54 protein-coding genes, 4 tRNA genes and 1 riboswitch (1 of these 59 running past the window's edge) are annotated in these 56669 nt (G+C 69.5%); of the genes, 35 read left to right on the top strand and 23 right to left on the bottom strand.

What is annotated here, in order from left to right; genetic code table 11:
- The 3 genes from gatA to IFT89_RS06975 all read left to right on the top strand — a co-directional run.
- Positions 1-982 carry the 3' portion of an Asp-tRNA(Asn)/Glu-tRNA(Gln) amidotransferase subunit GatA gene (gene gatA / locus IFT89_RS06985; RefSeq protein ID WP_202938574.1) on the top strand. The gene continues 530 nt to the left of window position 1, outside the view, so the window shows 982 of its 1512 coding nt (coding positions 531-1512); its start codon lies beyond the left edge, outside the window; the stop codon is at positions 980-982.
- A 3-nt stretch (positions 983-985) separates the two neighbouring features.
- Complete coding sequence (gene gatB / locus IFT89_RS06980) at positions 986-2485, top strand: Asp-tRNA(Asn)/Glu-tRNA(Gln) amidotransferase subunit GatB (protein ID WP_079705682.1); 1500 nt, start codon at positions 986-988, stop codon at positions 2483-2485.
- A 115-nt stretch (positions 2486-2600) separates the two neighbouring features.
- Entirely contained in the window at positions 2601-3197 is a 597-nt protein-coding gene (locus IFT89_RS06975) for a hypothetical protein (RefSeq protein ID WP_086473539.1), read from the top strand.
- On the opposite strand, the gene IFT89_RS06970 is transcribed toward IFT89_RS06975, so the two are convergent.
- Positions 3168-4493, bottom strand: coding sequence for an acyltransferase family protein (locus IFT89_RS06970; protein ID WP_202938573.1), 1326 nt, complete (start codon positions 4491-4493; stop codon positions 3168-3170). The two genes, IFT89_RS06975 and IFT89_RS06970, sit on opposite strands and share 30 nt — an antisense overlap.
- Before the next feature lie 82 nt (positions 4494-4575).
- On the opposite strand from IFT89_RS06970, the gene dinB reads away from it, so the two are divergent.
- The 6 genes from dinB (at position 4576) to IFT89_RS06940 (ending at position 9888) form a co-directional block, all read left to right on the top strand.
- Positions 4576-5874 carry a DNA polymerase IV gene (gene dinB / locus IFT89_RS06965; RefSeq protein ID WP_085510654.1) on the top strand — a complete coding sequence of 433 codons (1299 nt, stop codon included), beginning with the start codon at positions 4576-4578 and terminating at the stop codon, positions 5872-5874.
- A gap of 9 nt (positions 5875-5883) precedes the next feature.
- Positions 5884-6213 (top strand): hypothetical protein, encoded by a 330-nt coding sequence (locus IFT89_RS06960; RefSeq protein ID WP_079705686.1) that lies wholly within the window; start codon positions 5884-5886, stop codon positions 6211-6213.
- A gap of 50 nt (positions 6214-6263) precedes the next feature.
- Positions 6264-6372: riboswitch (TPP riboswitch) on the top strand.
- 36 nt (positions 6373-6408) lie between these two features.
- On the top strand, positions 6409-7038 hold the full coding sequence (locus IFT89_RS06955) for an ECF transporter S component (protein WP_194644445.1): 630 nt from the start codon (positions 6409-6411) through the stop codon (positions 7036-7038).
- Positions 7039-7124: 86 nt separating this feature from the next.
- Positions 7125-8522, top strand: a complete 1398-nt coding sequence (locus tag IFT89_RS06950; protein ID WP_202938572.1) for an ABC transporter ATP-binding protein — start codon at positions 7125-7127, stop codon at positions 8520-8522.
- Complete coding sequence (locus IFT89_RS06945) at positions 8519-9319, top strand: energy-coupling factor transporter transmembrane component T family protein (protein WP_137241846.1); 801 nt, start codon at positions 8519-8521, stop codon at positions 9317-9319. The genes IFT89_RS06950 and IFT89_RS06945 overlap by 4 nt, the downstream gene beginning before the upstream one ends.
- Complete coding sequence (locus IFT89_RS06940) at positions 9316-9888, top strand: hypothetical protein (protein ID WP_202938571.1); 573 nt, start codon at positions 9316-9318, stop codon at positions 9886-9888. Before IFT89_RS06945 ends, IFT89_RS06940 begins: the two co-directional genes overlap by 4 nt.
- Before the next feature lie 85 nt (positions 9889-9973).
- Here IFT89_RS06940 and IFT89_RS06935 read toward each other — a convergent pair.
- Together IFT89_RS06935 and IFT89_RS06930 are read right to left on the bottom strand one after the other, a co-directional pair.
- A tRNA-Arg gene (locus tag IFT89_RS06935) sits at positions 9974-10046 on the bottom strand.
- 30 nt (positions 10047-10076) lie between these two features.
- Positions 10077-10301, bottom strand: a complete 225-nt coding sequence (locus IFT89_RS06930; RefSeq protein ID WP_202938570.1) for an SCO4848 family membrane protein — start codon at positions 10299-10301, stop codon at positions 10077-10079.
- A gap of 52 nt (positions 10302-10353) precedes the next feature.
- Here IFT89_RS06930 and orn point away from each other — a divergent pair, with 52 nt between their 5' ends.
- From orn to nadE, 4 genes are all read left to right on the top strand, one after another.
- Positions 10354-10974 carry an oligoribonuclease gene (gene orn, locus IFT89_RS06925; protein WP_064295132.1) on the top strand — a complete coding sequence of 207 codons (621 nt, stop codon included), beginning with the start codon at positions 10354-10356 and terminating at the stop codon, positions 10972-10974.
- A gap of 50 nt (positions 10975-11024) precedes the next feature.
- Positions 11025-11100 (top strand) — tRNA-His (locus tag IFT89_RS06920).
- Between the two features lie 55 nt (positions 11101-11155).
- On the top strand, positions 11156-11506 hold the full coding sequence (locus tag IFT89_RS06915; protein ID WP_064295133.1) for a metallopeptidase family protein: 351 nt from the start codon (positions 11156-11158) through the stop codon (positions 11504-11506).
- Between the two features lie 91 nt (positions 11507-11597).
- A complete protein-coding gene (gene nadE / locus IFT89_RS06910) occupies positions 11598-12419 on the top strand; it encodes an ammonia-dependent NAD(+) synthetase (RefSeq protein WP_085510661.1) in 822 nt (273 codons plus the stop codon).
- A 69-nt stretch (positions 12420-12488) separates the two neighbouring features.
- On the opposite strand, the gene IFT89_RS06905 is transcribed toward nadE, so the two are convergent.
- Positions 12489-13151 carry a hypothetical protein gene (locus IFT89_RS06905; RefSeq protein WP_086473532.1) on the bottom strand — a complete coding sequence of 221 codons (663 nt, stop codon included), beginning with the start codon at positions 13149-13151 and terminating at the stop codon, positions 12489-12491.
- Between the two features lie 133 nt (positions 13152-13284).
- Positions 13285-13485: a hypothetical protein gene (locus tag IFT89_RS06900; RefSeq protein ID WP_202938568.1), complete on the bottom strand. Its 201-nt coding sequence runs from the start codon at positions 13483-13485 to the stop codon at positions 13285-13287.
- Between the two features lie 282 nt (positions 13486-13767).
- On the opposite strand from IFT89_RS06900, the gene IFT89_RS06895 reads away from it, so the two are divergent.
- The 5 genes from IFT89_RS06895 (at position 13768) to IFT89_RS06875 (ending at position 18575) form a co-directional block, all read left to right on the top strand.
- A complete protein-coding gene (locus IFT89_RS06895; RefSeq protein ID WP_202938567.1) occupies positions 13768-14220 on the top strand; it encodes a single-stranded DNA-binding protein in 453 nt (150 codons plus the stop codon).
- A 22-nt stretch (positions 14221-14242) separates the two neighbouring features.
- Complete coding sequence (locus tag IFT89_RS06890; protein ID WP_241160868.1) at positions 14243-14767, top strand: DUF6993 domain-containing protein; 525 nt, start codon at positions 14243-14245, stop codon at positions 14765-14767.
- Positions 14768-14872: 105 nt separating this feature from the next.
- Complete coding sequence (locus tag IFT89_RS06885; protein WP_202938566.1) at positions 14873-16318, top strand: amino acid permease; 1446 nt, start codon at positions 14873-14875, stop codon at positions 16316-16318.
- Positions 16319-16331: 13 nt separating this feature from the next.
- Positions 16332-18014 carry an energy-dependent translational throttle protein EttA gene (ettA, locus tag IFT89_RS06880; RefSeq protein ID WP_085510665.1) on the top strand — a complete coding sequence of 561 codons (1683 nt, stop codon included), beginning with the start codon at positions 16332-16334 and terminating at the stop codon, positions 18012-18014.
- 87 nt (positions 18015-18101) lie between these two features.
- Positions 18102-18575, top strand: coding sequence for an acyl-CoA thioesterase (locus IFT89_RS06875; RefSeq protein WP_064295138.1), 474 nt, complete (start codon positions 18102-18104; stop codon positions 18573-18575).
- 10 nt (positions 18576-18585) lie between these two features.
- On the opposite strand, the gene IFT89_RS06870 is transcribed toward IFT89_RS06875, so the two are convergent.
- Complete coding sequence (locus IFT89_RS06870) at positions 18586-19458, bottom strand: acyl-CoA thioesterase (protein WP_234993952.1); 873 nt, start codon at positions 19456-19458, stop codon at positions 18586-18588.
- 126 nt (positions 19459-19584) lie between these two features.
- Here IFT89_RS06870 and IFT89_RS06865 point away from each other — a divergent pair, with 126 nt between their 5' ends.
- A complete protein-coding gene (locus IFT89_RS06865; protein ID WP_202938565.1) occupies positions 19585-20265 on the top strand; it encodes a hypothetical protein in 681 nt (226 codons plus the stop codon).
- Between the two features lie 3 nt (positions 20266-20268).
- Here the strand turns inward: IFT89_RS06865 and IFT89_RS06860 are convergent, their stop codons facing one another.
- The 6 genes from IFT89_RS06860 to pepN form a co-directional block, all read right to left on the bottom strand.
- Positions 20269-21951, bottom strand: a complete 1683-nt coding sequence (locus IFT89_RS06860) for an FAD-binding dehydrogenase (RefSeq protein WP_202938564.1) — start codon at positions 21949-21951, stop codon at positions 20269-20271.
- Between the two features lie 55 nt (positions 21952-22006).
- On the bottom strand, positions 22007-22411 hold the full coding sequence (locus IFT89_RS06855) for a globin (RefSeq protein ID WP_079705698.1): 405 nt from the start codon (positions 22409-22411) through the stop codon (positions 22007-22009).
- Positions 22412-22431: 20 nt separating this feature from the next.
- Entirely contained in the window at positions 22432-23439 is a 1008-nt protein-coding gene (locus tag IFT89_RS06850; RefSeq protein WP_079705699.1) for a mechanosensitive ion channel family protein, read from the bottom strand.
- Positions 23440-23520: 81 nt separating this feature from the next.
- Positions 23521-24195 carry a response regulator gene (locus IFT89_RS06845; protein WP_202938563.1) on the bottom strand — a complete coding sequence of 225 codons (675 nt, stop codon included), beginning with the start codon at positions 24193-24195 and terminating at the stop codon, positions 23521-23523.
- Positions 24192-25481 carry a sensor histidine kinase gene (locus IFT89_RS20515; protein WP_202938562.1) on the bottom strand — a complete coding sequence of 430 codons (1290 nt, stop codon included), beginning with the start codon at positions 25479-25481 and terminating at the stop codon, positions 24192-24194. The genes IFT89_RS06845 and IFT89_RS20515 overlap by 4 nt, the downstream gene beginning before the upstream one ends.
- A 144-nt stretch (positions 25482-25625) precedes the next feature.
- The gene (gene pepN, locus IFT89_RS06835; RefSeq protein WP_202938561.1) at positions 25626-28169 is read right to left on the bottom strand and encodes an aminopeptidase N; all 2544 of its coding nucleotides are present in this window, start codon (positions 28167-28169) and stop codon (positions 25626-25628) included.
- A gap of 142 nt (positions 28170-28311) precedes the next feature.
- On the opposite strand from pepN, the gene IFT89_RS06830 reads away from it, so the two are divergent.
- The 6 genes from IFT89_RS06830 (at position 28312) to IFT89_RS06805 (ending at position 34283) form a co-directional block, all read left to right on the top strand.
- Positions 28312-28935 carry a mycothiol-dependent nitroreductase Rv2466c family protein gene (locus IFT89_RS06830; protein ID WP_192018100.1) on the top strand — a complete coding sequence of 208 codons (624 nt, stop codon included), beginning with the start codon at positions 28312-28314 and terminating at the stop codon, positions 28933-28935.
- Between the two features lie 35 nt (positions 28936-28970).
- Positions 28971-29459, top strand: coding sequence for a ribose-5-phosphate isomerase (locus IFT89_RS06825; protein ID WP_085510673.1), 489 nt, complete (start codon positions 28971-28973; stop codon positions 29457-29459).
- 62 nt (positions 29460-29521) lie between these two features.
- The gene (locus tag IFT89_RS06820) at positions 29522-30526 is read left to right on the top strand and encodes an Fpg/Nei family DNA glycosylase (protein ID WP_192018099.1); all 1005 of its coding nucleotides are present in this window, start codon (positions 29522-29524) and stop codon (positions 30524-30526) included.
- A gap of 37 nt (positions 30527-30563) precedes the next feature.
- Positions 30564-32117: an amidohydrolase gene (locus tag IFT89_RS06815; protein ID WP_202938560.1), complete on the top strand. Its 1554-nt coding sequence runs from the start codon at positions 30564-30566 to the stop codon at positions 32115-32117.
- Between the two features lie 110 nt (positions 32118-32227).
- On the top strand, positions 32228-33601 hold the full coding sequence (locus IFT89_RS06810) for a sensor histidine kinase (RefSeq protein ID WP_202938559.1): 1374 nt from the start codon (positions 32228-32230) through the stop codon (positions 33599-33601).
- 4 nt (positions 33602-33605) lie between these two features.
- Complete coding sequence (locus tag IFT89_RS06805) at positions 33606-34283, top strand: response regulator transcription factor (protein WP_290368178.1); 678 nt, start codon at positions 33606-33608, stop codon at positions 34281-34283.
- A gap of 81 nt (positions 34284-34364) precedes the next feature.
- On the opposite strand, the gene IFT89_RS06800 is transcribed toward IFT89_RS06805, so the two are convergent.
- Positions 34365-34853: a Dps family protein gene (locus IFT89_RS06800; protein ID WP_064295149.1), complete on the bottom strand. Its 489-nt coding sequence runs from the start codon at positions 34851-34853 to the stop codon at positions 34365-34367.
- Between the two features lie 215 nt (positions 34854-35068).
- Here IFT89_RS06800 and IFT89_RS06795 point away from each other — a divergent pair, with 215 nt between their 5' ends.
- On the top strand, positions 35069-35605 hold the full coding sequence (locus IFT89_RS06795; protein ID WP_137241835.1) for a gamma carbonic anhydrase family protein: 537 nt from the start codon (positions 35069-35071) through the stop codon (positions 35603-35605).
- Here IFT89_RS06795 and IFT89_RS06790 read toward each other — a convergent pair.
- Positions 35602-35793, bottom strand: a complete 192-nt coding sequence (locus IFT89_RS06790; RefSeq protein ID WP_079705708.1) for a hypothetical protein — start codon at positions 35791-35793, stop codon at positions 35602-35604. The two genes, IFT89_RS06795 and IFT89_RS06790, sit on opposite strands and share 4 nt — an antisense overlap.
- 335 nt (positions 35794-36128) lie before the next feature.
- Here IFT89_RS06790 and IFT89_RS06785 point away from each other — a divergent pair, with 335 nt between their 5' ends.
- Positions 36129-37400, top strand: a complete 1272-nt coding sequence (locus IFT89_RS06785; protein ID WP_137241834.1) for an HNH endonuclease signature motif containing protein — start codon at positions 36129-36131, stop codon at positions 37398-37400.
- A gap of 346 nt (positions 37401-37746) precedes the next feature.
- Here IFT89_RS06785 and IFT89_RS06780 read toward each other — a convergent pair.
- Positions 37747-37817 (bottom strand) — tRNA-Gly (locus tag IFT89_RS06780).
- Between the two features lie 193 nt (positions 37818-38010).
- On the opposite strand from IFT89_RS06780, the gene IFT89_RS06775 reads away from it, so the two are divergent.
- From IFT89_RS06775 to clpX, 6 genes are all read left to right on the top strand, one after another.
- Positions 38011-38084: transfer RNA gene (locus IFT89_RS06775), tRNA-Pro, on the top strand.
- Between the two features lie 55 nt (positions 38085-38139).
- A complete protein-coding gene (gene tig, locus IFT89_RS06770; protein ID WP_202938558.1) occupies positions 38140-39606 on the top strand; it encodes a trigger factor in 1467 nt (488 codons plus the stop codon).
- An 84-nt stretch (positions 39607-39690) separates the two neighbouring features.
- Positions 39691-40197, top strand: coding sequence for a tetratricopeptide repeat protein (locus IFT89_RS06765; RefSeq protein WP_194644463.1), 507 nt, complete (start codon positions 39691-39693; stop codon positions 40195-40197).
- Positions 40198-40341: 144 nt separating this feature from the next.
- Entirely contained in the window at positions 40342-40935 is a 594-nt protein-coding gene (locus IFT89_RS06760; RefSeq protein ID WP_056006680.1) for an ATP-dependent Clp protease proteolytic subunit, read from the top strand.
- Positions 40936-40965: 30 nt separating this feature from the next.
- Positions 40966-41634, top strand: a complete 669-nt coding sequence (locus IFT89_RS06755) for an ATP-dependent Clp protease proteolytic subunit (protein ID WP_071260849.1) — start codon at positions 40966-40968, stop codon at positions 41632-41634.
- Positions 41635-41745: 111 nt separating this feature from the next.
- Entirely contained in the window at positions 41746-43023 is a 1278-nt protein-coding gene (clpX, locus tag IFT89_RS06750) for an ATP-dependent Clp protease ATP-binding subunit ClpX (protein ID WP_064295154.1), read from the top strand.
- Positions 43024-43095: 72 nt separating this feature from the next.
- Here the strand turns inward: clpX and IFT89_RS06745 are convergent, their stop codons facing one another.
- Genes IFT89_RS06745 through valS form a run of 4 tightly spaced genes read right to left on the bottom strand, consistent with a single transcriptional unit; the run spans position 43096 to position 48460 of the window.
- Positions 43096-45129: a M3 family metallopeptidase gene (locus IFT89_RS06745; RefSeq protein WP_202938557.1), complete on the bottom strand. Its 2034-nt coding sequence runs from the start codon at positions 45127-45129 to the stop codon at positions 43096-43098.
- A gap of 33 nt (positions 45130-45162) precedes the next feature.
- Positions 45163-45420 (bottom strand): hypothetical protein, encoded by a 258-nt coding sequence (locus IFT89_RS06740; protein ID WP_202938556.1) that lies wholly within the window; start codon positions 45418-45420, stop codon positions 45163-45165.
- A complete protein-coding gene (locus IFT89_RS06735) occupies positions 45420-45866 on the bottom strand; it encodes a GNAT family N-acetyltransferase (protein WP_191940915.1) in 447 nt (148 codons plus the stop codon). Before IFT89_RS06735 ends, IFT89_RS06740 begins: the two co-directional genes overlap by 1 nt.
- A complete protein-coding gene (gene valS / locus IFT89_RS06730; RefSeq protein WP_202938555.1) occupies positions 45863-48460 on the bottom strand; it encodes a valine--tRNA ligase in 2598 nt (865 codons plus the stop codon). Before valS ends, IFT89_RS06735 begins: the two co-directional genes overlap by 4 nt.
- A 132-nt stretch (positions 48461-48592) precedes the next feature.
- Between valS and IFT89_RS20735 the strand changes: the two genes are divergently transcribed.
- Positions 48593-50797 (top strand): acyltransferase family protein, encoded by a 2205-nt coding sequence (locus tag IFT89_RS20735; RefSeq protein ID WP_202938554.1) that lies wholly within the window; start codon positions 48593-48595, stop codon positions 50795-50797.
- Here IFT89_RS20735 and IFT89_RS06720 read toward each other — a convergent pair.
- From IFT89_RS06720 to IFT89_RS06705, 4 genes are read right to left on the bottom strand one after another with little or no spacing between them, the layout of a single operon-like run.
- On the bottom strand, positions 50777-52450 hold the full coding sequence (locus IFT89_RS06720) for a dipeptide ABC transporter ATP-binding protein (RefSeq protein ID WP_202938553.1): 1674 nt from the start codon (positions 52448-52450) through the stop codon (positions 50777-50779). The genes IFT89_RS20735 and IFT89_RS06720 overlap by 21 nt on opposite strands.
- Entirely contained in the window at positions 52447-53325 is an 879-nt protein-coding gene (locus IFT89_RS06715; RefSeq protein ID WP_192005079.1) for an ABC transporter permease, read from the bottom strand. The genes IFT89_RS06720 and IFT89_RS06715 overlap by 4 nt, the downstream gene beginning before the upstream one ends.
- Positions 53322-54299, bottom strand: coding sequence for an ABC transporter permease (locus tag IFT89_RS06710; protein ID WP_192018083.1), 978 nt, complete (start codon positions 54297-54299; stop codon positions 53322-53324). Before IFT89_RS06710 ends, IFT89_RS06715 begins: the two co-directional genes overlap by 4 nt.
- Positions 54296-55915: an ABC transporter substrate-binding protein gene (locus IFT89_RS06705; protein WP_244650636.1), complete on the bottom strand. Its 1620-nt coding sequence runs from the start codon at positions 55913-55915 to the stop codon at positions 54296-54298. Before IFT89_RS06705 ends, IFT89_RS06710 begins: the two co-directional genes overlap by 4 nt.
- A gap of 208 nt (positions 55916-56123) precedes the next feature.
- Between IFT89_RS06705 and IFT89_RS06700 the strand changes: the two genes are divergently transcribed.
- On the top strand, positions 56124-56669 hold a 546-nt coding region (locus IFT89_RS06700; RefSeq protein WP_202938551.1), incomplete at its 3' end, for a TetR/AcrR family transcriptional regulator.

The raw sequence follows: 56669 nt of genomic DNA, 5'->3' as shown, positions 1-56669 counted from the left end.
GTCCATCCGCCAGCCGGCGCACGTGACCGGCACGGTCGGCGTGAAGCCCACCTACGGCGCGGTCAGCCGCTACGGGGCGATCGCGCTCGCCTCCTCGCTCGACCAGGTCGGGCCGGTCAGCCGCACGGTCCTCGACTCGGGCCTCCTCCACGACGTCATCGCCGGGCACGACGCCCTCGACTCCACCTCGCTCCGCGACGTCTGGCCGTCGATGGCCGCTGCGGCCCGCGAGGGAGCGCGCGGCGACGTGCTGCGCGGCCTCCGGGTCGGCGTCGTCACCGAGCTCAACGGTGAGGGCTTCCAGGCCGGCGTGAAGAGCCGCTTCCAGGAGGCGCTCGCGGTGCTGGAGGCGAACGGAGCCGAGATCGTCGAGGTCTCCGCTCCGAACTTCGAGTACGCCGTCGCCGCGTACTACCTCATCCTCCCGGCCGAAGCGTCGAGCAACCTCGCGAAGTTCGACTCGGTGCGCTTCGGCATGCGGGTCACGCCCGAGGGTGGCGGCACGGTCGAGCAGGTCATGTCCGCGACGCGCGAGGCCGGCTTCGGTCCCGAGGTGAAGCGCCGGATCATCCTCGGCACCTACGCGCTGAGCGCGGGCTACTACGACGCCTACTACGGCAGCGCCCAGAAGGTCCGGACGCTCATCCAGCGCGACTTCGCGGCGGCCTTCGACCAGGTCGACGTCCTCGTGAGCCCGAGCGCCCCGACGACGGCGTTCAAGCTGGGCGAGCGTATCGACGACCCACTGGCGATGTACCTGAACGACGTCACCACCATCCCGGCGAACCTCGCCGGCGTGCCCGGCATCAGCGTGCCGATCGGTCTCGCCCCGGAAGACGGACTGCCCGTCGGCATCCAGTTCATGGCGCCAGCACGGGAGGACGCCAGGCTCTACCGGGTCGGCGCCGCCCTCGAGGCGCTCCTCGAATCGACGTGGGGGCACACCCTCATCTCGCAGGCACCCGCTCTCGGAGGTCGGTAACCCATGGCCAAGGACAAGCTCCTCTCCTACGAAGAAGCCCTCGAACTGTACGAGCCGGTGCTCGGCTTCGAGGTGCACGTCGAGCTGAACACCAAGACGAAGATGTTCTCCTCGGCGCCGAACGGCTTCGGTGACGCTCCGAACACGAACATCTCGCCGGTCTGCCTCGGTCTGCCCGGGTCGCTCCCGGTCGTGAACGAGCAGGCGGTGCGGTACTCGATCAGCCTCGGGCTCGCCCTCGGCTGCTCGATCGCACCCTCGAGCCGGTTCGCGCGGAAGAACTACTTCTACCCCGACCTCGCGAAGAACTACCAGATCTCGCAGTTCGACGAGCCGATCGCCTTCGAGGGCTCGGTCGATGTCGAGCTGGCGGACGGCACCATCGTGACGGTGCCGATCGAGCGCGCGCACATGGAGGAGGACGCCGGCAAGCTCACGCACATCGGCGGTTCCACCGGGCGTATCCAGGGTGCCGAGTACTCGCTCGTCGACTACAACCGCGCGGGTGTGCCGCTCGTCGAGATCGTCACGAAGCCGATCTACGGCACCGAGCACCGGGCGCCCGAGATCGCGAAGGCCTACGTCTCCGCGATCCGCGACATCGTCGTGGCGCTCGGCATCTCCGACGCGAAGATGGAGCGCGGGAACCTCCGCTGCGACGCCAACATCTCGCTGCGTCCGCGCGGTCAGGAGAAGCTCGGCACGCGAACCGAGACGAAGAACGTGAACTCCCTGCGTTCCGTCGAGCGCGCCGTCCGCTACGAGATCCAGCGGCAGGCGGCGATCCTCAAGGACGGCGGATCCATCGTCCAGGAGACGCGGCACTGGCACGAGGACACCGGCGCCACGTCCGCCGGCCGGCCGAAGAGCGACGCCGACGACTACCGGTACTTCCCGGAGCCCGACCTGCTCCCGGTCGTGCCGTCGCCCGAACTCATCGAAGAACTCCGAGCCGCCCTGCCCGAGCAGCCGGCCGTCCGCCGTCGTCGGCTGAAGAGCGAGTGGGGCTTCACCGACCTGGAGTTCCAGGACGTCGTGAACGGTGGTCTGCTGAACGAGATCACGGCCACCGTCGAGGCCGGTGCCGCTCCGGCCGCCGCACGGAAGTGGTGGACGGGCGAGATCTCGCGGATCGCGAACCAGCGCGACGTCGAGGCGACGAGCCTCGTGTCGCCCGAGCACGTCGCGGCACTCGCGGCGCTCGTCGAGGCCGGAACGCTCAACGACAAGCTCGCGCGCCAGGTGCTCGAGGGCGTCATCGACGGGGAGGGCACTCCTCAGGAGGTCATCGACGCTCGCGGTCTCGCGCTCGTGTCCGACGACGGTCCGCTGATCGCCGCCATCGACGAGGCACTGGCCGCTCAGCCGGATGTCCTCGCCAAGATCCGCGACGGCAAGGTCCAGGCCGCCGGCGCGGTCATCGGCGCCGTGATGAAGGCGATGCGCGGACAGGCCGATGCGGCGCGTGTGCGCGAACTCGTCCTGGAGCGCGCCTCGCAGTAGCGGTCACTGCTGCCCCCTCGGGCCCGAGCCACCGTCGACGACGGCGGCTCGGGCCCGAGGTCGTCGGCCAGGGGAAGCCCTGGTGCCGACTGCTGGCCCGGCATACACTTCCGCCATGCTGGTCGAAGGCACCATGCGGTGGCAGGTCACGGAAGACGCTCCGATGGCCCTCATGCTGGCGCTCGCGTTCCGCGACATGGCAGGGCTCGGGGAGCGATGCGTCGCGCAGCTTCCCGCGGTCACGCCGGGGCTGGAGCGGGTCGACGTCGCCGGCCTCGACCTCGATGCGCTCGCGGTCCAGTTCGACGGCTGGTGGACCGGGATCGCCCGTCGCGACACGCGCCTCTTCATGGCCGAGGTCCGTCCTCCGCACTTCGAGGTGTTCGATCGAGCCCTCGACCTGCAGGAGCTCGCCTACCGGGCGTACGACGAGGCGCACCGATGGGCGTCGGCTCGAATCCGCGAGTACGAACGCGCGCTCGCAGGTCGATCGCCGAGCCGTCTCACCGACGTCTACGAACTCATCCGCGAGCGTCAGTTCGAGTTGCGTCGGCAATCCAGCTCGTTCCGGTTGGACCTCGAGGTGCTCCCGATCTGCCGACCGGGGGCCTGGGTGGTCGCGCCCGACACGATCGTGGTCAGTGAGTCGCTTCGGGACGACCGGGAGGCCTTCCGCGAGTGGCTACGACCGTTGGTCCACGGCCTGGTCTGATCCGTTCGCGACGCCCTCGACCGGCCGACGGGTCGGGTTCAGGAGCACGACCGCGATGATCGAGCCGAGAGCACCTGCAGCCGCCATGGTGGCGGTGAGCGGGTGGGAGATCTCCGCGAAGGGCATGATGAAGGCGCTCGCGAGCGCGATCCACACGGCGACGTGTGCCGGCTTGCGCTCCGGGTCGAGGCGCAGCTTGCGGGGGTGCTCGACACGGCCGAGGAGTGTGCCGACGCCCGCGAGCAGGACCGCGACGACGAGCAGCACGACCGGTCGGGTCCACCACCATGCCGCGCTCAGCGGTTCCGCGAAGGGGATGCCGAGGGCGAGCTGGAGACCGGCGACCGCGATGATCAGGGGGAGATGCCAGAGGTACACCGTCATCAGCCGGGACCCGATGAGGAAGACGACCGCTCGCGCGGCGCGGGTCCGCATGATGGCGGTGAGCAGTGGGTGCACCAGGGCGAGCAGGGCGAGCTGCCCGACGCCGAGGACGACGAGGGGGAGGGTCGGTGGGTTGAGGTTGCCGAGCATGCTGGTCGAGTACGGCAGCCAGGTCGTGATCGGCACGAGCGCACCGTAGGAGACCAGCACCACGGCCACGAGGAGGAGGCGAGGGACGGTGCGGAGACGACCGTCGGCCAGGAAGAACCCGAACTGCTGCAGCAGCGGCCAGACGAACACCAGGTTGACGAGACCGATGCCCAGGAGGCCGGTCGAGTACCGGACGACGTCGACGAGGATCACGCCGGCCAGCAGTGCCGCACAGGTCAGGACGGGGTGGCGGTCGTGGCAGGTGGCGAGGAACGGGGCGACCGCCTGGCAGAGCAGGTAGGCGGCCAGGAACCAGAGCGGGGACCCGACGCCTGCGGCGACGGCCTCGATGATGGCGGGGTCGACACCGAGCGCCCCGGCGAGCCACAGCCCCGCGGCGAGGAAGAGCAGGACCGGGATCGTCGGCAGGGCGAGTCGGAAGACTCGGGACCGGAGGAAGTCCCTGGTCCCGCCACCACGTCGGACGGTGCTGCGCCAGCCGGTGATCGTCGCGAAGCCGCCCACGATGAAGAACAGCGGCATGATCTGGCCGAACCAGGTACCCGTGTCGAACCAGGGTTGCTGCTCCAACGCTCTGGAGATGCCGATCGTGCCGTCCGGCTCGACCGCCACCGCGACCATCAGGAGGTGGACGATGACGACTGTCATGACGCACGCGACGCGCACGAGGTCGAGGGCGAGGTCCCGCCCGGAGAGGTCTGGGACCGCCGGGGCCGACCCGGTCCGCGTTGGCGTGCTCATCGCCGGACAGCCTAGCGCCGCCGAGCCCTCCCGCCTCGGCCCTTGTGGAGAGCGTGTCGGAGGCGACTGCGACAATGGAGCCATGAGTCGGCAGGATGGAGCGTCTCGTCGCGTCTCGGCGCACGATGCCGACGACAGCGGTACCCCCATCCTCCACGTCGACATGGACGCGTTCTTCGTCTCGGTCGAGCTCTTGGAACGGCCCGAGCTGCGCGGTCTGCCGATCATCGTCGGCAACAAGGAGGGGCGGTCGGTCGTCACCTCCGCCAGTTACGAGGCCCGCCGGTACGGCGTGCGCGCGGCGATGCCAGTGTCCCAGGCGATGCGCCTCTGTCCGAGCGCCGTCGTGTTGCCGCCCCACCACGGCCGGTACCGCGAGTACTCCGACCGGGTGATGGAGGTGTTCGAGTCGGTCACGCCGCTCGTCGAGCCACTGAGCATCGACGAGGCGTTCCTCGACGTGTCCGGTGCGGTCCGGTTGCTCGGGAGCCCACGGACGATCGCCGCACTCGTGAAGCAACGGGTCCTCGACGCGACCGGCCTGCCGTGCTCGGTCGGCCTCGCGTCGACGAAGTACGTCGCGAAGCTCGCCTCCGGCCTGTCGAAGCCCGACGGTCTGCTGGTCGTGCCGGCCGACGAGACCCTGGCGTTCCTCCACCCGTTGCCGGTCGGTGCGCTGTGGGGCGTCGGTGGGCGGACGGAGGAGCAGCTGACGAACCGGGGCATCCGGACCATCGGTCAGCTCGCGTCCACCCCGCTGTCGATGCTCCAGCGCGCGGTCGGTGAGGCCTCCGGTCGCCGACTCCTCGAGCTCGCGAACGGGATCGATCCGCGCGGCATCGAGCTGGCACGACGCGAGAAGAGCGTCAGCCACGAGGTGACCTTCCCGACGGACGTGTCCGACCCGACCATCCTCAAGCGCGAGCTGCTGAACCTCGCCGGTCTCGTCGCGATCCGGCTCCGGAAGGGCGGCTACGCCGGACGGACGATCAGCATCCGCGTCCGCTATGCGGACTTCAGCGTCGTCACCCGGTCGCGCACCATCGGCGAGGCCACGAACGTCGGGCGCCGGGTCTACGACGAGGCGGCGTCGCTCTTCGACGACCTCGATCGCGGTGGACGCCTCGTGCGCCTCGTCGGGGTGAAGGTGGACCAACTCGTCCCCGCCGATGAGGCCGGTGCCGGGCTCTGGGACCCGGACGAGGAGTGGCGTGAAGCCGAGCAGACGATCGACCGGGTCGCGAGCCGGTTCGGCGATCTCGCGATCGCTCCCGCCTCCCTCCTCGGCAAGCCGAGGCGTCGCGGACTCGGCAGTCGCGGAGACTCGCAGGGTGCTGGGAGCACGGATCAACCCCTTGGACCGGTGGATACCGAGCGGTAGCCTCGCGGTATGACGAATCTCGTGGAGAAGCTGGCAGAACAGGCGAAGGGGCTCGGCGTGTCCGCAGCCTACGGGGAGCAGCAGGACGTCGACGGCACGAAGCTCGTGCCCGTCGCACTGACGTACTACGGCTTCGGCGGCGGCTCCGAGGGCGACGGCGACGACGCCCCGAGCGGCGGCGGTGGCGGTGGCGTCTCGATCCCGGTCGGTGCCTACATCAAGACCGACGAGGGTCTCCGTTTCGACCCGAACCTCATCTCGCTCATCGCCGTCGCGATCCCGTTCATCTGGGTGAGCGGCAAGGCTCTGGCCGGCCTGATCAAGGCCCTCAAGAAGTAGCCCTCCCCGTCGCACCCCTGTCGTGCGACTGCGCACGGCAGGGGTTAGACTCGTGCCACCACGGGAGTCCGGTGAACCGGGCTGAGAGGAAGGTATTCGCCTTCGACCGTCGAACCTGATCTGGATCATGCCAGCGCAGGGAGACCATTTCTCGCTATCCCGTGCTCTTTTCCGTCTACAGGAAGGGCACGTATCGTGTCAGCATCGACCAAGATCTCACCCTCTGAACGCGTTGCGTCGCGGACCTTGCGCTGGAGGGTCGTCGACATCGTCGTGGTCGCCGTGCTCGGCGTCGCGACCGGCCTCATCTTCTGGGCGTGGAACACGCTCGGATCACTCTGGTACGCGGGCGCCAGCGCCGTCACGCCCGGTTTCGGCGGGATCGCCGTCGGGATCTGGCTCCTCGGTGGGGTGCTCGGCGGACTCATCATCCGGAAGCCCGGCGCTGCGCTCCTCGTCGAGACCATCGGAGCGATCGTCTCCGCCCTCATCGGCAACGCATGGGGTGTCACGACGGTGTACTCCGGCCTCGCTCAGGGCCTGGGGGCCGAGCTGGTGTTCGCGGCGCTCGCGTACAAGCGCTTCGGCCTCGTTCCGGCGATCCTCGCCGGTGCCGGAGCCGGGGCCGGCGCATGGCTCCTCGAGCTCGTGATGTCGGGCAACCTCGAGAAGGGTGTCGAGTTCAACGCGATCTACCTCGGTTCGCTGCTGGTCTCGGGCGCGATCCTCGCCGGTGTCGTCGGCTGGGCCCTCGTCAGGGCACTCGCGTCGACCGGGGCGCTCAGTCGGTTCGCCTCGGGGCGGGACGCTCGGCGCGAGGTCTGATCGTGCCGGGAACGGCTGCGACCGGTCCGGCGCGCGTCGTCGCGCGGGACTGGGGGTGGCGTCATGCCGGTCGGAAGGCCTGGGCGGTGCGCGACCTCGACCTCGTGATCGAACCGGGCGAACGGGTCCTCCTCCTGGGGGCGTCCGGTGTCGGCAAGTCGACGCTGATCCACGCACTGGCCGGCGTCCTCGGCGGTGCGGACGAGGGGGAGTCCCACGGCTCGCTCCTCGTGGACGGCGTTCCGCCTGAACGAGCGAGGGGTCGCATCGGGCTCGTGCTGCAGGATCCCGACTCGCAGGTGATCCTGTCCAAGGTCGGCGACGACGTCGCCTTCGGCTGCGAGAACCTCGGCGTCGAGCGCGAGGAGATCTGGCGCCGCGTCGACGCCTCGCTGGAGGCCGTCGGACTGGACCTGCCGCTGGACCACTCGACCTCGGCGCTGTCCGGCGGTCAGAAACAGCGGCTGGCCCTCGCCGGCGTACTCGCCATGCACCCCTCGCTCCTCCTGCTCGACGAACCGACCGCGAACCTCGACCCGGCCGGGGTGGCGGAGGTGCGGGACGCCGTCGCTCGGCTGGTCGATGACGGTTCGTCCACCCTGGTCGTCATCGAACACCGCGTCGACGTCTGGCGCGAGCTGATGACCAGGGTCGTCGTGCTCGACGCCGACGGCGGTGTCCTCGCCGACGGGCCACCCGACCTCGTCCTCGACGACGTCGGGCAGCGCCTGGCCGATGCGGGCGTCTGGGTGCCGGGCATCCCGCTGGGGTTGGCCCCTCGTCCGGTGTCCGGCCCATCAGCGGCGGTCATCACGACCGACGACCTGGCGATCGGTCGAACGCGGAAGCAGCCGGTGCAGGAGCACCTGGGGCTCGCGGTGCCCGAGGGCGCGGCGACCGTCATCGTCGGCCCCAACGGGGCGGGGAAGTCCACGCTCGCGCTCACGCTGGCGGGACTGCTGCCGGAGATCACGGGGACGGTGACCGCCGCTCCGCAGCTCGCCGGCAGGCTGGGATCCCGGCCGATCCGCTGGAAGTCCACCGAGTTGCTCACGCGCATCGGGACGGTCTTCCAGGATCCCGAGCACCAGTTCGTCTCATCGACCGTGCGGAACGAGCTCGGTGTCGGCCTGCAGGCCCTCCGCTGGTCCCGGACCGCCATCGACGAGCGGGTCACCGAGATCCTCGAGGCGCTCGGTCTCGGGCGTCTCGCCGAGGCGAACCCGTTCAGTCTCTCGGGCGGTCAGAAGCGCCGGTTGTCGGTGGCCACCGTCCTCGCCGCCCGGCCGGCGGTCATGGTCCTCGACGAACCGACGTTCGGGCAGGATCGACGCACGTGGTTGTCACTCGTCCGCCTGCTGCAACATGAGCTCGAGCGCGGCGCGACGATCGTCTCCGTCACGCATGACGCGGGGGTCGTCGAGCATCTGGGCGACCATCGCATCCTCCTCGAACCGCTGGAGCTCGGGAGGCGGGCCGCATGACGAGCGTCACTGCAGCGGAGCGCTCGACGGTGTTGCACCATCGACCGCCACTCGACCGGGTGAATCCGGTGACGAAGGTGCTGGCCGTCCTCATCCTGTCCGTCCCGTTGCTGCTGACGATCGACTGGGTGAGTGCGAGCACGGCGGTGCTGCTCGAAGTGATGCTGTTCCCGCTCTCCGGCCTGCGGTTCACCGCGTTGCTGAAGCGGGCGCTGCCGGTGCTCGTCTTCGCGCCCATCGGCGGGATCAGCATGCTGTTGTACGCGAAGCCGGGAGGGACGGAGTACCTGTCGCTCGGGTTCGTCCGCGTGACGGACAACTCGATCGAACTGGCGGTCGCCGTGACGATCCGCGTGCTGGCGCTCGGTCTCCCGACGATCCTGCTCTTCGCGCGGGTGGATCCGACCGATCTGGCCGACGGCTTGTCCCAGATCGCGAAGCTGCCGTCGCGGTTCGTGCTCGGGATCCTCGCTGGAGCGCGGATGCTCGGACTCTTCATCGACGACTGGCGCAGTCTCGCGCTCGCCCGTCGTGCCCGTGGGCTGGGGGACCGGGGAGTGGTCCGGCGGTTCGCGTCCATGGCGTTCGTCCTGCTGGTGTTCGCCATCCGCCGCGGGAGCAAACTCGCGACGGCGATGGAGGCGCGGGGGTTCGGGGCACCGATCGAACGCACCTGGGCCAGACCGTCCCGCCTGGGCCGGGCCGATCTCATTGCCGTCCTGGTGACGATCGTGATCATGGCCCTCGCGCTGTCCACGGCGGTCCTCGCCGGTACGTTCCGGGTCGTGGGCCAGTGAGCGCGGTTCCGCCGGTCCTGCTCATCGACGGACGGTCGGGCACCGGGAAGACGACGCTCGCCTCCTCGGTGGCGTCCGCGTTGACGGCCAGCACGGTCGTCCACATGGACGACCTGTATCCGGGGTGGGAGGGGCTCGACGAGGGCGCTCGACTCCTCGTCGAGTGGATCCTGAAGCCGTTCTCCGAGCGGCGCGCGGGGGAGTGGCGGCGCTGGGACTGGGAACGGTCCGACCGCGCGGAGGCGCACCTCGTGCCGAGCGACCGTCCACTCATCGTCGAGGGTTGCGGGTCATCGTCGCTGTCGTCGCGGGTGTGCGCCGACACGGTGCTGTGGCTCGACGCGCCGGTGGTGCAGCGCACCGACCGCCTCATCGGGCGCGGTGACGGTGTCGACTGGCTCGCGGGATGGACCCTCCAGGAGGATGCGTTCATCGAGCGGGAGCGGCCCGACCTCGACGCCGGTCTCCGCATCGAGGCGACCGGTGCGCCGGACCAGGTCTCATCCCTCGTCCTCGACGCCCTCGCGCGCGACGAAGCGAAACGCTGGAGCCCCTGGCTCCGTTCCTGAGACCCACGGTCCGGGTTCTCGGTCCTTGAGCCGGTCTGAGGGTCAGGTTCCGGTCATCGGTCCCTGAGCTTGTCGAAGGGTGGTGTGCCCCCGGCAGGATTCGAACCTGCGACCAAGAGATTAGAAGGCTCCTGCTCTATCCCCTGAGCTACGGAGGCGGGCGTCGTCCAGGATACCGCAGCGGTGTCTCAGGCGCCGACGCCGAGGAGGCCGAGCACTCCGAAGACGAGCGACAGGGCTGCGAGGACGAGGGCGATGCTGATGAGGATGACGTGGACGCGCAGGAACGTCGTCGCACGTCCCTGATCGTCGCGGGCGCGCGGGTCGGCGACGATGCGCTTGAGGAAGCGGGGCCAGACGACGACGTTGTAGAAACCGTTGACGAGCAGCAGGACGGAGATGGCGATGATCACCGCTCGAGTCTACGGAACCGGCGGCGTCGGTCGTGCTGAGTAGACTCGACCCATGAGCACAGCTGGGGACCGTCTGGTCTGGATCGACTGCGAGATGACCGGACTCGAGCTGGAGGTCGACGAACTCGTCGAGATCGCCGTCGTGATCACCGACTTCGAACTGAACATCCTCGACCCGGGTTACTCCGTCGTGATCAAGCCCGACCAGTCGGCACTCGACAACATGGGTGAGTTCGTGACGAACATGCACCGCACCTCGGGGCTGCTCGAGGAGATCCCGAACGGCGTGAGCGTCGCGGACGCCGAGTTCCAGGTCATCGAGTACATCCAGCGCTTCGTCCCCGACGAGTCGAAGGCGCCGCTGGCCGGGAACACCATCGGGACCGACCGCGGATTCCTCGCGCGGTACATGCCGCGGCTCGACGCCCACCTGCACTACCGCAACGTCGACGTCTCCTCCATCAAGGAACTGGCCCGTCGGTGGTACCCGCGGGTGTACTTCAACGCCCCGTCGAAGCACGGCGGACACCGCGCGCTGGCGGACATCCTCGAGTCGATCCGTGAGCTCGCCTACTACCGCGGAGCGTTGTTCGTCGACCTCCCCGGCCCGTCCTCCGACGACGCGAAGCAGGTTTCGGAAGCGGTCGTGTCACGGTACGCCCCAAACATGTAATAGACTCATCCAGTCGCTTGTGACGCGGTCTCCGCGGAGCAGGTCGCATGGTGGGTATAGCTCAGTTGGCAGAGCGCCTGGTTGTGGTCCAGGAGGTCGCGGGTTCAAGCCCCGTTACTCACCCCATGTCGTACAGAAGCCGGAGGATCCCTCCGGCTTCTGTCGTATCCGGGGAGCGGGCATGTTGGAGCTGGACACCGAGGCGTTCGAAGCCCTCGTGGTGGACGAACTCGACCGCTTGCCCGACGAGATGGTCGACGGTCTCGACAACGTCGTCTTCGTCGTCGAGGACCGCCCTGAGAACGGCACGCTCGACACGCTCGGGCTGTACGACGGCGTCGCTCTGACGGAGCGCGACCGCTACGGCTTCGGCGAGATGCCCGACCGGATCATCGTCTACCGCGAGCCGCATCTGGCGGCGTGCGAGACCCTCGACGAGCTCGCCGACGAGATCCACACCACCCTGGTCCACGAGATCGCGCACTTCTACGGCATCGACGACGAGCGACTGCACGAGCTCGGCTGGGCCTGAGACCCGCCTCGCCCACCGAGCCGTGTTTCCGGTGTGTTGCAAGTGCCTCGGAGTTCCGGGTGCGCCTCCGGTGAGCGAGTAGCCTGGGGACATGCGCGAGATCCAGGCCCGCATCATTGCGGAACTCCATGTCAGCCCCACGATCGACCCGGCGGCCGAGGTCCGTTCCCGGATCGACTTCCTGAAGTCGTACCTGCGGGCGACGCACACGAAGGGGTTCGTGCTCGGGATCAGCGGGGGACAGGACTCGTCGCTCGCCGGGCGCCTGTGCCAGCTCGCGGCGGAAGAGGTCCGAGCCGAGGGTGGGGAGGCCCGGTTCGTCGCCGTCCGTCTGCCGTACGCGGTGCAGCACGACGAGGACGACGCCCAGTTGGCGCTGTCGTTCATCCGCCCGGACGACTCCGTCGTGTTCAACATCCAACGTGCGGTCGACGGGTTCGAAGCCGAGTACGCGGATGCGACCGGTGAACCCCTCAGCGACTTCGTCAAGGGCAACGCGAAGGCGCGGGCACGGATGGTCGCGCAATACGCGATCGCCGGTCAGCAGGGGCTCCTGGTCGTCGGGACGGACCACGCGGCCGAGGCGGTCACCGGGTTCTTCACGAAGTTCGGCGACGGCGGGGCCGACGTGCTCCCGCTCAGCGGCCTGACGAAGCGTCAAGGGCGGGCGCTCCTGGAGTCGCTCGATGCTCCGGAACGTCTGTACCTGAAGGCGCCGACCGCCGATCTCCTCGACGGCACTCCCGGCCAGACCGATGAGGAGAACCTCGGGCTCAGCTACCAGCAGATCGACGACTTCCTCGAGGGGAGCGAGATCGATCCGGTGGCCGCTGAAGCGATCGAGGCCCGGTACGCGGCGACGGAGCACAAGCGACAGGTCCCGGTCAGCAAGTTCGACACCTGGTGGCGCTGACCACGCACCCCTGACACGAAGACGGCGGCCCGATCGGATGATCGGGCCGCCGTCTGTCAGTCTCGGTGGTCAGCTGACGCTGGACTGCTTGCGTTCGGCTTCCAGGACCGCGACGTCGTCGATGATGCGCTGCGTCGTGCTGGTGTTGATCGTGCCACCCGTCGAGCGGGTGATGTCGCCGGGCCGTGATGCCGGCGCGGTGGACGCGGGCTTCACCTCGGCGTACTGCTCGTGGTGCTGCTTGGCGACCCAGGACTCCTGCTCCGCGACGAGCGCCTGTTCCGATCCCGTGGACTCCGCGCGCCAGCGACGGAGGTCGCCCTCGAAGTCCTTGCGAGCGCGTGCCGGCTTCTTCGACCACTCGACGAGGCGGTCGCGGAACTCCTCGACGACCGGGTCCAACTCGTACCCGAACGTGGCGGAGTTGCGCTTCATCTCGTGGAGCTGGTGGTTCGCCCAGTCCGCAGCGACGGCCGCACCCTTGATCGGGCTGAGTCGCACGAGCGTGTCGGCCTGGGCGACGGCCCGATCGCTGAGCACCTGCTCCTGGGGGGTGAGCGAGTTCCAGACGCTGGCCTCGGTGGCGGCGTCGACGAGCGCCAGGATCGCGACGTTCTTCTGCTCTCGATCGCGCTGGTCCACGATGGCTCGCAGCGCACGACGGCTTGCGCCGGCGGCGACGAGAGAGGAAACCACGACGGCCACGATGAAGAGGGCCGCAGCGAACAGCATGGGGCGGACCTCAGCTGAGGTCACCCACTCTACGAAGTCATTCCACCACTGCATGGGCCGCAGACTACCCCTCGTTCGGGCGTGAACTCGGGCGACGCACCGGGTTCGACGGGAACGGCGGGAGGGTCGTCACTCAGTTGCGGAAGGCGTCGATGGCGACCGCGAGATCGCTGAAGCTGCCCAGAGGGGCATACCCGAGGACGGCCGGCCGGAACCGGTTGGCCCGGTACTCCGGAACGCCGTCCGCTCCGACGGCCTCGATGTTGCCGAGCACGCGGCCGTCGGGGGTCGTGACGCGCCAGTAGCCGGGACGGATGCTCTGGGCGTTGGGCATGGGACTCCTCGTGCGCTGGTGGGGCGATGCCGGACTGGGACTGCCGGCTGGTACTCGTCAGCGTATGCGGGGCCACCGACATCGGCCCTGGTCGGAGCGGAGCGAGGGTCCTCCACAGCGAAGTGCGCGGTTGTGGACATCGACGAGGGCCGACCGGCTCGACACGGGGCCTCCGGGATCGGTGAGGCTGGCAGCGCGTCCGGGGTGGCGATCGGCACGGACCCGCCCCGGACGCTTCCGCGATCCACCGCCAGGATCGTCGGACCGACAGGAGAGGAACCCATGAACGACCAGATCACCGTCTGCGGACATGTCGCGACAGACCCCAAGCACCATCGCACGACGTCCGGGCTGGACATCACCAGTTTCCGCCTGGCGTCGCAGCAACGTCGGTACGACCAGAAGCAGGGTTCCTGGGTCGCGCAGGAGACGAACTGGTACACGGTGAGCGCCTTCCGCGGATTGGCGACCGCCTCCGCGACATCGCTCGTCAAAGGACAGCGCGTCATCGTGCTCGGTCGGTTGCGGATCCGCGATTGGGAGCAGGGTGAGCGACGAGGGACGTCGGTCGACATCGAAGCCGATCACATCGGGCCCGACCTCGGCTGGCAACCGAAGGGGTCCGGTGAGTCGCCGGTCGGAGCGGGGGCGAACCCGGCGCCCGCCGCATCCGAGTCGACCGGTTCCGGAGCCGGGGAATGGGCGTCGGCACCGCCGCAGGACACGCCGTTCTGACGCGCCGCGTAGACTGCTCGACGTGCAGAAGAGCCTCCGCGACCGCCCCGTCTCAGCCGTCACCTCGATCCGTCGCCGCACGTCGATCGCCGGCGTCCGGGTCGGCGTGGTGCTCGGTCTGCTCGGCATCGCCGTGACCGGCTGCTCCCAGCCCGCTCCCGAGCCGACGGCCACGCCGAGCCAGACGCCGACCGCCACTGAGACGGCTCCGGCGGCGCCCGTGCTGCTCCCCGAGGGCACCGCCACCGACAACCTGCCGTTCTTCGACGCCGTGAACGCAGCCACGCTCGCCGCGAACCCCGCCGCTGGCGGCCAGGCGATCATCGACGGTCTCGTCGCCGCTGGCTTCCCGAAGGCGGAGATGGAGGTCTCCTCGGACACGACGAGCATCGGCGAGCCGGCCGACTCGATCCAGTTCGCCATCCGGTGGCAAGGGCAGTGCATTCTCGGGCAGAACGGGCCGGCGACGGGGTATCACTCGTCGGTGGTGTCGCAGCTCGACACCGGGCGATGCCTCATCGGGGTCACGCGCGCGATCGACTGGTAGCGCCGCCGACCACTCACGGGCTGGTGCAAGCCGTGGGCATGCCATAACCTGACATTTCAGATATCGCCACCTCCTAGGTGGCTCGATCCGGAATCGAGGGCCCGCATGACCGCCAACCCATCACCTGGCGGGGAACCTGCCACCGAGGCCGTCTTCCTGGCCGACGAACGTCTGGCCGTGGCGCCGACGGCGTTGGCGCATACACTCAAGCCTCGTCATCTGGCGCTGATCGCCCTCGGCGGCATGATCGGCGCCGGGCTCCTCGTGGCGTCGAGCACGGCGATCCTCGCAGCGGGACCCGGCGTGATCCTCGCGTACGCCCTGGCCGGCGTGGTCGTGGTGCTCGTCATGCGCATGCTGGGGGAGATGGCCTCCGCATCGCCCGAGACCGGGTCGTTCTCCGCCTACGCCTCGCGCTTCATCGGCCCCTGGGCCGGTCTCGCGATCGGATGGCTCTACTGGTGGTTCTGGGTCGTGGTCGTCGGCATCGAGGCGACGGCCGCAGCGCAGATCGTCAGCCAGTGGGTGCCCGGTCTCCCGCAGTGGATCCCGGCGCTCGTGATCACCGTCGCGTTCCTCGCCGCCAACCTCGTCTCGGTGAAGTCGTTCGGTGAGTTCGAGTTCTGGTTCTCGTCGATCAAGATCGCGGCCGTGGTCCTGTTCATCGCGCTCGGATCGCTCATCATCGTCGGCGTCGTCCCGACCGAGACGGCGACCGTCACCAACCTCGCTCCAACGGACGGGGGCTTCCTGCCGTTCGGTATCGGCGGCGTCCTGGCGGCGCTGCTGCCGATCATCTTCTCGATGTTCGGTGCCGAGGTCGCCACGATCGCGGCAGGAGAATCGGTGGACCCGAAGGGTGCCGTCCGGCGAGCGGTGAACTCGGTCGTCTGGCGGATCCTGCTGTTCTACATCGGTTCGATCCTGGTCGTCCTCATCGTGGTGCCGTGGACGGAGATCACGCCGGGGATCAGTCCCTTCGTCACCATGCTGCACGCCGCCGGGATCCCCGGTGCCGGGGTGGCGATGGACATCATCGTCTTCACGGCCCTGCTGTCGACGCTCAACGCCTCGCTGTACACGGCGTCGCGCATGCTGTTCTCACTCGGCGGCCGCGGGGAGGCCCCGCGAGCGGTCCGCGCGACGACGCGACGCGGCACGCCGGCGGTCGCGATCCTGTGCTCGGCCGTCGTCGGGCTCGTGTGCGTCCTGTTGAACTACCTCGCACCGGACGAGGTCTTCACGTTCCTCGTCAACTCCACCGGCGCGATCGCGATCTTCGTGTGGATCGTGATCGCCGTCGCTCAACTGCGCAGTCGACGGTTCGACCAGGTCTCGGCGTCGGAGAGTGGCGACCGCGTCGGCGGGATCCGCATGTGGGGACACCCGTGGCTCACGGTCGTGGTCGTCGTCGCGCTCATTGCGCTGCTGGTGTCGATGTTCTTCGGCGGACCCGCCCGGCTCCTCGAGGTGACGACGAGTTGCGCGATCGCGGCGGCGGCCGTCATCGCGGGCGTCGTCGTGCAGCGCAAACGGAGGGTCCGCCCGTAGACTGGACGGCGACATGGCTGAATACATTTACTCGATGGTCCGCGCCCGCAAGGCGGTCGGCGACAAGCTCATCCTCGACGACGTGACGATGGCGTTCCTGCCCGGAGCGAAGATCGGCGTCGTCGGCCCGAACGGTGCCGGTAAGTCCACGATCCTGAAGATCATGGCGGGGATCGACACCCCCTCGAACGGCGAGGCGAAGCTCACGCCGGGCTTCAGCGTCGGCATCCTCATGCAGGAGCCGGAACTCGACGAGGACAAGACGGTGCTCGAGAACGTCCAGGAGGGCGTCGGCGAGATCAAGGGCAAGATCGACCGCTTCAACGAGATCTCGCTCGCGATGGCCGAGCCCGACGCCGACTTCGACGCCCTGCTCGCCGAGATGGGCGTGCTGCAGGAGGCGATCGACGCCGCTGACGCTTGGGACCTCGACTCGCAGCTGGAGCAGGCGATGGACGCCCTGCGCTGCCCGCCGTCCGACGCCACGGTCGCCCACCTCTCCGGTGGCGAGAAGCGTCGCGTCGCACTGTGCAAGCTCCTCCTGCAGAAGCCCGACCTCCTGCTCCTCGACGAGCCCACCAACCACCTCGACGCCGAGAGCGTGCTCTGGCTCGAGCAGCACCTCGCTCAGTACGCGGGCGCCGTGCTCGCCGTCACCCACGACCGGTACTTCCTCGACCACGTCGCAGAGTGGATCTGTGAGGTCGACCGCGGTCGCCTCTACCCGTACGAGGGCAACTACTCGACCTACCTCGAGAAGAAGGGCGAGCGTCTCAACGTCCAGGGCAAGAAGGACGCGAAGCTCGCCAAGCGACTCGCGAGCGAACTCGAGTGGGTCCGCAGCAACGCGAAGGGCCGCCAGGCGAAGTCGAAGGCTCGTCTCGCTCGCTACGAGGAGATGGCGACGGAGGCCGAGCGCACCAGGAAGCTCGACTTCGAGGAGATCCAGATCCCCGCCGGTCCGCGACTCGGCTCGACGGTCCTCGAGGCCAAGAAGCTCGAGAAGGGCTTCGACGGACGCGTCCTCATCGACGACCTCTCCTTCAGCCTCCCGCGCAACGGCATCGTCGGCATCATCGGCCCGAACGGTGTCGGTAAGACCACGCTGTTCAAGACCATCGTCGGCATCGAGCCGCTCGACGCCGGTGAGCTCAAGGTCGGCGAGACCGTGAAGCTCTCCTACGTCGACCAGTCCCGTGGGGGCATCGACCCCAACAAGACGCTCTGGGAGGTCGTGTCCGAAGGGCTCGACTACATCCAGGTCGGCAACCAGGAGATCCCGTCCCGCGCCTACGTGTCGACCTTCGGGTTCAAGGGCCCGGACCAGCAGAAGAAGGCCGGCGTCCTCTCGGGTGGTGAGCGCAACCGACTGAACCTCGCGCTGACGCTCAAGCAGGGCGGTAACCTCCTGCTGCTCGACGAACCGACCAACGACCTCGACGTCGAGACGCTCTCGAGCCTCGAGAACGCGCTCCTCGAGTTCCCGGGTTGCGCTGTGGTCATCACCCACGACCGGTGGTTCCTCGACCGCATCGCGACGCACATCCTGTCGTACGAGGGCACCGAGGAGAACCCGTCGAACTGGCACTGGTTCGAGGGCAACTTCGAGTCCTACGAAGAGGACAAGATCAAGCGCCTCGGACCGGATGCGGCAAAGCCGCACCGCTCCGCCTACCGCAAGCTCACGCGAGACTAGGACTCGTGCGAACGGCCCATCGGCTTCTGCCGGTGGGCCGTCGTCCGTTCACGACCCGTACGTCCCCGACCCACGGAGGGCCCAGCAATGACCAGACTCCACGTGCCGATCCCACTGCGGTGGGGCGACCTCGACGCCTTCAACCACGTCAACAACGCCTCGATGCTCAAGCTGCTGGAGGAGGCGCGCGTCCGCGTCTTCTGGATCCCGACGCTGGCGTCGGAGGACGTCCCGCCGACCGCGGTCATCGATGCGAGCCTCGAGGCCGAGACGCTGACGCTCGTGGCGCACCAGGAGATTGAGTACCTGGCCCCGATCCCGTACCAGCGCGATCCGCTCGACGTCCAGCTCTGGATGGGCAAGATCGGCGGAGCCAGCCTGCAGGTCGCGTACGAGGTCTACTCGCCGCTGGGTGGGGCATCGCAGACGCTGTACGCCCGAGCCTCCACGACGGTCGTCATGGTGGACGCCAAGACGCTCAAGCCGCGCCGGATCTCGGACGTCGAACGTGCCGCATGGGAGCCGTTCCTCGAGGATCCGATCGAGTTCTCGCGGCGCTGAGCGACGCCGGTCACCGAGGCGTCGGGAACCGCACCATGCCCTCCTGGGCGACGCTCGCGACGAGGCGACCCGCCCGATCGTAGATGCGCCCGAGGGACAGACCTCTTCCGCCGGTGGCGCTCGGGGAATCCTGCAGGTAGAGCAGCCACTCGTCGACGCGGGCGGGTCGGTGCCACCACATGGCGTGGTCGAGACTGGCGATCTTGATGCCCGGGGTGGCCCACGGGACGCCGTGACGACGGAGCACCGGCTCCAGGATCGTGTAGTCGCTCGCGTAGGCGAGCGCGGCACGGTGCAGCGCCGGGTCGTCGGGCAGGTCCTCGATCGTCTTGAACCACACCGCTTGCCGGGTGGTCCGCTCGCCCTCCACCCGGAGGTAGACGGGGGAGCCGACGTGTCGGAGGTCGAAGGGGCGTCCCGTCGCCCACGCCTCGGCCGCCGGGTGGTCGATCCCGCTGAGGAGCTCGGCGGCCGACGGGAGCGTCTCCGGGTCCGGGATCCCGTCGGGCAGCTCGATCTGATGCTCCGGGCCCTCGTCCTGGGTCTGGAAGGACGCGATCATCGAGAGGATCGGCACTCCGTTCTGGTACGCCTGGGTGCGCCGGGTGGCGAACGAGCGTCCGTCGTGGATGCGGTCGACCGCGAAGGTGATCGGCAGGTCGACGTCGCCCGGTCGGAGGAAGTACCCGTGCATCGAGTGGATGATGCGCTCGGCGTCGACGGTCCGGGTAGCGGCGACGACGGACTGGGCGAGCACCTGACCACCGAAGACCCGCCCCTGCGGCATCCATTGGGACGGACCGGTGAAGATGTCCTCGTCGGTCCGGACACCGGGAGCACTGAGGTCCAGCGCGGTGAGCAGGGAGTGGATCGGTTCCTTCACGCGAACACGCCTTTCATCCGGGGGTCGAGGCTCGGTCGTCGATGCCCGACCCGACCCGCCGAGTCTATCCAGGCCCCGGCGACGCGGTGCTGGAGCGCACGCGGCGGTGGCGTAGATTGAGAGGAGATGTCCACCACCTTGCAGCTCCTCGACGCCAGTTCGCTCGCCGACCTCCGCACCTTCCTCGCACGCGCCGCCCGGATCGACGACTCCGGTGTGCGACTCCTGGCTGCCGGGGACGTCCTGGCGGTCTCAGCCCCGGTGCTGCACCCGCAGGGCCTGCTCGACCGGAGTCCGACGATCATCGGGATGCGCACCTTCGCACTCGCCGAACCGGCGACGGCCGACGTCCTCGCGACCCCGCGTGAACTCATCGACCGCATCGTCCGAACCCTCGGTGGCGTCGCTGCCGAGGACCTGGTCGCGGATGCCCGCGAGACCATGCCGCTCGAGCTGCCGCCGTCCACGAGGACGGCCCCGTGGGTCGGACAGGCGCCGCCCCGTGGCGGCTGGGACGGTGCGGGCGACGTGGACACCATCGAGCTCGAACTCGTCGCCAGGACGGGGGCCGCGGAGATCGCCGAGACGCTGCCCACGGCGGTCGGCGATCAGATCGTCCAGAAGGTGCGGTCGCAGGTCTGGTCCCGGCCACTCGGCGACGGCCACGGACTCCCGACCGGTGCCGCGTTCGCCGCGGTGGGCCTCGGCTTCATCGCCGAGCCCGAGCGCGCGGCAGTCTTCCGCTCAGGTGGATGGGTCCGCTTGAGCACCCGACGCGGACACGTGCTCGCGAACGCCGTCTCCTGATCCTCAGGCACCTGCGATAGCGCGGCCCGCGGCCCGTCCGCTGAACAGGCACCCGCCGAGGAACGTCCCCTCGAGCGCCCGGTAGCCGTGGATCCCTCCGCCACCGAACCCTGCAGCCTCACCCGCGGCGAACAGTCCGGGCACCGGGTGTCCGTCGGAGCCGAGGACGCGGCTCTGGAGGTCGGTCTCGAGCCCACCGAGGCTCTTGCGGGTCAGCACGTGCAGCTTCACTGCGATGAGCGGTCCGGCCTTCGGATCGAGGAGCCGGTGCGGTGCGGCGACGCGGATGAGTTTGTCACCGCGGTAGGCGCGGGCACCGCGGAGCGCCGTGATCTGCAGGTCCTTCGTGAACGGGTTGTCGATCTCGCGATCGCGAGCCTCCACCTCGGCGATGACGTTCGCCGCGTCGATGGGCGTCTCCGGGCTCAGTTCCTGCATGCCGGCGATCAGCTCGGTGAGCGTGTCGGCGACGACGAAGTCCGCGCCGTGCTCCTTGAACGCCTCGACCGGCCCGGGCGCTCCCGGGCCGATGCGCTTCGCGAGCAGCCCGAGGTCCTTCCCGGTGAGGTCGGGGTTCTGCTCGCTCCCCGACAGCGCGAACTCCTTCTCGATGATCCGCTGGGTCAGCACGAACCAGCTGTGGTCGTGGCCGGTGGCACGCAGGTGCGCGAGGGTACCGAGCGTGTCGAAGCCCGGGAAGAGCGGCACCGGGAGCCGCTTCCCGGTCGCGTCGAACCAGAGCGAGGACGGCCCCGGCAGGATCCTGATGCCGTGCTGCGGCCAGATCGGATCCCAGTTGGTGATGCCTTCGACGTAGTGCCACATCCGGTCGCCGTTGATGAGATGCCCGCCCGCGCGTTCGCTGATCGCCAGCATGCGTCCGTCGACGTGCGCGGGGACACCGGAGAGCATGGTCGTCGGCGGCGTCCCGAGCCGGGCCGGCCACTGTTCGCGGACGAGGTCGTGGTTCCCTCCGATGCCACCGCTTGCGACGAGCACCGCGGGCGCCCTGCACGAGAACTCGCCGACGACCTCGCGCGAGCTCGGAGCACCGCGCTCGGCATGCGACGGGGCGAGCACGGAGCCGCGGACGCCCACGACCGCGCCGTCCTCGGTGAGCAGCTCGTCCACGCGGTGCCGGAAATGAGCCGACACCGTGCCGTCCTCGACGCCGGCGTTCACCCGTCGGACGAAGGGCGCGACGACACCGGGTCCGGTGCCCCAGGTGATGTGGAAGCGGGGAACGGAGTTGCCGTGGCCGATGGCGCCGTAACCGCCCCGTTCCGCCCAGCCGACGACCGGGAAGAACCGCATGCCTTGCTCGTGGAGCCAGGCGCGCTTCTCGCCCGCGGCGAAATCGAGGTACGCCTCTGCCCAGCGCCTCGGCCAGTGGTCTTCGGGACGGTCGAACGCTGCTGCGCCGAACCAGTCCTGGGTCGCGAGCTCGAGCGAATCACGGACGCCGAGGTGGCGCTGCTCGGGGGAGTCGACCAGGAACAGGCCGCCGAACGACCAGTGCGCCTGGCCACCGAGGTTCGACTCCGGCTCCTGTTCGAGCAGGATGACCCGCTTGCCGGCTTCGATGAGCTCTGCGGCGGCGACGAGCCCGGCCAGCCCGCTGCCGATCACGATCGCGTCGGCCTCGGTTCGATCGGCGGACGGGTTGGGAGGGACGGCTGCTGGCATCTGCTGACTCCTTCGGCACGGACGTGCGTCCGATCCTACGACCGTGCGGCCGGAATCAGAGGAGACTGCGGCGCGGTGCCCCTGGATCCTCGTCGAAGGTGTTGACCATGGCGTGGGCTGCTCGCTCGAGGTAGTCCCAGAGCGTCGCCTCGTGCACCGGCGCGAGGTCGAGGCTGTCGACGGCGGCGCGCATGTGCAGCAGCCAGCGGTCGCGAGCGTCGGGGTTCACGTGGAAGGGCTGGTGTCGGAGCCGGAGACGCGGGTGGCCGCGTTCGGCGCTGTAGGTGCCCGGCCCACCCCAGTACTGCTCGAGGAAGAGCATCAGCCGGTCGGCCGCCGGACCGAGGTCCTCCTCGGGGTACATCGGTTTCAGGACGGGGTCGCCGGCCACGCCACGGTAGAACTCGTCCACGAGGGCCTTGAAGGTGGCGTGTCCACCGACCTGCTCGTAGAAGGACATGCCTGGTGCCTGGGAGTCGGTCACTGCTGCCCTCTCGGGGGTCGCTTGGTCTTCGGCGCCCGCGGCGGGACCACCGTGGTCGGGTGGGTGCGCGGGGGACGCGAACCGGTCACGCTTGCGGCACCCTCGAAGCCCGAGAGGACGATGCTGTTGAGCGACGGGAGTTTGACGTCCATCTCGTCGACGGCGCGCTTCAACCGCATCCGCAGTTCGCGAGCCACGTCGTCCTTGGCACTCGTGCGCGTCTTGATGACCAGGCGGATGACGAGGGCGTCGCCCGAGATCGACTCGAGACCCCACAGTTCGGGCTTCTCGAGGATGCGGGAGCGCCACTTGGGGTCGTGGGCGAGTTCGTTCGCCGTGTCGAGCATGCGCTCCTGGACGGCCTCGACGTCGGTGTCGTACGGGATCGCCAGGTCGATGATGACCCGCGACCACCCCTGCGACATGTTGCCGACCCGCAGGATCTCGCCGTTGCGGACGAACCAGAGCGTGCCGTTGACGTCGCGTACCTGGGTGATCCGGATGCCGACGGTCTCGACGACGCCGGTGGCGGGCCCGAGGTCGACCACGTCACCCACGCCCAGTTGGTCCTCGACCACCATGAACAGGCCGTTCAGGATGTCCTTGACGATGTTCTGGGCACCGAAACCGAGACCGGCACCGACCGCGGCCGTCAGCAGGGCGAACGAGCCGATGATGCTCGAGTCGATGACGTTGACGACGAGGATGGCCGCGACGATGACGATGGTGACGTTGACGATGTTGCTGAGCACGGTGCCGAGGGTCCGCGTGCGCTGGACGAGTCGGACGGCGGCGAGCGGCGAGGCGAGCAGCGATTGCGTGTCCGTGACGTCGGCGCTCTTCTTGACGCCACTCACGATGCGGCCGACGACGCGTCGGATGACGAATCGGAGTACCCATGCGGCAGCGAACGCCAGGCCGATCACGACCACCACGCCGATGATCTTCCACCCCGCCGTCCAGAGGAAGGCGGTCACGTCAGGCCAGATCTCATCCCAGTTCATATGGGCCACAGTGTACCGAGCGACCCGGAGTGAACCGTGTGAGCCGCCCGAGTGCGAGCCGAAGGGGGCCTGCGTGAACGGTCATGGACGCACGAGTCCGTGCTTGTAGGCGAAGATGACCGCCTGCACGCGGTCGCGCAGCTGCAGCTTCATGAGCACCCGACCGACGTGCGTCTTCACCGTCGACTCGGAGAGGACGAAGTGGGCGGCGATCTCCGCGTTGCTCAGCCCCTCCGCCATGGCGACGAGGATGTCGTGCTCCCGCGGCGTCAGCTCGGCGAGTTCTGCTGCCGAGCCGTCCTCGGCGGCCGCGGGCGTGCCGGGGAGGGCCGTCGCGAAGAGTTCGAGCATGCGCTTCGTGATGCGGGTCGAGACGGCGGCGTCGCCGGCATGGACCGCGCGGATCGCGGACGTCAGCTCGTTCGGCAGGGCGTCCTTCAGGAGGAAGCCGCTCGCGCCGGCCCGCAGCGCTCCAAAGGCGTACTCGTCGAGGTCGAAGGTCGTCAGGATGATGATGCGGCTGTCGGGGTTCGCGGCGACGATCCTCCTGGTCGCCTCGATCCCGTCGAGTCCCGGCATCCGGACGTCCATGAGGATCACGTCCGGCTGCAGCCTGGCGGCGAGGTCGATCGCCTCGGCGCCGTTCGAAGCCTCACCGACCACGTCCAGGTCGTCCTCCGCGCCGAGCACGAGACCGAAACCGAGCCGGATGAGCTGTTGGTCGTCGACGAGCAGGATGCGGACGGGATCGGTCATGGTGTGGTTCCTCGTGGTTCGGTGGTCGGCGGGGACGTTCTCGTCGGGCGTGGCTCCAGCGGCAGGACGGCATGGACGCGCCACAGCCGATCGCCGACGGCTCCGGCGGTGACCCGACCTCCTTGGAACGCGACGCGTTCGCGGAGGCCCAGCAACCCCTGGCCGGCGCCGAGCGACGGCGCGTCCGGAATGGACCCGTCGTTCTCGACGATGAGCTCGAGGTGCTCGTCGTCGGTGGTGATGACGACGTCGACGCGCTTCGGCCGCTCCGAGTACCGCAGCGCGTTCGTGAGTGCCTCCTGCGTGATGCGGTGCACGGCGAGCAGGATCGACGGGTCGTCCGTCGACGGCCCCGAGACGGTGAGTGCGACCGGCAGGCCGAGCCCGCGGAAGGTCTCGACGAGCGCGGGGATCGACGCGGCGTCGGGTTGCGGAGCGAGGGGTGCGCTGCCGGTCTCGCGGAGGACGCCCAGCATGCGTCGCATGTCGACGAGGGAGCCGCGGGCGGCGTCGGTGACGGCGGTCATGGCGGACCGGGACGCCGCCGGGTCCTTCGTCGCCAGGGCCCCCTCGCTGAGCGCGACGATGACGGTGAGACTGTGGGAGACGATGTCGTGCATCTCGCGGGCGATGCGGGTCCGCTCGGCGACGGCGGCGAGCTGGGCCTGCTGGTCGCGCTCGCGGGCCAGCTGCGCCGCCCGATCGACGAGTGCTTCGACGTACCGCTTGCGATTGCCGACGTTGATCCCGATCAGCAGCCCGAAGAGCGCGAAGAGGACGACCGAGATGATGGTCTGCTGCGGCTCTCCCGGCTCATGTGGTGCGGCCCAGGGCAGGAACGGGGCGAGGACGGCGACGACCGCGGCGGCGGCGAAGGCCTGCCAGCCGAGTGCGACGGTTCGGTACACGGCCACCGAGTAGAGCAGGATCGGCACGGCGAACGCGTCGACGCCCACCGTCTGTGCGACCGAGACGAGCCCGACGGCGATGACGAGCACGGTCATCGCGAGCGGGCGCCGTCGCCTGAGCAGGACGGCGAGTGTCGTGATGCCCACGATCGCGACGGCGAGCGCGATGCGGCCGGGCTGGGCGGCCAGGTCGACGTCGAACCACTCGACGGTGCTGACCGAGAGCGCGACGAGGAGGTACCCGGCGGCGATGAGCGAGTCGGCGGTCCACGGATGCCTCGACCACCAGCGTCGGACGACCCCGGGTGGGCGCGGGAGCATCAGTGCGGCCTCCGTCGCGGCCGGGTCCCGGTCGGAGGACGGCTTCCGAGCGGTCACGACGAGGACGACCCTGAGGGTCGGTCGTCGTTCACTGGTCGGCGCATCCCTCCAGGATACGGAGAACCCCTCCACAGCGGGTCGTGCCGTGGAGGGGTTCTCGCCAGAGGATCCTGGTACCGGAGTGCTATCCGGCCGAGTGGATCACGCGGCGTCCCGTGCCTGTGCCGCGAGCGCCCGCTCGACCCCGGCGAGGGCTTCGACGAGCATGCGTCGGAGTGCCGGGATATCGGCGTTGGCTTCCAACCACGCGCGGGTGCGGTCGCGGAGCTCGGTGGAGGCGAGCGCCGCCGGGTAGAGCCCCTCGACGATGTACTCGGCGATCTTGTAGCTGCGCGACTCCCAGACCGAGGTGAGCGCGGCGAAGTACGGCTCGACGAGCGGCTGCAGGACGGCCGGGTCGATGACATGCCCGAACCCGAGACCGACGTTCCGGACGATCGCATTCGGCTGGTCGTCGTGCTCGACGACCGAGTCGAACGCTGCGCGCTTGCCCTCGACGGTGGGGATCGTCGCCCGTGCACGAGCGGCCGCCTGCGCACCGTTGGCCGTGTTGTCCTCGGCGAGCGCCGCATCGATGTCCGAACCGTCCGCGAGACCGAGGAGGACCAGTCCCTCGAGGAGCTCCCAGCGGAGGTCGGTGTCGATCTCCAGGCCCGGGAGTGCCGCGGAGCCGTCGCGAAGTGCACGCAGGTGCTCGCCGTGCTCGGGGGTCGAGGCCAGAGCGGCGAAGAACTTCACGAACTGGAACTGCGCATCGGAGCCGGCCTCCGCCTCCTGGGCGAGCGTCCAGAGCGCGTCGCCGACCCGGGAGATGGTCGCCAGGCGGCGTTCCGGAGCGACGTAGTTACGCGCGGCCAGACCGAGCTGGCCGAGCGTGGTGCGCAGGGTCGTCGACTCGGTCTCCGTGGCGATGTTCCCGAGGACGAGTTCCACGTAGTCGGAGGCGCTCGACTCGGCGTCGCGGGTCGCGTCCCAGGCAGCGCCCCAGACCAGCGAGCGTGCGAGCGGGTCCTCGATCGAGGCGAGGTGGCCGATCGCCGTCGCGAGCGACCGCTCATCGAGGCGGATCTTCGCATAGGCGAGGTCGTCGTCGTTCAGCAGCACCAGGTCGGGCTGCGTCTCACCGACGAGCTCCGGCACCTCGGTGAGCGCCCCGTCGACGTCGAGTTCGACGCGTTGGGTGCGGACGAGCTTGCCGTCCTGCAGCCGGTACAGGCCGATGGCGAGGCGGTGCGGACGCAGCGTGTCGTAGTCCGCGGGGACCGTCTGACGGACGGCGAACGCGGTGAACGCGCCGTCGGCGTCGACCGTGAACTCCGGGCTCAACGTCCCGACCCCGGCGGTCTCGAGCCACAGCTTCGACCACTCGCGGAGGTCGCGGCCGCTCGTCGCCTCGAGCTCGACGAGCAGGTCGTCCAGCACGGTGTTGCCGAACTCGTGCTTGCGGAAGTAGTTGCCGACGCCGGCGAAGAACGCCTCGATGCCCACCCAGGCGGCGAGCTGCTTCAGGACGGAGCCGCCCTTGGCGTAGGTGATGCCGTCGAAGTTGACCTGGACGTCCTCGAGGTCGTTGATGGTCGCGACGATGGGGTGCGTCGACGGCAGCTGGTCCTGGCGGTACGCCCAGGTCTTCTCCATCGCGTTGAACGTCGTCCACGCCTCGGTCCACTCGGTGGCCTCAGCGGTGGCGATCGTCGAAGCCCATTCGGCGAACGACTCGTTCAACCACAGGTCGTTCCACCACTTCATGGTGACGAGGTCGCCGAACCACATGTGGGCGAGCTCGTGCAGGATCGTGACGACCCGGCGCTCCTTGATCGCGTCGGTCACCTTCGAGCGGAACACGTAGGTCTCGGTGAAGGTCACCGCGCCGGCGTTCTCCATCGCGCCCGCGTTGAACTCTGGGACGAAGAGCTGGTCGTACTTCTCGAACGGGTACGGGTACGCGAACTTCTCCTCGTAGTACGCGAAGCCCTGACGCGTCTTCTCGAAGATGTAGTCGGCGTCGAGGTACTCCGCCAGGCTCTTGCGAGCGAAGACGCCCAGCGGGATGGTCCGGCCGTCGCTCGAGGTGAGCTCGCTGCGCACCACGTCGTACGGGCCGGCCACGATCGCGGTGATGTAGGAGGAGATGCGCTGCGTGGGTGCGAAGCTCCAGGTCGCCGCGCCGTCGTGCGCCGGTACCGGCTCAGGCGTGGGGGAGTTGCTGACGACCTGCCAGGCCGCGGGCGCCGTGATCGTGAAGGTGAACGTCGCCTTCAGATCGGGCTGCTCGAAGACCGCGAACACCCGACGGGAGTCCGGCACCTCGAACTGGCTGTACAGGTACACCTCGCCGTCGACGGGGTCGACGAAGCGGTGGAGGCCCTCACCGGTGTTCGTGTACTCGGCGTCCGCGTCGACGACGAGCACGTTCTCCGCAGCGAGGCCGTCGAGCTGGATGCGCACGCCGTCGGAGACGGCCGACGGGTCGAGCTCGACGCCGTTCAGCGTGACGGAGTGGACGGTGCGCGTCATGGCGTCGATGAAGGTCGAGGCACCCGGTTCACCGGTGAAGCGCACCGTCGTGGTGCTGCGGAACACCTCGGGACCGGTCGTGAGGTCGAGCACGACCTCGTAGCTCGACGTGTCGACGAGCGCCCTGCGCTCCTGGGCTTCGACTCGGGTGAGGTTCTCTCCTGGCACAACTGCTCCCTGGTGTTGATGGACACGTGACGTGTGAACTGCACGTGGTCGCTCGTGACGACCGCGGCACGATCAACCAGCCTAGACCCGCCGTCCGTCCGTTTCGGGGGAGTCGACGGGGATCGGCGCGTAGGGTGACGGCATGACGACTTCCGCTGCAGACACCACCCGCGTCGACTTCTGGTTCGACCCCTCCTGCCCGTGGGCCTGGATGACCTCGCGCTGGGTCGACGAGGTCACCGAAGCCCGGAACCTCGACGTCCACTGGCACATCATGAGCCTCGCCGTCCTCAACGAGGACCAGGACGTCAGCGACGACTACCGGGCCTTCTTCCCCCGGGCGCTCCGATACACGCGGCTCGTCGCCGCTGCGGCAGCCGAACACGGACATGCGGTCGTCAAGCCGCTCTACGACGCCCTCGGCACGCGGATCCACCCCGGCGGACGCGCGGAGGACGTCGACGCCGTGATCGCCGAAGCCCTCGCCGAGACCGGGCTCCCGGCGGCGCTCGCCGAAGCGTCGACGACGGACGCCTACGACGGGCCCATGCGCGAGAGCCACTTCGACGGCATCGGACGGGTCGGTCAGGACGTCGGCACCCCCGTCATCGCGATCGACGACGTGGCGTTCTTCGGACCCGTCATCTCGCCGGCGCCGAAGGGCGAGCAGGCGCTCGCACTGTGGGACGGTGTCGTCGCCGCTGCCGCCTACCCGGGCTTCTTCGAGCTGAAGCGCAGCCGTACGGCGGACCCGATCTTCGACTGACGCGACGCCGGCGCCCGGAACCCTAGACTTTCCACATGCGCATCCACATCGCCACCGATCACGCCGGTCTCGAGCTCAGTCAGTTCCTGCAGGACCACCTGCGCGCAGCCGGTCACGACGTCGTCGACCACGGCCCTGCCGAGTACGACGCGTTGGACGACTACCCGGCGTTCTGCATCAACGCGGCGAAGGCCGTCGTGCGCGATCAGCAGGCCGGTGTGGACGCCCTCGGCGTGGTGTTCGGCGGCTCGGGCAACGGCGAGCAGATCGCCGCGAACAAGGTCGTCGGTGTCCGCGCGGCGCTCGTCTGGAACCTCAGCACGGCGCAGCTGGCTCGGCAGCACAACGACGCCAACGTCATCTCGATCGGTGCGCGTCAGCACAGCACCGACGAGGCGGTGTCCTTCATCGACGCGTTCATCGCCGAGCCGTTCAGCCTCGAGGAACGTCACGCCCGTCGGATCGCCCAGCTCGCCGAATTCGAGGCGACCGGCACCATCGCCGGCAAGCACGTCGACGCCTGACGCGTCCTCCACCGCCACCGCGCGGCGCGCCGGATCGCGCCCCCACCGAGTGAGGAGTCACCATGCCCGAGGGGCACTCCGTCCATCGCATCGCCCGACAGTTCGCTCAGAACTTCGTCGGACACCGGGTCGCCGTGTCGTCTCCCCAGGGGCGCTTCGCCGAGGGTGCCGCCGTGCTCGACGGCCGGACGGTCACCGACGCCAAGGCCGTGGGCAAGCAGATGTTCCTCGAGTTCGACGACGGACTGTGGTTGCGGGTGCACCTCGGTCTGTACGGCGCGTGGGACTTCGCCGGTGAGATCCGGTCGGACCCGACCATCGCCGCCTCGAACGGCCGCATGGGGCAGACGAACCAGCGCGGCACGGTGCTCGACGACGACGACGATGCGCCGATCCACGATGCGGACGGGGAGAACTCCCTGCACAGCATCGGTGCACCGCGCCGGGCCAGGGTCCGGATGTCCGAGCAGTCGAGTCCACTCGCCGAGATCGACGAGCGGTTCCCACCCGAACCGGTGGGTCAGGTGCGCGTGCGGCTGTTGACCGAGACGACCGTGGCGGACCTCCGCGGGCCGACCGCCTGCGAGGTGATCGACGCCGCCGGGGTGCAGGCCGTCATCGATCGGCTCGGACCGGATCCACTGCTCGACCCGAGCGCGGAGGCGGGGGAGCGGTTCGTGTCGCGTGCGCACCGCAAGGGTTCCCCGATCGGTCTGCTCCTCATGGATCAGCAGATCATCAGCGGGATCGGCAACGTCTACCGCGCCGAACTGCTGTTCCGCGCCCGTCTCGATCCGCACCGCACCGGGAAGACGGTCCCCGTCGAGACGCTTCGCGAGATCTGGCTCGACTGGACGCGGTTGCTCGCGATCGGGGTCGAGACCGGCCAGATGATGACGATGGACGACCTGTCGGCGGCCGACTACCGCCTCGCGATGGCCAACCGCGCCGATCGCCACTGGGTCTACAAGCGGGAGGGACTGCCGTGCCGCGTCTGCGGGACGAACATCCTTTTGGAGGAGATGGGCGCCCGCAAGCTGTACTGGTGCCCGAACTGTCAGCGCTGAACCGAACCCGCCCGCCGAACCGACGAGGACCGATGTGATGACCGAGCACCGCCCTGGACCCGACGGCGACCTCGTCACGACGATCGCCGACGTCCACCTGTCCGGACCGCGCCGCGGAGGCTCGTCCGACGCCGAACGGGTCGACGTCCTGCTCGAGGACGACTCGATCGTGGCGATCCGACCCGCCGATCCCGAGGTCCTGCTTCGCTCCGACCCCGGGGTGTTGGACGGCGGTGGTGGGTTCCTCCTGCCCGGGCTCTGGGACCACCACGTGCACTTCACCCAGTGGGCGCGTACGGCCAGGCGCGTCGACCTGTCCTCTGCTGCATCCGCCGCCGAGGCGGTCGAGTTGGTCGCTGAGCGGATCGCTCAGGGGGCCGATGGTGACGGCTGGGTCGAGGGCGCGAAGTTCCGGGACGCCCTCTGGCCGGACGCGCCGACGTTCGCGCTGCTCGACGCGATCGCACCGGACCGCGAGGTCGTGCTGGTCAGCGCCGACCTCCACTGCTGCTGGCTGAACAGCGCGGCGCTCCGGGCCACGGGCTTCGCCGACCATCCCACCGGCCTGTTGCGGGAGGAGGAGTCGTTCGCCGTCCTCAAGCAGCTCGACCAGGTCGCCGACGAGCTCTCCGACCGCTGGGTCGACGCCGCAGCCGATCAGGCGGCGTCACGCGGCGTCGTCGGTGTCGTCGACCTGGAGATGCGCTGGAACGCCGCCGACTGGATCCGTCGGGTCGGGAACGGGACTCGCGCGCTCCGCATCTCGTTCGGTGTGTACGCCGAGCACCTCGAGCGCGCGATCGACGCCGGGCTCGTGACCGGGGGAGTGCTCGCCGGAACGGACGGCCTGGTGCAGGTCGGCCCGTTCAAGGTCATCACCGACGGATCCCTCAACACCCGGACGGCCTGCTGCGACGCGCCCTATCCGGGTTCGTCTCCCGGAACCGACGCGCACGGGATGCTCAACGTCCCGCCGGAGCGACTCACCGCATTGCTCACCCTGGCGACCGCCAACGGCCTCCACTGCGCGGTGCACGCCATCGGTGACCGCGCCAACACCCTCGCGCTCGACGCGATCGAGACGACCGGCGCGAGGGGCACGATCGAACACGCGCAGCTACTCCGGGCATCGGACCTGGAGCGGTTCGCGCGGACCGGAACGGCTGCGAGTGTCCAGCCGGAACACGCGATGGACGATCGGGACATCGCCGAGGTCCACTGGGCCGGGCGCACCGACCGTGCCTTCGTGCTCCGCAGCCTCCTCGACGCCGGCGCCACGCTCCGACTCGGTTCCGACGCCCCGGTCGCTCCCCTCGACCCGTGGGTCTCCATCGCCGCCGCCGTGACGCGCAGCCGCGATGGACGCGAGGCCTGGCACGGCGAGCAGGCCATCACGGTCGAGGAAGCACTGGCGGCGTCGACCAGAGGAGACGACGACGTGGTTGCCGTCGGCCGCCCCGCCGACCTCGTCGTCGTGGGGTTCGACCCGTTCTCCTGCGCGCCGGAAGCCCTGCGCACCATGCCGGTCCGTGCGACGATGCTGGGTGGGCGCCTGACGGCGGCTCCATCCGTCCACCCGGCCGGGGGATAACCCCCGATCGGAACGGGGCGTCCACCGGATGCCGTTCGTCGGCGGAGCCGAACAGACTGAGGTGAGCCCGGTGCGAGAGCCGGGACCGCTCCGTCGAAAGGACCTCCTTCATGACCACCGCCATCGGCCGGCAGCTCGACGCGTCGGCGAAGCCTGATCCCTCCACCCGAGGCGCATGGCGATACGGTCGGCTCTGGCTGGACGTCCCCGGATCGCTCCTGTTCCTGTTGCCCAACCTGCCGATCGTCATCGCCGGCGGCGTCCTCGCCGTGGTGATCCTCTCCCTCGGCTTCGGGCTCGCGATCCTGGGGGTCGGTCTCCTGATCGTCGTCGGAGCCCTCTGGGTCTCGCGGGCGTTCGTGGAGCTCGAGGTCGCGCGTCTCAGCACGACGGGGCTCCCGCCGATCCGACGAGGAGCCTGGCGGTCGTCCATCGGGACCGAGACGACACTGGGTGCCGTGCTCGCTCCACTCGCCGGACCGCGTTGGTGGCTGGCGGCCCTGCACACGGTCCTCGTGAACCCGATCGTCGGGGGCATCACCTGGGGGCTGACCATCACCTGGACCGTGGGTGCCGTCGCCGGCACGACCTACTGGATCTGGGCGGACCGGCTCTCGGCTGGTTCCTCCTCGGGCTTCGCGGAGCTGCTGGCTCCCACGCTGGACCCGTCGGACGCGTTGCTCGCCGACAAGCTCTGGAATCTCGCGCTCGGTGTCGTGTTCCTCGTGACGCTCCCGCTGGTCCTCCGGGTGCTGGTGCTGCTGCACCACGCCATCGCCTCCGGGCTGTTCGGTGCGCGGCCACAGGAGGAGTTGCGCGCCGAGCTGCTGGCGGAGCGGCGTGCACGCGGTGCCGCGGTCTCGGCTGAGGCGGGCGCGGTGCGGCGGCTCGAACGGGACATCCACGATGGTCCGCAGCAGCGACTCGTCCGGTTGCAGATGGATCTCGCGGCCGCCGAACGACGCCTCGATACGGACCCCGCTTCCGCACGCTCCCTCCTGGGTGAGGCGCGCGCCCAGGCCGCCGAGACGCTCGACGAACTCCGCGCGCTCTCGAAGGGCCTGATGCCGCCACTGCTGCAGGACCGCGGCCTCGTCGCGGCACTCGAGGACCTCGCCGCGCGGTGTCCGGTGCCGACGAGGACGGAGCTGGCGGTCGTCTCATCGGTGACGCTGCCTCGTGAGACGGAACGTGGGATCTACTTCATCGTCGCCGAACTCCTGACCAACGTGTCGAAGCATGCGGACGCGCGGCGCGCCGGCGTCGAGGCCCACGCGACGGTTGACCAGCAGCTGGGTTCGCGGCTCACCCTCCGCGTGACCGATGACGGTCGGGGCGGCGCGCACCTGGAACCGGGCCACGGTCTCGAAGGCCTGACGGAACGCGCGCAGGGTCTCGGCGGGAGACTGGTGATCGAGCCGGCCCCGGTGTGGGAAGGCGTCGCACGTGGCAGCGCCGTGTCGATCTCGCTCCCCGTAGGCTGAACGCGTGATCAGCCCTGACCGTGCCGGTGGTGGACCGCTCCGCATCGTGATCGCCGAGGATTCGACACTGCTCCGCGAGGGCTTGATGCGGCTGTTCGACGAGGCCGGCTTCGTCACGGTCGCCGCGTACGCCGATGCGGAGGCGCTCCAGCGCGGACTCGCGGCGGACCGACCGGACCTCATCGTCATGGACGTCCGCATGCCGCCCACGTTCCGGGACGAAGGGGTCCGCGCAGCGATAGCGCTGCGTGCCGAGCATCCCGACCTCCCCGTCCTGCTGCTCAGCCAGTACGTCGAGACCGTCTACGCCCGGGAGCTGCTCGCGGACGGCGGGCGTGGGATCGGCTACCTGCTCAAGGACCGGGTCGCCTCGTTGGAGGAGGTGCAGGACGCCATCCACCGGTTGGTCGAGGGAGGGACCGTCCTCGACCCCGACGTGGTCCGCACCCTGTTCGCAGCACAGCGCGACCCGTTGGCCGGCCTGACCCCGCGTGAGACGGAGGTGCTCTCCGCCATGGCGGAGGGGCGCACGAACACGGCGATCGCCGAACGCCTGCGGGTCGGTGTCGGTGCGGTCGAGAAGCACATCTCGGCCATCTTCCAGAAGCTCGGTCTCGAGGACTCCGGGAGCGACCACCGACGCGTCCTCGCGGTCCTCGCCCTGCTCCAGCGCAACGGTTGACGGGTGACACGCGCGACGAAGGGGCAGTCACGGATGACTGCCCCTTCGTGGGTGATGCTGGCGGGTCGCCCCGCCGGGGTGCTACCGGCTGAGGTGGGCGAAGAGGAACCAGCGGTCCTTGTCGAGGCCGCGGGCGATCTCGATCGCGATGTCCTGGCTGGTCTGGTCGAGCTCGTCGAGCTCGTCGACCGCGGTGTTGACCGAGGCGGAGGCGGCGTCGATGAGGGCGATGACCTCGGCGATGGTGCGGTCGGACTGCTGGAAGCCCTCGCTCAGCTCGGGCGTGCTGGTCTTCGCGGCGACGGTGCTGAGGCGTGCGTCGACCGGGAGGCCGAGGGCGACGATGCGCTCTGCGGCGAGGTCGGCCCACTCCTGGGCGTGGTCGACGATGTCGTCGAGCAGCTCGTGGACGCCGATGAAGTTCGCGCCACGCACGTGCCAGTGGGCCTGCTTGCCGTTGACGACGATGGCGGTGAGGTCGACGACGACGGGGCTGAGGAACTGAGCGGTGCCTGCTGCGACGTCCGGGTTGGCGACGGCCTGCGGAATGGAGGTGGTGATGTCGGTCATGGTGTTTCCCCTTCGTTGACGAGTGAGGCCCTGGTCGGGCGGATTCGTCGGTCTACTTGAATGCAACGGTACTCAGCCGCAGACATTCCGCAAGGAAGTCGAGGCTCGGCTTACGAAGGGTGCACTCAGCAAGGAAAGCCTGACCGTACCGGCGATTCACCCCGGAACGACGCGGGTTCCCGTCGGCCGGGGCCGCCTGCGATAGCGTGGCCGGTATGACGCTGCACGGTACGGTCAGGAAACTCTCAGACGGACGCTCGCCCCAGGTCGACCCGAGTGCCTACACGGCACCGGGCTCCGTGCTGGTGGGCGCCGTCATGCTCGCCGCGGATTCGAGCGTCTGGTACAACGCCGTCCTCCGCGCGGACTCCGACTCGATCACGCTCGGCGCAGGGTCCAACATCCAGGACGGCGTCGCCGTGCACACGGACAGCGGCCACCCGACGGTCATCGGGCGCAACGTCTCCGTCGGACACAACGCGGTCGTGCACGGCTGCACCGTCGAGGACGACTGCCTCATCGGCATGGGCTCCGTGGTCCTGAGCGGAGCCGTGATCGGTGCCGGGTCGCTCGTCGCCGGCGGAGCGGTGGTCCTCGAGGGCATGATCGTGCCGCCCGGGTCGCTCGTCGCGGGGGTCCCGGCCAAGGTGCGGCGGGAGCTGACGGCCGACGAGCAGGAGGCGATCAAGCAGAACGCCGCACACTACGTCGCCCTCAGAGCGGTCCACGCCGCAGCCGTCGACGAAGACTAGCGGCGGCGTGCGTCGCGCTTCCTGAGGCGACGCTGCGCGGCGAGCGAGCCGGAGAGGCAGACGACGCAGCCGATCATGCAGATGAGTCCGACGCCGAGTCGCCCGGTCGCGAGTGCGTACACCCCGACGAAGAAGACGAGCGCGCCGGCCACCGTCCAGATGTGGGGCCAGATCGCGTCGAGTCGCATGCGCTCAGCCTAGGGCGTCGGGCATCCTGTCCTCCGTCCTCCCCAGGCGACGACCTGTCGAAGGGCACGGGTGGGACCTCCCGCTCCGGTGGCCTTCTCCCGGTCCCTGAGCAACCTCTTCCGGTCCCTGAGTAACCTCTCCGGTCCCTGTGTCACCTCTTCCGGTCCCTGAGCCTGTCGAAGGGCGCACGAGGGACTTCCGGCTCCGGCGATCTTCTCCCGGTCTGTGGGTAACCTCCTCCGGTCCCTGAGCTTGTCGACGGGCACACGAGCAACCTCCACAACCGGCGCAGCTCAGCATCTGGAATGTCAGTGGTCCATGGTGGACTGGTTCCATGACCGAGACCACCGCCACCGCGATCCGCGCGAGCGACGAGCACGCCGCGCGCCTCGCAGGGCTCTCGGATCAGTGGGCGGAGATCCACCGGCAGCAAGCAGTCTTGGACGCACGGAAGGCGCGCCTCCTGGCCCGCTCTGCCGCCTATGCGGACGCCTTCGCGGACGTCACGGTCCCGGCGATCTTTCCGCCGGCTGAGCGTCGGGAGCTCTCCCGCCGGTCGACGTGTGCGGCCCTCGCGATGGCGACCCGAATACCGGAACGGACGATCCAGCGCGCGACCAACGACGCCGAACGTCTCGTCAACGACGCACCAGCCGTGCTCGCGTCGCTGGAGGCAGGCCGTATCTCGGCGCGGCATGCGCAAGTGATCACCGACCAACTCTGCGACGTCCCTGCTGCTGGGCGGGCGGTGTTCCTCGAACAGATTCTCGTCGTCGCCGAGCGCACCACGGCCGCTGGCCTCCGCACGAGCGCCCGCGTCATGCGCGAGCGCCTCCACCCCGAGTCCATCAGCGCCCGAGCGGTGCGCTCCGAGGCGGACCGTCGGGTGGAGTTCGAGCCCGCGGCGGACGGTATGGCGTGGGTGCACCTGTTCACCACGGCGCCGATCGCGCAGGGCATCGCGGAGCGGGTCGAAGCGGCTGCCGCGGAGTCGCGCAAGGCCGGTGACACCCGCACCTGCGCCCAACTGCAAGCGGACGCCCTCGCGGCGCTCGCGCTCACCGGTGTGACCCCGGAAGACGTGATGTCCAGCCCAGTCCTGCCGCACCCGATCGAGGTGCAGGAGCACATCAAGCCGACGGTGCAGATCACCGTCCCGGCACTCACGATGGCCGGAGTATCCGACGCACCCGGCATGCTCGACGGGTACGGCCCGATCGACCCGGAGACCGCCGCGCGTATCGCCGTGAACGCACCCAGCTTCACGCGGATCCTTGTCCAGCCGGAAACCGGCGCGATCCTCTCCGTCGGGCGGAATCAGTACCGCGTTCCCGCCGATCTTCAACGCGCGGTCCGCCTGCGAGACGGCACCTGTCGCGCACCCGGTTGCGGGCGACGAGCCAGAGCCTGCGACCTCGACCATTCGGTCGCGTGGGAGGACGGCGGCGCAACAGATGTCGGCAATCTCGCCTGCCTGTGTCGACATCACCATCGGATGAAGCACCTCCCCGGATGGAGCCTCGAACACGGGCCCGGCGGGGTGCTCGACTGGACGACACCCGACGGGAAACGTCATCGAACCGAACCGGATCCCGCGCCGTTCTGACCCCCACCGGTCCCTGAGCCTGTCGAAGGGTTTCTCGTGGGCACTTCGACAAGCTCAGTGACCGGGCGAGGTTCACTGGGGACGATTCGGTCCCTGAGCCTGTCGAAGGGCAGCTCGGTCGCGCATGCTCGGTGTCCCGGGGTGAGGTGTGCCCGGATGGCTCCGGTTCCTGGGCCTGCCGACGGGTTCCTCGTGGGCACTTCGACAAGCTCAGTGACCGGAGGAGGGTCAACGGGAACGATCCGGTCCCTGAGTCTGTCGAAGGGCGCGGCGTCAGAAGGCCGCTGGACCGGAGCCGAACCGTCGCGCCTGCTCGCACGGCGCTGCATGGTTCTGACGAATGGAGAGGGGATGACGGGAATCGAACCCGCGTAATCAGTTTGGAAGACTGAGGCTCTACCATTGAGCTACATCCCCGAGGCGTCGCAATGCGACGAACTCACCCGGTAATGCTACTGCATCCCGAGCGCCCATCCGTGCAGCTCCGTGTCCCGAGGCCGGTTCCGCCCCGGAAACCGCACAGGGGCCGCACAGATTCTGGGCTAGACTGACCGAGGCCATTTCGCCCACCGCTCGTCGGTCGGGCCGGCTGGCCGGATTGTCGCCGATCCGGGGCGTAGCTCAGCTTGGTAGAGCGCCCGGTTTGGGACCGGGAGGTCGCAGGTTCGAATCCTGTCGCCCCGACTCCGTTTTGCGTCCTCAACTGAGGCAGAATCCCCGACACAGGAGAAGTAATCACGTGAAGACCACGGTCGAGAAGCTGAGCCCCACTCGCGTCAAGCTCGCCATCGCGGTGACGCCCGAGGAGCTCAAGCCGAGCATCACCCACGCCTACGGACACATCGCCGAGGACATCAACGTCCCCGGCTTCCGTAAGGGCAAGGTGCCACCGGCGATCATCGACCAGCGCGTCGGCAAGGGCGCCGTGATCGAGCACGCCGTCAACGAGGGCCTCGACGGCTTCTTCCGCAAGGCACTCGAGGAGAACGAACTCCGTCCGCTCGGCCGCCCGCAGGCCGACATCGTCGAGTGGCCGAACGAGAAGGACTTCTCCGGCGACCTGCTCGTGAACATCGAGGTCGACGTCCGTCCCGAGATCACGCTTCCCGCCTACGAGGGCCTCAAGCTCACCGTCGACGCTCAGGAAGCCGGCGAAGCCGACGTCCAGGACGAGCTCGACCGCATCCGTGCACGCTTCGGCACGCTCGTGACCGTCGACCGCCCGGCCAAGACGGGCGACTTCGCCCAGCTCGACCTGGTCGCCAAGATCAACGACGCCGAGGTCGACCGCGCGAGCGGAGTCTCCTACGAGATCGGTTCGGGCGAGCTGCTCACCGGCATCGACGAGGCACTCGACTCCCTCACCGCCGGTGAGACCACCACCTTCACCTCGCCGCTGCTCGGTGGCGAGCACGAGGGCGAGGACGCCGAGGTCACCGTCACCCTGACCGCCGTCAAGGAGCGCGAGCTTCCCGAGGCCGACGACGACTTCGCTCAGATCGCGAGCGAGTTCGACACCATCGACGAGTTCAAGGCGCAGCTGCGCGAGGTCGTCGAGCGCCAGCAGGTCATCACCCAGGGCCGCGACGCACGCACCGCGCTCGTCGACGCCATGCTCGAGGCCGCGCAGATCCCCGTGCCCGAGAGCGTCATCGAGGACGAGGTGCACCGTCACCTCGAGGGCGAGAACCGCCTCGAGGACGACGAGCACCGCGCCGAGGTCACCGAGTCCAGCGAGAAGGCACTGCGCACGCAGCTCCTCCTCGACGCACTGGCGGAGTCGCTCAACGTCCAGGTGAACCAGAACGAGCTCACCGAGTACCTCATCCAGAGCGCGTCGCAGTACGGCATGGAGCCTGGTGAGTTCATCGAGGCACTCGGCCAGCAGGGCCAGATCCCCGCCATGGTCGGCGAGGTCGCCCGCAACAAGGCCATCGCCATCGCGCTCGGCAAGGCCGAGGTCGTCGACTCCAACGGCAAGCCCGTCGACCTGAGCGACTTCGTCGCCGTGGTCGAGGACGAGGACGCCGCCACCGAGACCGCGGCCGACGAGACGACCGAGGCTCCGGTCGAGGACGCCGCCGACGAGGCTCCGGCCGAGGCAGAGCCGAAGAAGGCCGCCGCCAAGAAGGCACCTGCGAAGAAGGCGCCCGCCAAGAAGGCACCGGCCAAGAAGGCCGCTGCCGACGAGGCCGCTGCCGAGTAGGACAGCACCAGCAGTGGCGACAGGGGCGGAAGCGATTCCGCCCCTGTCGTCGTCTCCGGACACGTCAGCCGAATGGGAGCCATCATGACGACGACCGACGCAACCGGCTGGGACGACCGCGTCGCAGCCGTCTGGGCCGACGAGACCATCGACGACGAGCAGCGCATCGCGGCGATCGACGCCCTGGCCGCCGAGCGTCCGGCGGGTGACGCCCGCGCCGCCTTCGAGGTTGCCGGTGCACGCGACTCCGCCGGCCACGAGGTCGAGGCCGAGGTCTTCTATCGCGCCGCGCTCGAGGCCGGGCTCGACGAGGAGCACCGTCCGCAGGCGATCATCCAACTGGCCAGCACCCTCCGCAACCTCGGCCGGACCGCTGAGAGCGTCGTCCTGCTGGAACAGCAGCTCGCGGACGATCCGACCGGTCCGTACGCGGACGCGACCGCGGCCTTCCTGGCCCTGGCGCTCGCCAGCTCGGGGGACCCGCGCCGAGCGACCGCGGTCGCCCTCCGTGCCCTCGTGCCGCACCTCCCGCGCTACCACCGGTCCGTCCGCGCCTACGCCGACGAACTCGAGACGGATCCGCTCCGCTGAGCCCCGACGGTCGCGCCTTCCGTCCGCTCGCCGTCCGCTGCCGGCGAACCTCGTCGCCCGGGAGTCTGCCGAGGGCGAACAGGGCGTTGGTCGCGCGTGGCCTCCGATAGATTCGAACCACTGCACAACCGAAACGGAGCGATAATGGCCGAACCACAGTTCTCGCCCAGTGTCTTTGACCGCCTGCTGAAGGACCGGATCATCTGGCTGGGCGCCGAGGTCCGCGACGAGAACGCGAACGAGATCGCGGCCAAGCTGCTGCTCCTCGCCGCGGACGACCCGAAGCGCGACATCTACCTCTACATCAACTCGCCCGGTGGCTCCATCACGGCCGGCATGGCCATCTACGACACCATGCAGTTCGTGCCGAACGACATCGTCACCGTCGGCATCGGTATGGCCGCGTCGATGGGTCAGCTCCTCCTCACGGCCGGCACCAAGGGCAAGCGCTACATCACCCCGAACGCCCGCGTGCTCCTCCACCAGCCGCACGGCGGATTCGGCGGGACGTCGAGCGACATCCAGACCCAGGCGCAGCTCATCCTCGACATGAAGCGCCGTCTCGCCGAGATCACCGCGGCGCAGACCGGCAAGAGCGTCGAGCAGATCAACGCCGATGGCGACCGCGACCGCTGGTTCAACGCCGAAGAGGCGCTCGAATACGGTTTCGTCGACCACCTCCGTGAGTCCGCGCTCGACGTGGCCGGCGGCGGCGGAACCGTCGACAGCGACAAGTAACCCGGCTTCGACCAGACAGGAATGCAACACATGGAGACTCCAACGTTCAGTGCGGCGGGCCGCTCGCTGCAGATGCCGGGTGCTCGCTACATCCTCCCGAGCTTCGAAGAGCGCACGGCCTACGGCTACAAGCGCCAGGACCCGTACGCGAAGCTCTTCGAGGACCGCATCATCTTCCTCGGCGTGCAGGTCGACGACGCATCGGCCGACGACATCATGGCCCAGCTGCTCGTGCTCGAGAGCATGGACCCCGACCGCGACATCGTCATGTACATCAACTCACCCGGTGGCTCGTTCACCGCGATGACGGCGATCTACGACACGATGCAGTACATCCGTCCGCACGTCATGACGGTGGTCCTCGGACAGGCGGCCTCCGCCGCTGCCGTGCTGACCGCCGCCGGCACGCCGGGCAAGCGCCTGGCGCTCCCGAACGCCCGCATCCTGATCCACCAGCCCGCCGTCGGCGAGGCCGGCCACGGACAGGCTTCGGACATCGAGATCCAGGCGGCCGAGATCCTCCGCATGCGCGGCTGGCTCGAGTCGACCCTCGCACACCACTCCAACCGTTCGGTGGAGCAGGTCAACAAGGACATCGACCGCGACAAGATCCTCTCGGCCGCCGAGGCGCTCGAGTACGGTCTCATCGACCAGGTGCTCACCTCACGGAAGAACCCGATCGCGGCCATCACGGCCTGACCCGGTTCCCGTGCTCACGACTCGGCGCGTCATCCCAGCGGGGTGGCGCGCCGAGTTGTCGCAGGGACAGGTTAGGCTCGGAGCACCGAATCTCCAGGGAGAGGGAAAGACATGGCACGGATAGGCGAAAGCGCCGATCTGCTCAAGTGCTCGTTCTGCGGCAAGAGCCAGAAGCAGGTCCAGCAGCTGATCGCTGGTCCCGGCGTGTACATCTGCGACGAGTGCGTCGAGTTGTGCAACGAGATCATCGCCGAGCGACTCGCTGAAGCGAGCGAGGAGACGGTGAGCGAGTTCGACCTCCCGAAGCCGAAGGAGATCTTCGCCTTCCTCGAGGAGTACGTCATCGGCCAGGAGGCCGCGAAGAAGGCGCTCTCGGTCGCGGTGTACAACCACTACAAGCGCGTCCGCTCCCGCGCCACGCTCGCTCCCGCCGAGACGGTGCACGACGACATCGAGATCGCGAAGAGCAACATCCTCCTCATCGGCCCGACGGGCTGCGGCAAGACGTATCTCGCGCAGACCCTCGCGAAACGACTCAACGTGCCCTTCGCCGTCGCCGATGCGACCGCACTGACCGAGGCCGGCTACGTCGGCGAGGACGTCGAGAACATCCTCCTCAAGCTCATCCAGGCCGCCGACTACGACGTCAAGCGCGCGGAGACCGGCATCATCTACATCGACGAGGTCGACAAGATCGCCCGCAAGGCGGAGAACCCCTCCATCACGCGCGACGTCTCCGGCGAGGGCGTCCAGCAGGCGCTCCTCAAGATCCTCGAGGGAACCGTCGCCTCGGTACCCCCGCAGGGCGGCCGGAAGCACCCGCACCAGGAGTTCATCCAGATCGACACGACGAACGTCCTGTTCATCGTGGCCGGCGCCTTCGCCGGGCTGGAGGAGATCATCTCCTCCCGCGCGGGCAAGAAGGGCATCGGATTCGGCGCACCCCTGCACAGCAAGGGCGACGACGTGAACCTCTTCGGCGAGGTCCTGCCGGAAGACCTCCACAAGTTCGGTCTCATCCCCGAGTTCATCGGTCGCCTGCCGGTCGTCACGACGGTCACCCCGCTCGACCAGCATGCGCTCATGGAGATCCTCACGGTCCCGAAGAACGCGCTCGTGCGTCAGTACCAGCGCATGTTCGAGATCGACGGCGTCGAGCTGGAGTTCGACCAGGCGGCACTCGAAGCGATCGCCGACCTCGCCGTCCTCCGCAAGACCGGTGCCCGAGGGCTCCGAGCCATCATGGAAGAGGTGCTCGGGCCGATCATGTTCGAGGTGCCCTCCACCGACGAGGTCGCTCGCGTGGTCATCACCCGGGAGTCCGTCGTCGAGAACGCGGCCCCGACGATCGTCCCGCGTGCGGCTCGCCGTCAGGAGAAGTCGGCCTAGACGACACCCAGCGGTGAACAAGCCCGCCGCAGCCCCCGGATCCTCCGGAGTCGCTGCGGCGGGCTTCGTCGTTCAGTCCTCGAGCCCGCGGCGTCGGAGGAGCGGCTCGATGACCGCGTCGCGTCCACGGAAGTCGCGGTAGGCCTCCAGAGGATCCTTCGAACCGCCGACCCCGAGGAGCTTGGTGCGGAAGCGGTCGCCGTTCTCCCTCGTCAGTCCGCCGTTCTCCGTGAACCAGTCGACGGTGTCGGCGTCGAGCACCTCGCTCCAGATGTAGGAGTAGTAGCCGGCGTCGTATCCACCCGAGAAGGTGTGGGCGAAGTACGTGCTCGCGTAGCGGGGCGGGACGGCCGGATTGTCGAGTCCGGCGGACCGGAGTGCCGCCGCCTCGAACGCCTCCACATCGTCGACCCGGTCTTCTGCACCGATGCTGTGCCACGCCTGGTCGAGCATCGCCGCTGCAAGGTACTCGCTCGTCGAGAAGCCCTCGTTGAACCCCTCGGACGCCTGGAGCTTCGCCACCAGTTCCTGCGGCATCGGCTCGCCGGTCTCGACGTGCCTGGCGTAGCCGGCGAGCACCTCGGGCCACAGCATCCACATCTCGTTCACCTGGCTCGGGAACTCGACGAAGTCCCGGAAGACGTTCGTACCGGAGAACCGCGGGTACTCGACCTCGGCGAAGAGACCGTGCAGCGCGTGGCCGAACTCGTGGAAGAAGGTCGTGACCTCGTCGAGGCTCAGCAAGGTCGGCTCACCCTCGGCAGGCTTCGGGACGTTCAGATTGTTGACCACGACGGTGGGCTGGTCGAGCAGGCGGTTCTGGGAGATGAGCGCGTTCATCCAGGCGCCGCCGCGCTTGCTGTCGCGGGTGTACAGGTCGAGGAGGTACAAGCCGAGGCCGGAGCCGTCCTCGTTCCAGACCTCGAAGACACGGACGTCGGGGTGGTAGCCCTGGAGATCGGTCCGTTCGGCGAAGGTGATGCCGTAGAGCTTGGTCGCTGCGGCGAACACCCCGTCGAACAGGACTCGCTCCGCTTCGAAGTACGGGCGCATCACGCTGGTGTCGACATCAAACCGGTCGATCCTGACCTGTTCGGTCGCGAACGGCCAGTCCCAGGCCTCGACGGTCTCGAGACCGGTGACCCGCTCGAGCTCGCGCTGTTCCCGATCCGCGTTGCGGGCGGCGGGGATCGCCAGACGGGAGAGGAGCGCTGCGACGGCCTCCGGGGTCCCCGCGGTCTGGTCCGCGGTGACCACCGCTGCGTGCGACGGGAATCCCAGAAGTGCGGCACGCTCGGCGCGGAGGCGGGTGATCTCGAGGACGAGGTCGCGGTTGTCGTTCGGTCCGCCGTGCGTGCCGCGAGCACGGGAGGCCGTCATGATCCGCTCGCGGACGCCACGGTGCGTCAACGACGACAGCACCGGATGGCCGGTCGGGAGGACGAGGGTGACGAGCCAACCGTCGAGGCCTCGCTCGGCGGCCGCTTGGGCCGCGGCGGAGATCTCGCCCGCACTCAGGCCGTCGAGCTCTGCGGCATCGGTGAGGTGGACAGCGAGCTCGTTGGTGTCGGCCAGGAGCTGCTTCTCGAACCGGGTGGTCAGTGTCGAGAGGCGGAGATTGAGGTCGGAGAGCCGCTGCTTCTCCTCGGCGTCGAGACCGGCGCCCGCGAGCGTGTGTTCGCTGTACACGCGTCGGACCAGGTAAGCCGCCTCGGCCGTCAGCTGGAGGTCGTCGAGATTCGCGTGGACCGCCGCGATCCGCGCGTACAGCGCGGGGTCGAGCCTGATCGCGTCCTCGTGGGCGGACAGCTGCGGAGCGAGCTCCTCTTCGAGTTCATTGGTGAACGCGGAGCTGTCCGCCGAACTCTGATTGAAGAAGACCGCTGCGACCCGCCTGAGGATCGCGCCGCTCCGTTCGAGCGCGACGAGCGTGTTCTCGAAGGTCGGCGCGTCGTCCTGCGCGGTGATCGCCGCGATCTCGTCGAGTTGCTGCGCGAACCCGGCGGTGAAGGCGGGGCGGAAGTGCTCCTCGCGGATCTCGCCGAACGGCGGCAGCTGATAGGGGAGTGTGCTCGGCTGGAGGAACGGATTCGTGTGTGATTCCATACCTCACCCTATCCAGCGTGCCGGGGAGGAGGCTCAGTCCTCGTCGTCGTCGTCGTCGTCGTCCGGCCGGGTGAGGCTGACGGATCCGTCCGCGTGCTGCCGGATGGTCGTACCGTCGTCGAGCTCGACCACGGGCCGGCGCTCGAGCCAGGTGAGGGTCCAGCGCCACGAGGACGTGTCGACACCCTGCGCGAGCAACTCCTGCTCCTCAGCGGCGATGGCCGTCTGCACCGGCGTCGGCACGTTCTCCGGTGGCTTGGCGCCGACGGCCCAGCGGGTTCCGAGTTGCATCACGGCTCCAGGTCGTAGGTGACCCAGCTCGTGCGGGTCGCCAGCTTGTCGTACACGGCCTGGGCGCGCTCGTTGTCGGCGGCGGTGATCCACCGGACGACGCTGTGGCCGTCCGCCTTCGCGAGGTCGCGGACGTGCTCGATCAGCGCGGTCCCGACCCCGCCGGTGCGGGCGTCCTCGGCGACGAAGAGGTCGTCGAGGTAGAGCCCGGTCCCGCCGGCGAGGGCACGGGGGAACACGCGATAGTGGGCGAGCCCGACGAGGGCGCCCTGTGCGTCCTCAGCGACGAGCGCGGTCAACGGGTGGGTCGGGTCGCTGAGCCAGCGCCACACGAGGACGGCCTTCTCGTCGGTCAGGGGGTTGCCGTAGAACTCCCCGTAGCCGGAGTACAGCGCGTGCCAGGCGAACAGGTCGCTCTCGACGGCGGGACGGATGGTGACGCTCATGCGCGTGCCTCCTCGGCGTCGGCCGCCGGCGTGAAGACGATGGCGCCGACCGACAGGACGTCGGCGGTGCGGAACTCGAGGGACTCGATGCGTCCGACGGCGCGGAGGTCGTCTGCGACGAGCGCGAGCAGCTCGATCGATGCGGCGGGTCCGGCGATGACCGCGGAGTCCACCGGGGTCTTCTGGGAAGCCTTGGCGTCGGTCTTCGCGCGCCGGATGCCCGTGAGCGCCTCGCTCGCGAGCTGCAGCACCTGCGGTTCGCCCGCTGCGAGTCCTGCGAACTCCTCGTCGGTCGGCCAGCTGGCACGGTGCACGGAGCCGTCGTGCGTCCAGGACCAGGCTTCCTCGGCCGCGAACGGGATGAACGGGGCGAACAGGCGGAGCAGGGTCGAGAGCGCGATCCGCAGCGCGGCCACCGCCGAAGCCTGCTCAGGGCTCTCCTCGCCGTAGGCCCGCTCCTTGACGAGCTCGAGGTAGTCGTCGCAGAACGTCCAGAAGAACGCCTCGGTGAGCTCGAGCGCGCGCGCGTGGTCGTAACCCGCCAGCGCACCACTGGCGTCGGCGACGGTCTTGCGGAGGACGCTCAGCATGGCGAGGTCGACGGCCTCGGTCACCGGGGCGTCTTCACGACCGGTGAACCCGAGGATGAACTTCGAGGCGTTGAGCACCTTGATCGCCAGGCGCCGGCCGATCTTGATCTGCGTCGGGTTCTGCGGGTCGAAGGCGGCGTCGGTGCCGAGACGGCTCGAGGCCGCCCAGTACCGGACGGCGTCCGAACCGTGCTGTTCGAGCATGGCTGCCGGCGTGACGACGTTGCCCTTCGACTTCGACATCTTCTTGCGGTCGGGGTCGACGATGAAGCCGGACACGGAGGCGTGCTCCCACGGCTTCTGGTCGTACTCGAGGACGCTGCGGAGCATGGTGGAGAACAGCCAGGTGCGGATGATGTCCTGACCCTGCGGGCGCAGCGAGTACGGGAACACGAGGTCCCAGAGCTCGGGGTCGCGCTCCCAGCCGCCGGCGAGCTGCGGGGTGAGGCTCGACGTGGCCCAGGTGTCCATGACGTCGACCTCGCCCATGAACCCGCCGGGCACGCCGCGCTGCGACTCGTCGTAGCCGGGTGCGGCATCGCTGGACGGGTCGACGGGCAGGGTGGCGTGGTCTGGCGCGATCGGCTGGTCGTAGACCGGGTTGCCGTCGGCGTCGAGCGGGTACCAGAGGGGGATCGGCACACCGAAGAAGCGCTGGCGGGAGATCAGCCAGTCGCCGGACAGGCCACCGACCCAGTTCTCGTAGCGCACGCGCATGAAGTCGGGGTGCCACTCGAGCTCCGAGCCGAGTTCGAGGAGGCGGCTGCGGAGCTGTTCGTCGCGGGCGCCGTTGCGGATGTACCACTGGCGGGTCGAGACGATCTCGAGCGGCTTGTCGCCCTTCTCGAAGAACTTCACCGGGTGGGTGATCTGCTTCGGCTCGCCGATCAGGTCGCCCGAGGCGGCGAGGAGGTCGACGACGGTCTGCTTGGCGCTGAAGACGGTCTTCCCGGCGAGCTGCGCGTACGCCTCGAGGCCGGCTTCGGAGGTGATCGCCTCAGGGGCCTCCGAGATGACGCGGCCGTCGAAGCCGAGGATCGCGCGGTTGGGGAGGTCGAGTTCGCGCCACCACACGATGTCGGTGATGTCGCCGAAGGTGCACACCATCGCGATGCCGGCACCCTTGTCGGGCTGGGCGAGGTGGTGGGCGAGCACGGGCACCTCGACGCCGAACACCGGCGTGGTCACGGTCGTGCCGAACAGCGGCTTGAAGCGCTCGTCGTCGGGGTGGGCGACGAGGGCGACGCAGGCGGGGAGGAGCTCCGGCCGTGTGGTCTCGATCTCGATGGTGCCGCCGTCTGGGCGGTGGAAGGAGAGCCGACGGTAGGTGCCCGGCTGCTCCTTGTCCTCGAGCTCCGCCTGGGCGACCGCCGTGCGGAAGGTGATGTCCCAGAGGGTCGGCGCCATGGCCTGGTAGGCCTCACCGCGGTCCAGGTTGCGCAGGAACGCGAGCTGGCTCGCCGTGATCGACTCGTCGCCGATGGTGCGGTAGCTCTGCGTCCAGTCCACGGAGAGGCCGAGCGCACGCCAGACGGCCTCGAACTGCTGCTCGTCCTCGACGGTGAGGCGCTCGCACAGCTCGATGAAGTTGCGACGCGAGATCGGGATCTGGTCGGCGGCCTTGGTGCTCTTGTTGTCGCCACCCTCGAACGGCGGGGTGAAGTCGGCGTCGTAGGGGAGCGTCGGGTCGCACCGGACGCCGTAGTAGTTCTGGACGCGGCGTTCGGTCGGGAGACCGTTGTCGTCCCAGCCCATGGGGTAGAAGACGCGCTTGCCGGTCATCCGCTGGTAGCGGGCGATGACGTCGGTGTGCGTGTAGCTGAAGACGTGACCGATGTGCAGGGAGCCGGATGCGGTCGGCGGCGGGGTGTCGATCGAGTAGATGCACTCACGCGTCGCGCCGTCGCGCTCGAACCGGTATGTCCCCGCGGACTCCCAGGAGGAGCCCCACTTCTGCTCGAGACCTTCGAGGGCCGGCTTGTCCGGGATGCTGGCAGCGGTCATGAGGCGATCTCCTGCTGATATGTGCGGCACCGTGTCTGCGTGCCTGAGTGTGTGGGAACATCCCATGCTATCGCAGGGGAGCGGGAGGACGCCGGACCGCAGGCCGTCATCCTCCGCCGATAGCATCGGACCGTGTCGACCAGAGCCGCCTCCGGCCCCGTGAGAGCCGACCTCCAAGGCCTTCGCGCCGTGGCGGTCTCGCTCGTCGTGGTGTTCCATCTCTGGCCGGGGCTCGTGCCGGGCGGGTTCGTCGGCGTCGACGTGTTCTTCGCGATCTCCGGGTTCCTCATCACGGCGCACCTCCTCGCCGAGGTCGAGCGGTCCGGTTCGGTCCGACTCGGGCGGTTCTGGGCGCGGCGCGCACGACGGCTGCTCCCCGCTGCGCTCACCGTCCTCACCGCGACCCTCGTCGCGAGCTGGTACCTCGCGCCACTCGGGGACCTGCCCCGGTTCCTGCGCGAGATCGCGTGGTCGGGCCTGTACATCGAGAACTGGGCGCTGGCCGGATCCGCGGTCGACTACCTCGCGGCGGCGGATGCTCCGTCGCCCGTGCAGCACTTCTGGTCGCTGTCGGTCGAGGAGCAGTTCTACCTCATCTGGCCGATCCTGGTCCTCGTCGCCGGCTGGCTCGCCGTGCGGTTCGCCCGACGCTCGGCTCCGCCGACGGTACGGCGTCGGGGCGTCGCGATCGCGATCGGACTCGTCTGCATCGCGTCGGCCGCGTGGTCGGTCGTCTTCACCGCGCAGGACCCGTCTCCGGCCTACTTCGCGACGACGACGAGGGCCTGGGAGTTCGCCGCCGGGGGACTGACGGCGATCCTGGTGGCCGAGGGAGCCCGGCGCGGGTGGGCGCTGCGGGCGGGTGCGCGCACGGTCATCGCCTGGCTCGGGTTCGCCGCGATCGGGGCGGCTGCCGTCTGGTATTCGGGGGAGACGCCCTTCCCGGCGTTGACCGCGGCGCTGCCGGTGGGCGGGACGATCGCCGTGATGGCGGCCTGGGCCCCGGACGTCCGGTGGTCGCCGACCGCGCTGCTCGCCCGGGCGCCGATCCAGTGGCTCGGCGACCGCTCCTACGCGGTCTACCTCTGGCACTGGCCCCTCATCGTGTTCGGCGGGATCGTGCTCGCTCGGTCGGCCACCGTCCCCGAGCAGCTCGTCCTCCTCGTCATCACCGGCGTCCTGGCGGAGGTGACGACGCGGTTCGTGGAGCGCCCGATCCGGTTCGGGCGCATCGCCGGTTGGCGGCCCCGACGGGTCATCGGCGCGACCGCCCTCGCGATGAGCGTCCTGTTGGCCGCCTCGATCGGGGTACTCCCCGGTGCCGAGGCGCGCATCGCGGCCGAACAGCAGCGCATCGAGACCCTGGTCGCGACCCCGTCGAACTGCCTCGGTGCCGCGGAGCTCGTCGATGCTGCGGCGTGCCCGCGAAGCGGCGGAGCGCCATCGGACGGTACGGACGGTTCTGGTGGCGAGACCTCGCGCGACGGTTCCTCGGCGTCGCCCGGGGACGAGACCCGCGGGGTCGTCATTCCCGACGCGTCGCTCGCCGACCTCCCGCCGGACCGCTGCATCACCGACATCCGGGCTGCAGCGTTCGAGGTCTGCGCTTACGGCGCCAGCGCGGAGCGGGCGACGAGGACGGTCGCGCTCATCGGGGACTCCCACGCCGAGCAGTGGTTGCCGGCGTTCGCGACTGCTGCCGAGACGAACGGGTGGCGGCTCCTCGTCGCGGCGAAGAGTTCCTGCCCGTTCAGCGACGCCGAGCGCACCGAGCCCGGGACCAGCGCGGCGGTGCTCGCCGAGATGCGCGCCGGGTGCCTGAGCTGGAACCGCGACGCCCTCGAGCTGCTGCAGGACGAACCGGAGATCGACACGCTCGTCGTCTCGGCGCGCGCTCGGAACCCGGTCGTCGCCGAGGGGGACCGCGACTGGCGGGAGGTGGCCGCGGAAGCCTATGCGGAGCGCTGGGCGCTCGTGCCCGCGACGATCGAGCAGATCGTCGTGCTGCGCGACACCCCGACGATGTCGGACGACGTTCTGGAGTGCGTCCGCGACGACGCTGACCCGGAGGACGGGTGCGCCCGGAACCGGAGCGACGCGCTCACGGAGGATCCGCAGTACGAGGCCGCCCTCGCGAGCACCGACCCACGGGTCCGACCCGTCGACCTCTCGGACGCCCTGTGCGCGTCCGATCGGTGCTCGCCGGTGATCGGCGGTGTACTCGCGTACCGCGACCACCACCACCTGAGCTGGGTGTACGCCGAGACCCTCGCGCCCGTCGTCCAGGCGGTGCTGGATCGGATCCCGACGCCGGAGTCAGACGGCGTCGCGCCCTGACGCCGCACCGGGCGCGATGAGGCGCGGAGCGTCGGCTGCGAGTCGGGCGGTGTAGGGGTGGGCCGGGGCGGTGAACACCTGCTCGGCGTCGCCATGCTCGACCACCCGTCCGTGCTGCATCACGGCGACCCGGTCGCTCATGTGCCGGATGACGCCGAGGTCGTGGGAGATCAGCAGGTAGCTCAGGCCGTGGCGTCGCTGCAGCTCGTCGAGGAGGTCCAGGATCCTGGCCTGGACGGTGACGTCGAGCGCGGAGACGGGTTCGTCGAGGATAAGCGTCGACGGTCGACTCGCGAGTGCCCGGGCGATCGCCACGCGTTGCCGCTGCCCGCCAGAGAGCGTCCGCGGGCGCGCGCGAGCCAGCGAGGGATCGAGGCCGACGTCCGCGAGGAGACGGGTGATGTCGCGAGGTGCGGCTTCGCGTCCACGAACGGCGTCGGCGAGGATGGCGTCGACGCGCCAGCGTGGGTCGAACGAGCTCAGCGGATCCTGCGAGACCCAGCCCAGACGGTTCCGTCGTGGACGACGCGCTTGCTCGGGGAGCTCCGACCACGGTTCGCCCTCGAAGAGCACGGCTCCCGACTGCGGCGCCGTGAGGCCGAGTGCGATGCGGGCGAGGGTGGTCTTGCCCGAACCGGACTCGCCGACCACGCCCAGGGTCGTCCCCGGGTCCAGGCGGAGCGAGACGTCGTCGACCGCGAGGATCGCCGAGGCGCCGCGGCCGCGTTCGAAGCTCCGGGTGACGGATCGGAACTCCAGCGCGGGTGCGTCCGATCCGGTCTGCGTCGTCGGGCGGGTGCCCGTCGCCGGCTGTTCTGCCATCGGGGCCGAGTCGACCGCCGGGTCCGCGCTGAGGCGCGTCCCTCGAGCGCGGTCGGTGGGGACCGCGGCGATGAGGGCTCGGGTGTACGGGTGTGTCGGCCCGGTCAGCACCTGCTCGGCCGGCCCCTGCTCGACGACGACACCGTGCTGCATCACGACGAGGTGGTCGGCGATCGACGAGACGACGGCGAGGTCGTGGCTGATCAGGAGGAGGCCCGCGCCGCGCCGCTTGACGTCGTCGAGGAGGCCGATGATGCGAGCTTGGACGGTGACGTCGAGCGCGGTCGTCGGTTCGTCGGCGATGAGGAGGTCGGGGTCCAGTGCGATCGCCGACGCGATGAGCGCGCGCTGGCGGAGCCCGCCGGAGAGTTCACCGGAACGTTGGCCGATGCGGGAAGCCGGGTCGGGCATGCCGACGGATTCGAGGAGTTCGAGCACCCGCCGGGTGCGGGCGGTCCGGTCGAGGTCGGTGCCGAGTCGGAGTGCGTCGTCGATCTCGCGCCCGATCGGTCGCAGGGGGTCGAGTGACACGAGGGCGTCCTGGAGGACGAGTCCGATGCGACGCCCGCGCAGGCGTCGCCAGGCCGATGCTCCGAGTCCGCGGAGGTCGATGCCGTCGAAGTCGAGTCGAGCGGCCGTCACCCGCGCCGATGCGCCGGCGAGGCCGAGGAGCGATCTGGCGGTCACGCTCTTGCCGGAGCCCGACTCGCCGACGATCGCGACGCAGGTGCCGCGCTCGACGTGGAAGGAGACGCCGGAGACGACGGCGTCCCCACTACCGAATCCGACCGTCAGTGCTTCCACCTGGAGCAGTGGAGTGGAGTCGCTCATCGGCCGTCCTCCCGAGATCGGCGCTGGAGACCCCGGCCGAGGACCGTGGTGGACAGGGCGGTCGCGACGATCATCAGACCGGGGAACGCCGTGAGCCACCACGCCGTCGCGAGATACGTGCGTGCTGCGGCGAGCATGGCACCCCACTCCGGCGCGGGTGGTTGCGCCCCGAGCCCGAGGTAGCTCAGGGCGGACGCCCAGACGACCGCCTGTCCGATGCCCAGGGTCGCGAGGACGAACAGCGGGGCGACGGCGTTCGGGAGGATGTGTCGGAACAGGATCCGGGCCGGCCCGTGCCCGAGCACTCGCGCGGCCTCGACGAAGTCGGAGGAGCGGACCTGGAGCAGTTGACCGCGGATGAGGCGCGCGTAGCCCGGCGCCGTCGACAGGCCGACCGCGATCGTCGCCGTGACGGGACCGGGCCCCGCGATGACGATCACGAGGAGCGCGAGCAGCAGGCCGGGGAACGCGAAGAGCACCTCGAGGACGCGTCCCACGGCGAAGTCCGCGATCCGGCCGCCGACTGCGGCGATCGTCGCGAGGACCGCTCCGAGGATCAGTCCGATGGCCGTCGCGGCGACGCCGATGAGGAGCGAGGTCCCCGCACCGTGCACGACCCGGCTCCAGACGTCGCGGCCGGACTCGTCCGTGCCGAACCAATGGGTGAGGGAGGGCGGCGAGAACGCGGCCCGCGGGTCGACCGCCGTCGGTGATGCTGTCGCGAACAGCTGGGGGACGAGCGCACAGCCGAGCAGGAACAGCACCACCGCGGCCGCGACGATCTCGGGTGCGCCGAATCCCGACGACCGGCGCCATCCGCGGCGGATCCGGGCGTCGGGGCTTCCGGATGCCGGGGTGATCGCGAGCCCGCTCATGAACCGGACCGCCGGATCCGGTCGCGTGGATCGAGCAGTTCCGCCGCGAGGTCCGCGAGGAACATGACGACGACGTAGGCCACCGCCGAGCTCAACACCACGCCGGTGACCACCGGGACGTCGCGCACGGTCACCGCTTGGAGCAGTGTCCGTCCGAGACCGGGCCGGGCGAAGATGGTCTCCACCACCACCGCACCGCTGATGAGGTACCCGAAGGCCCATCCCGACAGGTTCACCGCGGGGACGGCGGCATGACGTAGGCCGTGTCTGAGCAGCAGACCGGTCGTCGATTCACCGCGGGCGGCCGCGGAGACGGCGAACGGCGCGCTCCCGGCGTCGAGCAACGGTTCCCGCATCACCTGGGCCAGGAATCCGGCGACCGGGATGGCCAGGGTCAGCACCGGGAGGATGAGACCGACCGCATCACCCGTGCTCACCGGAGGGAGCCATCCGAGCCAGGTGCTGAAGAGCGTGATGAGGACGGTCGCGAGCCAGAACTGGGGGAGCGACGCCGCCACGAGCTCGACGGCCGATCCGAGGGCCGCGGACACCCGCCCACCACGGGTCGACCAGACCGCGAGGCCGAGCGCGAGGAGCCAGGCGACGGCGAGCGACGCCGTCGCCAGCACCAGCGTCCCGCCGAGCTGTTCGCCGAGCACCTGGGCCACCGGCGTGCGGAGGGACGCCGACTCGCCGAGATCCCCCTGGAACAGTCGGACCAGTTGCGCCAGGTACTGGACGAGGAGCGGCTGGTCCAGGCCGTACTGCTCGCGCACCCGCTCGAGCGCTTCAGCCGACGCCTGGGAACCGGGGCCACCGAGATAGGCCTGCGCCGGGTCGCCGGGGATCAGCCGGACGGCGAAGAAGGTGACCGTCGCGACCGCCCAGAGCACGAACACCGCACCGGCCAGACGCGCCCCGATCCGCCCGGCCAGGCGGCGGAGGTCGCGTCCCGAGCGGCCGATGGAGCTCACTCCACGAGCCAGGCGTCCCCGAAGACCGGCGTCGACACCGTCGGCAGCGCGCGGACGCCCTGCAGCGAGGTGCTCAGCAGGAAGTGGTTCTGCTGGTCGTAGAGCGGCAGGATGTAGTAGCCGTCGAGGATGATCTGCTGCGCCTGCTCGTAGAGGAACGCCCGCTCCTCGGGATCGAGGGTGTCGCTCGCCTGCTTCAGGATCTCGTCGAGCGCGGGGTCGTCCAATTGGGCGTGGTTCGCGAAGTAGCCGCTCGGCGCCGGGACGATGCCCGAGGAGTCGTAGAGCACGCGGAGCACGTCCGGTCCCACCTTCGTGTACGGAGCGCTGACGGCCTCGTAGGCGTTGGAGCCGAGCGCCTCGTACCAGCTCGAGAGGTCGAGCAACTCGAGCTGCACGTCGAAGCCGGCGTCACCGGCTCCGGCCTGGATCTGCTCGAAGAGCGACTGCTCGGCCGGGATCGACTGGTTCGTGCTGACGGGGAACCGCACGGTCAGCCGGACGCCGTCCTTCGTCCGCACGCCGTCCTCGTCCTTCTCGGTCCAGCCGGCCTCGTCCAGCAGCTTGTTCGCCGCATCGAGGTCGTAGCCGAACAGGCTCTCGTCGGAGTAAGCGGTCGCCTCAGCACTCGACAGCGGGGAGTAGGAACGCTTCGCCGTGCCGAAGAACAGGGACTCGATGCCGGCGTTCACGTCCGTCGACCGCACGAAGGCCTCACGCACGCGCTGGTCGTCGAACGGCGCCTGTCCCGCGTTCAGCTCGATGCGGTTCGAGGCACCGGGACGTGGTGCGTCCAGGTCGACGATCGTCTTCGAGTCCTTCGCCTGCGCGATCGTGTCTGGCTGCGCGTTGTCGATGATGTCGACGTCGCCGCTCTGGAGTGCCGCGAAGCGCGACGCGGAGTCGGGGATGAAACGCCACGTGATGCCGTCGAGGTACGCCGGCCCGTCGTTCGCGGCGTCGCCCGGTGCCGAGTCGTACGCGTCGTTCCGGACGAGCGAGACGTGGTCCTGCTTCACCCACTCGTCGACGACGAACGGTCCGGTACCGACCGGCGCATCGCAGTTCGCCGCTTCACCGCGGGCGATCCCCGTCGGGGACTCCATCGCCGTCCACGGCTGCGACAACGACTCCAGGAGCGCGCTGTCGGGAGCGGAGAGGATGAACCGGGCCGTCGTGGCGTCGACCGCCTCGACCGACGCGACCTTGCCCACCGCGAGGTAGCCCGTGGACGACTTCGTCGCCGGGTCCTGCAGGTGCTCGATGTTCGCCTTGACCGCCGCCGCGTCGAACGGGGTGCCGTCGGTGAACGTCACGTCCGACCGCAGCGTGAACTCCCAGGTCAGACCGTCCTCCGACGTCGTCCAGGATTCGGCGAGCCACGGGATGATCTCACCCTTCGCGTCTCGGGAGACGAGCGGCTCGAGGAACTGCGCACTCAACAGGGCCTGCGGGTAGTTGCCACCGACGTGCGGATCGAGGCACGTGGGCTCGGCGTCCCCGCTGGCGTAGACGAGCGTCCCGCCGGCCTTCGGCGTGCTCGACGCGGCCGGCGTCCCCGGTGCACACGCTGCGAGCAGGACCGCGAGCGGAACGAGCGCCGCGGCGATGCGCAACGGACGACGCGAGGACGCAGAGCGTCGACGGGTAGGGGAGGGGGATGCGGGCACAGGGACTCCAGAAGGCGATCGACCGGGTGCTGAGGGCCCGGTGGCGGCGTCGGACGAATTATTGGACGCCGTCTCGGAACCAGCATAGAGCCTCAGCACCACGCCCCGACCCCTCGCACGACGGCTAGGCTCACAGGCGGCGGAAGGAGCCCACATGGCACGACCACCGGCACGGAACGCCGTCGGCAGACCCCGACGATCCTCCCGACGCGTCCTCGAGGAGGCGGCCGCCGAACTCTTCCTCGAACAGGGATACCCCGGCACCACCGTCGACCAGATCGCAAGCCGCGCCGGCGTCAGCCGCAACACCTTCTTCAACTACTTCGGCTCCAAGAGCGACGTCCTCTGGGTCGACGTCGACGCCGCGCTCGCCGGACTCGAACGGGCGCTCGCCGCAGGCGGGGACACCCCTGCAACGGACGTCGCCGACGCGATGCCGTCCCTACAAGCCGCCCTCCTGGGTATCGCCGAGGAGCGCTCGAACGGCGCCGTGCCCTGGGCACTGACACAGATCGAGCTGATGGACACCGCGTGGGAGCTGCAGGCGTCCGGTCTCGAACGTCTGCTGCGTCTCCAAGCCGTGCTCCGGGTCTCGCTCGCCCGCCTCGCCGTCCGCGCCGACGAGCTGACGATCCGTTCCGCTGCAGCGGCACTCGCCGGCGCGATCGTCGCCGGCGCCGGGGCCTGGGCGGCCGCAGGT

Origin of the sequence: Plantibacter sp. CFBP 13570 (assembly GCF_014841395.1) — a bacterium.
GTDB lineage: Bacteria > Actinomycetota > Actinomycetes > Actinomycetales > Microbacteriaceae > Plantibacter > Plantibacter auratus.
This window is presented reverse-complemented; position numbering and strand designations above follow the sequence as displayed.

Coding starts and splice junctions, on each gene's coding strand:
- IFT89_RS06715 (WP_192005079.1), bottom strand. CDS start 53,325: ATGAGCGGGCTCGCGATCACCCCGGCATCCGGAAGCCCCGACGCCCGG.
- IFT89_RS06900 (WP_202938568.1), bottom strand. CDS start 13,485: ATGCCCAACGCCCAGAGCATCCGTCCCGGCTACTGGCGCGTCACGACC.
- ettA (WP_085510665.1), top strand. CDS start 16,332: ATGGCTGAATACATTTACTCGATGGTCCGCGCCCGCAAGGCGGTCGGC.
- IFT89_RS06845 (WP_202938563.1), bottom strand. CDS start 24,195: ATGACCGATCCCGTCCGCATCCTGCTCGTCGACGACCAACAGCTCATC.
- IFT89_RS06945 (WP_137241846.1), top strand. CDS start 8,519: ATGACGAGCGTCACTGCAGCGGAGCGCTCGACGGTGTTGCACCATCGA.
- IFT89_RS06765 (WP_194644463.1), top strand. CDS start 39,691: ATGACGACGACCGACGCAACCGGCTGGGACGACCGCGTCGCAGCCGTC.
- IFT89_RS06795 (WP_137241835.1), top strand. CDS start 35,069: ATGACGCTGCACGGTACGGTCAGGAAACTCTCAGACGGACGCTCGCCC.
- IFT89_RS06785 (WP_137241834.1), top strand. CDS start 36,129: ATGACCGAGACCACCGCCACCGCGATCCGCGCGAGCGACGAGCACGCC.
- IFT89_RS06755 (WP_071260849.1), top strand. CDS start 40,966: ATGGAGACTCCAACGTTCAGTGCGGCGGGCCGCTCGCTGCAGATGCCG.
- IFT89_RS06720 (WP_202938553.1), bottom strand. CDS start 52,450: ATGAGCGACTCCACTCCACTGCTCCAGGTGGAAGCACTGACGGTCGGA.
- IFT89_RS06960 (WP_079705686.1), top strand. CDS start 5,884: ATGACGAATCTCGTGGAGAAGCTGGCAGAACAGGCGAAGGGGCTCGGC.
- orn (WP_064295132.1), top strand. CDS start 10,354: ATGAGCACAGCTGGGGACCGTCTGGTCTGGATCGACTGCGAGATGACC.
- gatB (WP_079705682.1), top strand. CDS start 986: ATGGCCAAGGACAAGCTCCTCTCCTACGAAGAAGCCCTCGAACTGTAC.
- IFT89_RS06875 (WP_064295138.1), top strand. CDS start 18,102: ATGACCAGACTCCACGTGCCGATCCCACTGCGGTGGGGCGACCTCGAC.
- IFT89_RS06970 (WP_202938573.1), bottom strand. CDS start 4,493: ATGAGCACGCCAACGCGGACCGGGTCGGCCCCGGCGGTCCCAGACCTC.
- IFT89_RS06905 (WP_086473532.1), bottom strand. CDS start 13,151: ATGCTGTTCGCTGCGGCCCTCTTCATCGTGGCCGTCGTGGTTTCCTCT.
- IFT89_RS06820 (WP_192018099.1), top strand. CDS start 29,522: ATGCCCGAGGGGCACTCCGTCCATCGCATCGCCCGACAGTTCGCTCAG.
- IFT89_RS06790 (WP_079705708.1), bottom strand. CDS start 35,793: ATGCGACTCGACGCGATCTGGCCCCACATCTGGACGGTGGCCGGCGCG.
- IFT89_RS06830 (WP_192018100.1), top strand. CDS start 28,312: ATGACGACTTCCGCTGCAGACACCACCCGCGTCGACTTCTGGTTCGAC.
- dinB (WP_085510654.1), top strand. CDS start 4,576: ATGAGTCGGCAGGATGGAGCGTCTCGTCGCGTCTCGGCGCACGATGCC.
- IFT89_RS06855 (WP_079705698.1), bottom strand. CDS start 22,411: ATGTCCTTCTACGAGCAGGTCGGTGGACACGCCACCTTCAAGGCCCTC.
- IFT89_RS06800 (WP_064295149.1), bottom strand. CDS start 34,853: ATGACCGACATCACCACCTCCATTCCGCAGGCCGTCGCCAACCCGGAC.
- valS (WP_202938555.1), bottom strand. CDS start 48,460: ATGACCGCTGCCAGCATCCCGGACAAGCCGGCCCTCGAAGGTCTCGAG.
- IFT89_RS06850 (WP_079705699.1), bottom strand. CDS start 23,439: ATGAACTGGGATGAGATCTGGCCTGACGTGACCGCCTTCCTCTGGACG.
- IFT89_RS06740 (WP_202938556.1), bottom strand. CDS start 45,420: ATGCAACTCGGAACCCGCTGGGCCGTCGGCGCCAAGCCACCGGAGAAC.
- IFT89_RS06865 (WP_202938565.1), top strand. CDS start 19,585: ATGTCCACCACCTTGCAGCTCCTCGACGCCAGTTCGCTCGCCGACCTC.
- IFT89_RS06810 (WP_202938559.1), top strand. CDS start 32,228: ATGACCACCGCCATCGGCCGGCAGCTCGACGCGTCGGCGAAGCCTGAT.
- clpX (WP_064295154.1), top strand. CDS start 41,746: ATGGCACGGATAGGCGAAAGCGCCGATCTGCTCAAGTGCTCGTTCTGC.
- nadE (WP_085510661.1), top strand. CDS start 11,598: ATGCGCGAGATCCAGGCCCGCATCATTGCGGAACTCCATGTCAGCCCC.
- IFT89_RS06885 (WP_202938566.1), top strand. CDS start 14,873: ATGACCGCCAACCCATCACCTGGCGGGGAACCTGCCACCGAGGCCGTC.
- IFT89_RS06975 (WP_086473539.1), top strand. CDS start 2,601: ATGCTGGTCGAAGGCACCATGCGGTGGCAGGTCACGGAAGACGCTCCG.
- IFT89_RS06915 (WP_064295133.1), top strand. CDS start 11,156: ATGTTGGAGCTGGACACCGAGGCGTTCGAAGCCCTCGTGGTGGACGAA.
- IFT89_RS06745 (WP_202938557.1), bottom strand. CDS start 45,129: ATGGAATCACACACGAATCCGTTCCTCCAGCCGAGCACACTCCCCTAT.
- IFT89_RS06760 (WP_056006680.1), top strand. CDS start 40,342: ATGGCCGAACCACAGTTCTCGCCCAGTGTCTTTGACCGCCTGCTGAAG.
- IFT89_RS06815 (WP_202938560.1), top strand. CDS start 30,564: ATGACCGAGCACCGCCCTGGACCCGACGGCGACCTCGTCACGACGATC.
- IFT89_RS06860 (WP_202938564.1), bottom strand. CDS start 21,951: ATGCCAGCAGCCGTCCCTCCCAACCCGTCCGCCGATCGAACCGAGGCC.
- IFT89_RS06825 (WP_085510673.1), top strand. CDS start 28,971: ATGCGCATCCACATCGCCACCGATCACGCCGGTCTCGAGCTCAGTCAG.
- IFT89_RS06895 (WP_202938567.1), top strand. CDS start 13,768: ATGAACGACCAGATCACCGTCTGCGGACATGTCGCGACAGACCCCAAG.
- IFT89_RS06735 (WP_191940915.1), bottom strand. CDS start 45,866: ATGAGCGTCACCATCCGTCCCGCCGTCGAGAGCGACCTGTTCGCCTGG.